Raw genomic sequence first — 56,796 nt, 5'->3', positions numbered from 1 at the left:
CGTGCCGCAGCGCTCAATTCTGCCGTTGTGAACGCAGATGAGCCGGTCGGACAGCTTCTGTGCCAAATCGATTTCGTGCAGCGAGAGAATGACCGCCACCTGCTTTTCGCGCACCAGCTGCTTGAGCACGGTCAGCAGTTCCAGCTTGTAGCGAATATCGAGGAAGGAGGTGGGCTCATCGAGCACAATGACCTCCGGCTCCTGGCAGATGGCACGGGCCAGCAGCACACGCTGCCGCTGTCCATCGCTGATGCAGGAAAAATCGCGGTCGGCAAGTTCATCTGCGCCGACAAGTGCAAGCGCCTCGTCCACCTTGACGCGGTCCTCGTCACTGAGCAGACCCAGCCGTCCGGTGTACGGATAGCGGCCTGCGGCCGCCACATCCCAGCAGGTCATCAACTCCGGCCGCACATGCTCGGTGAGCAGCACGGACATCGTGCGCGCAAGGTCACGCTCGGGCAGGGTCTGCAGCGATTTGCCATCCAGATATACCGTACCGCCGATGAGCGCCAGCTGACGGATGAGGCTTTTGAGGATGGTCGATTTACCCGAGCCGTTCGGGCCGATGAGCGTCAAAATCTCACCGCGGTGAACACGCAGGGCGATGTCGCGGATGAGCGGCACACCGCGGTAGCCGACGGTCATTTCTTTTGTTTCGACGAAAGGATGGGACATCTTGTACCTTCTTCTTTAACATGATTGCTTACGAAGCAAGAGAATCTTGCCTACCCGGCAGGGGCGCCGTGCCCACGGCGAGGGGCATAAGGGTGGACACCAAGGTTTCCACCCTTATGAATCCCGTTTCCTTTTGAGATAACACGGCGGCAATTAGAGAACTGAGACTATAAGGAGAACGGCTGTACTGTTCCTCTTCCGTAGGGGCGGACCAATGTGTCCGCCCATTTCCCTACCTTAGATGCTCAAGCTGTTTTCTGTCTGCTACACATGCGGGTTCATCTACGCTGGGTGCGGCATGACAGTGCCGCACGATTTGTGAGCCGGTTATAACAGACAGCATCTGCGTAGATAGATTCTACTAAGCAGAAAAATTCGTAGGTGCCGGGCGTTACAACGTGCCCAAGGGTTGCGCGGCACTGCCATGCCGCGCCTGCGGAGACCTTCCGACCTGTGTAGCAGTACGTTATCTGTGAACCGCGAAAAAGCGGAGAAAGACACGCAAGAGTAACCCGACTGCCGTTCCCCCTTTTCGAAGCGGTCGCCGGTCTCTGGTATGCGCCAGACTATCTAACAATAGGAAACTGGAGTTCCAAGAGGATAGAAACCTTGGTGTCTATCCTTTTGGTCCCCAAGCCAAGGGTTGGCTCCCACTCCCTCTGCGTGAGGACGCAGACTCACCCTCTGGAGGACTTCCGATGCACCATAATATAAATGACGACCGGTGCACCAAACAGGGCTGTTACGGTGCTGATACTCAGTTCCGTCGGTGCAAACACCGTCCGCGCGATGAGATCGCACAGCAGACAGAATCCCGCACCGCCGAGAAAGCACGCCGGTATCATCAGGATCGGCTTTGCCGTGCCGAACAGGCTTTTCGCAAGATGCGGAACCGCGATGCCGACGAACGAGATCGGTCCGGCAAACGCCGCTACACACGCCGAGAGCACGCTCGACAGCAGGATCAGCACCACGCGGAACGCGGCGATATTGACGCCCATACTGCGGGCATACCCCTCTCCGAGCTGGTACGCGCTGATCGGCTTGGACAGCAGGAACACGCACACGAGCGACACCAGCACCACCGGCGTCATCACGCGGATATTGTCCCAGGAAATGCCCGAAAAGCTGCCCATCGACCAGTTATGCAGGTTGACAATATTGGAATCCTCAGCAAAGGTAATGACGAAATCCGTCACCGCCGAGCAGATATAGCCAATCATCACGCCGCTCACAACCAGCAGCGGCATCTGCCGCACGCGCTGCGCGATGAGCAGCACAAAGCCCATCGAGAGCATGGCTCCCGCAAAGGCGGCTGTTATCATGACGGCAGAGCCGAGCACGCGCCCGCAGGACAGCGCGCCGATCATCGTCAGCGCGACCGTCAGCTTGGCACCCGAGGAAATACCCAGCACGAACGGCCCCGCGATCGGGTTGGCGAAAAAGGTCTGCAGCAGAAAGCCGGAGACAGACAGCGCACCGCCGAGCAGGATGGCCGCGAAGATACGCGGCAGGCGAATCTCCCACACGATGACCGCATTGTCGCTGCTGTGCGTCAGCAGAATCTGCGCGACCTCTCGGACAGACAGGTGCAAGCTGCCCGAGTTGACATTCCACACGAATAGCACGGCCAGCAGTGCCAGAAGCACGGCAAACGCGCCCGCATAACGCATTTTAGGCTGCGGTTTCATGGGAAATCCTCTCCTTTCAGGACAGCTTGTGTAAGTATTTCAGGGTGGACGGGTTGCCGTCTGCAATGACGGTATGGAAGTCACGGATCAGCTCGTCCAGTTCCATTGTGGACTGGTACAGGTTCTTCTCCGTACACCATACATTGCCGGTTTTCACGGCCTTGAAGTCCGCAAGCAGCGGGCTTTTTTCCAGCAGCTGGTCAAGCGTCTGCAGCTCACTGTCGATAGTGGCGTTGTAGATCATCACATCCGCGTCCTTGGCTCCGGCGTAAAAACTCTCCATCTGCATGTTGACGGTGGACTTTGCCGTATCGTCTGTCAGATCGTCAAAAATGTATTTCCCTCCTGCCAGACTGATCATTTCCGCGATATAATCCGTGGATTTGCGAACATTTGCCGCACCGTTCGACGTGATGTAAAAGAACGAAACCGTCTTGCCGGCTGCCGGCTTCTGCAGGATATCCACAATGCCGTCCACCTTATCCGCAAATAGCTTTTCCGCCTTGTCCTCGCAGCCGAGCAGCGTACCGTACACCTTGATCCACTCCATGCGGCCGAGTGCGTGCGGCTCGTAGCTGGAACGCTCGACAAACACCGGAATACCCAGCTTTTCGAGCTGCTCCTTGACCTCGGGCGTATGGTAGATCATGGTATTCTCAATAGCAAGATTGCAGTCAGCGGAGTAGATGGTCTCGTAATCCGGCGCGCTGTACTTGCCCGCATAGGTGATCTTGCCGTCCGCCATCGCCTGCTTGGCCTCGTCGATGTACCAGCCGTCCTGCTTGGTGCCGGACAGTGCAATACTGTCCAGCGCATCCAGTGCAACGAACTGGTCCATGACACTCGAGGAGACCAGATAAATGCTGTCCAGCGGCTGCTGCAGCACCACGATATCTGCGTCCAGACCGTCCGGCACGGACGCGTTTTCCGGAACGACCAGATAACGTGCGTCGTCCTTCACGGTAATGAGCGAATAGCCGCCGTCATAGTGATCGACCGAGAAGCACTCGGCATACTCCAAATCCACGCTGTCGGTCGGCTGCATGTCGCTCCACGAGACCGCCGCCTGCGTCTGTGCGGTCGATTGCCGGGCAGTTCCGCAGCCGGACAGACCGCCGAGCAGCAGTGCCGCACTCAGACACCATGCTGTAATTCTTCTCATTTTGCTGCCGGAGCGATGGACGCAGAGTCAAAACGCAGCGTGTACTCGATCTCGTGCGGCTCACTCATTGCGGTAGTGTCGGCTACGACCGGCATCGCCCAGTCAAAGCCCGCAACCGGAATTTCAAACGTGGAGTGCTCATTTTCGATCACAGCATCGTACTTTTCGTCGTTCACCTTCATGTAATCGTAGTTTTTGCTGCTCCAGATGATCTTAGCCGTCACCTTGCCGCCCGAAACGGTCAGCGCTGCGGGAGATTCCACGCTTGCACGGCCGGAGCCGCCGGAAAGCGTTACGTCAGCGGTGTAGGTGCCGTCTGCGAGAGACAGGCTCTCAGCGGTGGTCATTACGCCGTCTGCCAGTGCATCTGCCGGCAAAGAGTCCGCACGGAACACCAGGGTGCGGTCGTACCACTTCTCCTTCTTCTTGCTGAAGGCTGCACAGTCAATACCCTCATCGAGCGCCTTAACCGGAACGGTAAAGCTGTGTGTACCGTCAGCTTCCTCGGTAAACGGAATGTAGCCGGCCTCAGCGGCAGCGGCAGCCTCCTCGCCGGTGCCCATATAGACGTACAGATAACCGGTACCGCCCATGTGCATCTTAGCGGTCATTTCGCCGTTCTTGACGGTCAGCTCGCATGCGTTAACGTTGAACATGTTGGAGCTGGAATCGACGGTTACATCGTAGGTGCCGTCCTTCACTTTGTCACCGGTGATCGGCGTCATGCCGTCCTCAACAACGTCCTCGACATCGGCCATATCGGACGCAGAAGCGACCTGAGAGGTGGTGCTGCTGTCCTGCGCGGAGGTGTCCTTCTGGGTGCTGCCGCCGCAGGCGGACAGGAGCATGAATGCCGCAAATACGGCGCTTAACAGTGCTTTTTTGTTCTTCATTGTGGTTTCTCCTTTGTTTTGCGATATAAACGGGATTTTGATGAATGGTTGCCATTCGGGGCATTTGCGCTTGAGAAGCGAACGGAATCTTGCCTACCCGGCAGGGGCACAAGAGGGTAGACACCAAGGTTTCCACCCTCTTGTGAATCACCCCTTTCCTATCATAGCACGGCGAAAATCAGAGAGACGAGACCGCTCCGAAAAAAAGGAACGGCAGTCGGGTTACCGCAGCGTGTCTTTCTCTGCCTTTTCGCAGTTCACAGACAGTGTACTGCTACACAGGCCGGAAGGTCTGCGCAAGCGCGACACAAGGTGAATTGCCCGAAGGGCAAGAGAGGGTCCCCTGGGGGATAACCGTGTCGCGCAACTCTTTTACGCGTTATTACGCACAGCACCTGCGAATTACACCTACGCATTCTCTCCCCTCTCAACTCTTCACTCTTTCAGCAATTTTCCATTCTCCATTTTCAATTCTCAATTCTGCACACCGAAATCGACAATCAAAATTTCCACAAAAACAGGGTCCGTCCGCATTCCACGGTCCGGACCCTGCTGTTTACTTGATTTACTTCAGGGAATCAATCGCTGCCTGTGCGTGTGCAACAAACAGATCCTGGATTGCCTGCACAGAGCCAAGGCCCTCAACTACGGTGGTTACCTCGAAGCCTGCCTTCTCAAACTCGGTCTTCCAGGAGCCGTCCTCGTCACCTGCCATATCGTTATTGGCGTGGTCGCCTGCAACGATCATCAGCGGACGCAGAACAACCTTCTTATAGCCGCCTGCCTTAACGGCTGCGATTACGTCATCGAGGGACGGAGTTGCCTCAACAGTGCCGACAAAGTAATTGTCGTGGCCTGCGGCCTTGAGGGTCTCCTGCATCTTGGTGTAAACGCTGTTGGAATCCGCCTCGGTGCCGTGACCCATGAAGCAGATTGCGGTCTCGCCGTCGTCGTACTCCTTGGTTGCGTCTACGATGGCATTCATAACCTTCTGGAAGTCATCATCAGAGGTCAGCAGCGGATCACCGAGCACGATCTTCTCGAAGGAATCCGAATAGCCTGCCAGCTCATCCTTGAGGTCGTTGTACTCCAGACCGTTCATCAGATGGGTCGGCTGAACAACCAGGGTCTTTACCTTGTTGTCTACGGCGCGGTCCAGTGCCTCGGTTACGTTGTCGATCTTCTCGCCGTCACGCTTATTTACATGATCGATGATGATCTGGCTGGTAAAGCCGCGGCGTACCGCGTAATCCGGGAACGCCTTCTGCATCGCCTTCTCGATGGCGCCGATGGTCTCACGGCGGCTATCGTTATAGCTGGTGCCGAAGCTGACTACGAGCAGCTCGGTATCGCCGATTTCATCCTGATTCAGCGGATCGTCCAAGGAAGCGTCACCCGTTTCATAGTTTTCGTCCGGATCGGTCTGATCCTGCGCATCGGTCTGTGCAGTGGTGTTATTGTCCTTCGTGTCATCCGCAGCTGCGGTCTTGCTGCCGCCGCAAGCGGTCAGCATGGACATCAGCATGCCGGAAACGATCAGCATAATGCCGAGCTTTTTCAGTTTGCTTACTTTGCTCATGGTTTTCCTCCTTCATTTTGCCTGCAAAGCGAAAGCGCACACTTTGAAGGAAAAAGGGTACGGAAAACACACAGTCCCCCATCAATATATGATGAAAGGGACTGCCTGAATCAAAAATCATGCGGTATCAGTACAATCAATAACTCGTGACCCGGAAGCAGCTTCCCGTACCAACAGACCGGCAGGTTTCCTGACTTGCGGCGCTTAAGGCAATACCGCATAATTGCACAAGAGCGATTTGCAAGTAAATTCTGCGTACTGACGAGGCGTGGTTTTGCGGTAATATTTGATGTATTACCGTGAAATCACAACGAAGTCAGAACACAAAGTTTCCGCAAAGCGCCGCAGCTTTCATCATGCGATGTTGCCTTAGAACTGCCGCCTTCCCGATACCGTAATATCAGTGACGTAAATGGCAGTCCATTCCCCGCTTACAGTGACGAGATCGTGCAGGATTTGCACCTGCTTCCCTTTTACCCGCTGTCCTGTTCGAAAACATACAGCGGCACCGACTGTTCGCTTATTTACTTATTGCGCGGGAAATTCCCGCATTGCACGAGTATTATACTATATTTAACCGTCAATTACAACCATTTTCCGGAGAAAAACGCGCTCTCATGTCTCCTGCGGTCGGAAAACCTTTTTCCGCACGATCAGGTAGCACACAAAGTGCGCCAGGATGGTCAGTATCCACGAGATCGGGTAGGACGCATACAGGATGAACAGCGTATGCTGCACGCGAAAGACCGTAAAAATCCAGATGATACGGAACACACATGCGCCAATCAGCGAGACGATCATTGGCAGCATGGAATAGCCCAGACCACGTATTGTGCCCGCGAGCACATCCATCATGCCGCACAGGCAGTAGGTGACGCTGATGACCGACAGGCGCTGCATACCGAACGAGATGACCTCCAGATCATCCGAGTAGATGTGCAGCAGATGATTGCCGAGCAGATGTGCGCCGTTGCCGAGCACCAGACCGATCAGTGTGACGATGCACATGCAGCGCACGAGTGTCTGGTCGATGCGGTGATAATTCTTTGCACCGAGATTCTGGCTGGTGAAGCTGATGGAGGTCTGATAGAGCGCGTTCATCGAAATGTACACAAACCCCTCAATGTTGGCGGCTGCCGTGTTGCCCGCAACCGTTACTGCGCCAAAGCTGTTGACCGAGGACTGGATAAGTACGTTCGAGATGTTAAAGATAACGCTCTGCATACCGGCAGGCAGACCGACCTGCATGATTCTCAGGAACTTATCCATGTGGAAATGCAGACGGCGCAAGTCGAGATGGCACATGCCGTCCGATTTTACAAGGCACAGCACGGTCAGCGCCGCAGAGACACACTGGCTGAGCACGGTGGCGATCGCAGTTCCGGCAACGCCCATGCCGAGCAGGCACACAAACAGCAGGTCGCCGAGGACGTTCATCACGCCTGCCGCCATCAGGAAGTACAGCGGACGCCGGGTATCGCCCACGGCACGCAGCACGGCGGCACCGAAGTTGTAGATCATGGTTGCCGGCATACCGATGAAATACACCTGCATGTACAGCACAGCCTGGTCGATAACCTCATCCGGTGTGGCCATCAGCGTCAGCATGGGACGTGCGAGCACAACGCCGAGCACGATCAGTATCGCGCCGCCGATCAAGCCGGTGAGCAGCGCCGTCTGGATGGTCTGCTGCACACCATCGTAATCCCGCTCGCCGTAATGCCGCGCGACAAGCACGTTCGCGCCAACCGAAATACCGATGAATGAGTTGACCAGCAGGTTAAACAGCGAGGTGGTCGAGCCGACCGCCGCCATCGCATTGCTGCCCGCAAATTTGCCGACTACAACAATGTCGGTCGCGTTGAACAGCAGCTGCAGCACACCCGAAAGAATCAGCGGCAGCGAAAACAGCAGGATTTTGCTCAGCAGCGGACCGCTGCACAGGTCCATCTCGTAGCTGCGTTTCATTCGTTGAAGCACTTCCCTTCTTGCGTAAAGTTTCTCTATTGCCTATATTATCTATCGGAATATCGGTGGTGTCAATGGGTGATTGTGTTTCGGGGGTATTCATGGTATAGTAAATCTGCAAGTACATAATTATTCGGAATTGAGAGGTAGGTAAAAATGCGTAAAGAAAAAAGATTTGAAGCAGTATATCAGGAAACCGGCATGATAAGTGAGAAAACCATATATGTGGATAAGGAAACCGGCGTAAATTATCTTTTTATTGCAAGCGGCGTTTCCGGTGGATTAACGCCACTGTTAGATGCAGAAGGAAAACCTGTTATTACAAAATAAATTGTAATATGTGCAACACCCCCCGCCTTTGACGGGGGGTGTTATGATCCGCAGGTATCCTGTGATGTTAAGTGGAAATTGTGTTTCCTCGCCATTCATGTTATAGTTAAAAAAGGAGAGGATGGCTATGAAAAAGTATTTGTTATCCGCTTTGCTGCTGGCAGGACTTTGCGTTCATGCCGCTGCGGCTGATTTCGGCACGCTGACAATCTCCTCTGACCGCGAGGTCATAGATGATTCTGTACTGTATGAGCTTGCCGAAGCAGACGAACCCAGCACGCTCACCTTGCGCACACCGAACGGTGAAACCGGCTCTCTGATGTTCGACGGCACAGAGTATCACCTGCAGCCGTGCGGACAGACCGACGAATTCACCTATTCGGTTTTGTTTTCCGCGGACGGCGAAAACGCCTATGGTCTCCCCTACACCGAATGGTTTATGGCCGATTCCGACATTGGGCAGCACATTTTTGATCCGGTGACCGAGTGGGACGCCCGGCATATCTGTTCTGTGCCGCGCTGGCGCGACTGCGGTACACTGTGCCTGACCGGACAGAACAAACTCAAGCCGCCGTATGCGCTGCTGACGCGCTTTTTTGCAATCCATCGAGATCGGAATGCCGCCCTTTCTCTGGAAATGCAGCCCGCTCTGGGACAGCCCCTGTTACTTGCATACCATAACGGAACTTACACGCTGACTGAGACCGATCCGAACCGGTTTATCCGCACCGAGTGGACACAGCTTGTGCCGCTGCCGACGAATGACCTGCGCACGCTGTCCCTCACGCTGATCAACGCCAGCGGCGAACCGCGCCCGCTGTTTACGTTTCCACATCCGGTAACGTATCTGACATTACCTTCTATTGTGTAACAATCAAATTTTCAGGAGAGTCCCCCGCTATGATTAGAGAATTACGAAAAGCAGATATCAATCAAGTTGCCGATATATGGCTGGATACCAATATAAAGGCACATTATTTTATCCCTGCCCAATATTGGAAAAGCAATTTGGAGATTGTGAAAGAACTGCTGCTGCAGGCAACTGTCTATGTCTATGAGGACAATCAGAAGATACAAGGATTTATCGGGCTGAATGGCGAATATATTGAAGGCATTTTTGTTTCTGAGGCAATGCAGTCGCAGAGCATCGGTAAAAGACTGCTGAATTATGTAAAGAATACAAGAAGCAAACTGATTTTGAATGTATATCAAAAAAACACACCAGCAATATCTTTTTATCAAAGAGAAGGATTTGAAATTCAGTACAGCGGCCTGGATGAAGCTACCGGAGAAAAAGATTATGGAATGGCGTGGCAGCAGAAGTAAAAATACAGTTTTTCAAACAGTTATAGAAACACAAACCCCCGTCAAAGACGGGGGCAGCTTGTCGAAAAAGTCAGATTTCTATTTTGTGCTTCGTGCGACAGCACGCATAAAATAGAATTTGCGCAGCAAATTCATAAAAACCGGGGGCGTGGTCCAGACCACCCTCTCTTGCCGCTATGCGGCAATTCACCTTGTGTACCTCGGTTTTTATACAAGGGAAGAAAAAATGTGTCCGGAGGACGCGGTTTTTCTTCAGCATTCGATCGAAAGCGTGGTTTCGATCGAGAGGCTGCTCGAAAAACGATAGTTTTTCGACAGCCTCTACCCCCCGTCAAAGACGGGGTTTTGTTATACCTGAATCGCAAAAAGAAAGAGTGGAAAGCGCTTCACTCTCCACTCTTAACTCTATTAAAATTACTTGCTCTCCAGCAGACGGGTCGTCTCGGAAGAATCGATCAGATTGGTCATGCTGCGCAGGCTGATGCCCAGCGTAGACAGGTTGTGCATCATCGCAGAGGTTGCGGGAGCCAGCACGCCGGCAACGCCCAGACCGATCAGTGAACCGTTAAAGCCGATTACGAAGCGGTAATTGGAGTTGATGCGGCGCATCAGACCCTGTGCAATACGGCGCAGCGCAACCAGCTCAAACAGATTCTCCGCTGCGATGGTGATGTCCGCGATCTCGCGGGCGATGGCCGCGCCGTCGCTGATGGCAACGCCAACGTTAGCCGCCGACAGCGCCGGAGAATCGTTGATACCGTCGCCGAGCATGATGACCGTATGGCCTGCCGCGCGTTCCTGCTCGACAAAGTTTGCCTTGTCCTCCGGCAGAACCTCAGCGCGGTAGTCGTCCACGCCGACCTCAGCCGCGATAGCCGCTGCCGTGCGCTCACTGTCGCCGGTCAGCATGACTGTGCGCTTGATGCCGAGGGCGCGCAGCGCCTTCATCACATCGCGGGCCTCCGGACGAAGCGGGTCTGCGATGCAGATAACAGCCGCCAGCTCACCGCCGATCGCCAGATACAGGTGCGAGAACTCGGGCGGGAGTGCATCGTACTTCTCCTGCTCACCGGCCGGAACCGTGCACTTCTCATCCTCGAAGATAAAGTGTGCACTGCCGATAACGACCTTCTTGTTTTCAACCATGCTGGAAATGCCGTGCGCTACGATATACTCAACCTGCGAGTGCATTTCCTCGTGCGCCAGATTGCGCTCACGCGCAGCGCGGACAACGGCGTTCGCCATGGAGTGCGGGAAGTGCTCCTCCAGGCAGGCTGCAACGCGCAGCATGTCGTCTTCGGAACGACCGCCGAACGGGATAACCCTGGCAACAACCGGGCAGGCATGCGTCAGTGTGCCGGTCTTGTCAAATACAATGGTATCTGCCTGCGCGACAGCCTCGAGGAACTTGCCGCCCTTGACCGTGATATGATACATGCTTGCCTCACGCATGGCGGACAGAACCGCCAGCGGCATAGCCAGCTTGAGCGCACAGGAGAAGTCAACCATCAGCACGGACAGTGCACGGGTGACATTGCGGGTCAGTGCGTAGCTGAGCGCACTGCCGATCAGCGTATACGGCACCAACTTGTCCGCCAGATTGGCGGCATGGCTCTCAGCTGCACTCTTGAGCTGCTCGGACTGCTCAATCATAGAAACGATCTTGTCATAGCGGCTCTCGCCGGAGGACTGGGTGACCTCGATCACGCAGTCGCCTTCCTCGATGACCGTGCCGGCGTAAACCTGCGTACCCGGACGCTTTGCAACCGGCATGGATTCTCCGGTAAGCGATGCCTGATTAACCATGACTTCGCCTTCAACAACCTCACCGTCCAGCGGGATGACGCTGCCCATGCGAACCAGAACGTGATCACCGACAGCGATGTTTGACAACGGTACAAGTACCTCTGCGTCATCGGTTTTGAGCCATACGCGTTTTACGTTGAGCGACATACAGCGCGCCAGATCGTCAACCGACTTTTTGTGCGTCCACTCCTCGAGCAGCTCACCAATATCGAGCAGGAACATAACCGAGCCTGCCGTGGAGAAGTCCCGGCGTACCATCGAAACACCGATGGACAGCGCGTCGAGCAGCTCAACCTTCAGCTCTCTGTGAATCAGGCGCTTGAGACCGCGGCCGAGGAACGGCAGCGACAGCCAGAGCGTGCGTGCAATCTGCAGCGGCGTTGGCAGGAACAACGTGCAGGCAAACTTCGTAATAACCTTGCCGACCAGCTTTTCCTGATACTCACGGTTGAGCGCACGGCCGCTGTGGGTCGGCGTCAGCGCCGTAACAGACGGTGCAGTATAGTTAAACTGAGCGATCGCGCGGATGATATTCTCGCGGTCACCGATGTAGCGGATGACAGCACAACAGGTGCGCTCGTGCACGGCTGCGTTGAGTACACCCGGCTGATTCTGCAGATACGCCTCCAGCAGATCAGCCTGCTCCAGCGTCATGCGGTACTGCTTCATGCGCACACGAAGCCGTCCGCGGCTTTCGTGTTCAATGAATGCTTTCATAGTAAAATTACCTCCAGCTTACTTCCGGTAGATAGGAAAAGAGGGGCTCTGCCCCTCTTTGATATTCGTCCCATGAAAACCAGAAACATGTGCCTCGGTTTTCATTCCCTAAGAGGGAGAAAGCTTCCGAACGGGAACTTTCGGGCGACTTTGGAACGGCTCACAGGCCGTTCTTCCTGTCCGCCAAACCACGGTTTGGCGACAGGTTCTTATGCCTCAACCGGAGCAGCAGTCGGGTCCTCATCGGTCAGCTCAACCTCAATATCTGCATCCTCAACAGCAGCAGCCTCTGCCTCAGCAGCGCGCTTCTCGTTGATCTCCTCTGCGGAAGCGAGGATGTCGCCGACGTTCTCCTTAACGCAGTCAACGGTATTCATAACGGTATCCTTCATGCGAAGAACCGCTGCGGTAGCATGGGTATATACGTTCTTAGCATCCTTGCTGCTCAGCAGCTTGATACCTGCGGAACCGAACAGAGTGCCACCAACAAATACGGCGATGTCCTTGTAAATCTTCTTCATAATATGTTCCTCCTATCAATCTCACTTGCGCTTACAGCCGGTAATCATCGTCATTACCATGCAGAACAACGCGGCCCATGCCCAAAAACGATGCTGCTTCATACAGTACACCTCCAAACATGGTGTGTTTTTTTGTTTGCGATTATCATATCACAATTTTCCCTGCTTGTCGCACAGCTTTAGACATGAAACACACGGAATCGGACATTTTTGCAGTTTGTTGCCGCTAATCTTTAGTTTTATCATCAAAATAGTTGCATTTTGCTAACTTTTTCGAGCTTGTCGGCGGTACTGCGAGGGCGTCAGCTGATAGCGGCGCTTGAACGCCACACCGAACTGACTGGCGCTGTTATAGCCGACCGCCGCCGCAATATCCACGATGGAGAGCGGACTCCGATGCAGCAGTTCGGCAGCATGCTGCACCCGCTTTTCAAGCAGATACTGGTGAATCGGACGACCATAGGTCTGCCGAAATATATCCTTCAGGGCGGTCGGCGAAATGCGGAACCGTGCAGACAGCTGGTCGATTGTAAGCGGGTCGGACAGGTGCGATACCATATACTCCTGTACCTGCCTCACTGTATCGGTCAGATAGTGATCGCGGGAGACGGATTCCGGCGGTATCGTCAGCAGCGGACTGTCTGTGCTGATAAGGTACAGCAGCTCAATGGCTTTGATTGCACTGTAAGCGGCTCTGTCCCGTTCCGGGACGGATTGCAGTGCCGCAGCCAGATTATCAATCCACACCGCGCTGCGCAGCACTACGCAGCCCAGATGCGGAGTGACTCGTGCTTTGATTCGTGCTGCGTTGACCGTCAGACGGCACGGTGCCGCTGCGCTCTGCTCGATGAGCACCAGCTCACCGCTGAACAATCCGTCCGCGACCGAAAGGCTCTGCACACTTGCGCCGAGCAGCAGCAGTACCTCGTGCTCATGCAGGAACACTTGCCGCCCATTGGTCATGGTCAGCCGCAGACCGCCCTGCCGGCAGAACAGCACCTCGCACGGCACCTCGGATGGCTCCGCAGGCATGGCCGGCGGCACGGTCAGCGCGCAGTCAAAATCGCACACGTGCACGCCATCCATCGGCTGGGTCCAGCGTACGCAGCCGGACAGCGATGCGCCGGTATTCGGTTTGAGCAGAGTTTCCAGCACTGCGATTTCCTCCGTTGGTATATATCGGTTTATTAGGTTAGATTTTGCTAACCTGTGTTGAAAAGCAAAGCCGCTGCAAGGCGGCCTTACTCTGCTCATTTATGCAGAAAGGAAAACAGTCCCTTTTTCTCATATCGCTCCTTGGAAAAGGACGTAACGGTGTAGCCGGTAGCGTTTACCGCATCGCGGACAGCCTGCTCATCGAGATCCTGCTCAGTGAGGATAACCGTCTGCCCCTTGCCGTGAGAGGAAGTGACCTTCTTCACAGGAAATGCCTTGCGAACCGCATCGTTGACATGGCTTTCGCACATGCCGCACATCATGCCGTCAACGCCGAGAGTAATTTTCAACATGGGTGTAATGCTCCTTTTGTACCCGAGCTGGTTAGCTTTTACTAACTAACAATATATCACGAAATAGCGCAGATTGCAAGGGGGAATCCTTAGTTTTGCGTAGGAGTTTGCTCATGCAGGATTCGCCGCACCCGCGGCAGGGGCAAGAGGGTAGACACCTGCGGTTTCTACCCTCTTAACTCCCGTTTCCCTTTATTTCTTAGTCTGGCGCAGATTGCCGACATGTGACCGCTGCGAAATAGGGGAACGGCAGAGGATTTTTTCTTCCGTAGGGGAGCACAGTGTGCTCCCATGCCGAAACCTATACGCAGTGCCGGATACCGTTCTGCTACACATACGGTTTACTCTACGCAGGCGCGACATGACCGTGCCGCGCAATTCGTTAGCGCGTTATGATAGACAGCACCTACGAGGATAAATTGTACCAAATGCTTAATCCGCAGGTGCCGTGCGTTACAACGTGCCAAAGAGTTGCGCGGCACTGCTATGCCGCGCCTGCGTAAATGAAATCACCTGTGTAGCAGTAATGTATCTGACACTGCGAACAGGTTGAGAAAGATACGGTAGAAAAAATCCTCTGTCGTACTCCTTTTCGGAGCGGTCACATATCGGTAATCTGCGCCAGGCTATCCAAGGGAAAGGGGTGATTCTCAAGAGGGTGGAAACCGCAGGTGTCTACCCTTTTGTGCGCCCGCGCGGCGTCAGCGCAGATTCCGCTCGCTTCGCAAGCGTCCCACTCCCGATGAGCACCATCATCAAGATTGACAAATACCCGCAAAAAGGGTATACTAATCTCACCCGCGGGTATGGCGGAATTGGCAGACGCGCCAGATTTAGGTTCTGGTGTCCTCGACGTGCAGGTTCAAGTCCTGTTACCCGCACCAGCAAAAAAACGCTGTGGAATCTCTCCACAGCGTTTTTCTTTTGCCTATTTTTACTTGGACAGCTTGCTCTGTGCCTTCTGCTCAAAGCGCTCCTTCGCTACAATAGCGCGCTGGTGCGTGCCCTCACCGATCAGGCCTGCCTCATCATATGCGGCAACCTTGAAGGTGAGCATCTTGCCGTTCGGCGCGATCTCGGTCAGCTCGGTCTCGATGCGAACCTCCATGCCCTCCGGCGTAGCGGCAACGTGGCTTACGTTTACCAGCGTGCCGACCGTGGTCTTACCCTCTTCCAGCTCACCAGCTACACTGCCTGCTGCAGTGTTCTCGATAGCTGCGATCATCATCGGGGTGGCAAACACGGATACCAGACCGCTGCCTACATTGCATGCCAGCTGATCCTTGGTTACGATGAACTTCTTCTCACCCTTAATACCAACCTGCATTGGAATCTCTCCTTTTTTCTATAGTTTCTATAGTAAGATAAATTACTTTCTGCGGATCTCAGTCATGCCGCCCATATACGGCTGCAGCGGCTTCGGAATTGCAACCGAGCCGTCCTCACGCAGATTGTTCTCGAGGAATGCGATCAGCATACGCGGAGGTGCAACAACGGTGTTGTTCAGCGTGTGTGCGAAGTACAGCTCCTTCGGATTCTCCTTGCCGCGGACACGGATGCCCAGACGGCGAGCCTGTGCGTCGCCGAGGTTGGAGCAGGAGCCGACCTCGAAGTACTTCTTCTGACGCGGAGACCACGCCTCTACGTCGCAGGACTTAACCTTCAGGTCAGCCAGGTCACCGGAGCAGCACTCGAGCGTGCGAACCGGAATGTCCATCGAACGGAAGAAGTCAACCGTGTTCTGCCACAGCTTGTCATACCACATCTTGCTCTCTTCCGGCTTGCAGACAACAACCATTTCCTGCTTCTCGAACTGGTGAATACGGTATACACCGCGCTCCTCGATGCCGTGTGCGCCGACTTCCTTACGGAAGCACGGAGAGTAGCTGGTCAGGGTCTGCGGAAGGGTTTCCTCATCGTTGATGGTGTCGATGAACTTGCCGATCATGGAGTGCTCGGAGGTACCGATCAAGTACAGGTCCTCGCCCTCGATCTTGTACATCATGTTCTCCATTTCCTTAAAGGACATAACGCCCTTAACGACATCACCGTGGATCATGAACGGCGGAATGTAGTAGGTAAAGCCGCGGTCGATCATGAAGTCGCGTGCGTAGGACAGGATGGAGGAATGCAGACGGGCAATATCGCCCTTCAGGTAGTAGAAGCCGTTGCCGGAGGTGCGGCGTGCAGCATCGAGGTCAATACCGTCGAAGGACTCCATAATATCAACGTGATACGGAACCTCGAAATCCGGAACGACCGGATCGCCAAACTTCTCAATCTCAACATTCTCGGAGTCGTCCTTGCCAATCGGAACGGACGGGTCAATGATGTTCGGGATAACCATCATACGGTTCTTGACTTCCTCAGCGAAGGTCTTTTCATCCTCCTCGAGCTTGGTCATCTCATCGGCCATTGCCTTAACCTCGGCCTTGATCTTCTCGGCCTCTTCCTTCTGGCCCTTTGCCATCAGACCGCCAATCTCCTTGGACTTCTTGTTGCGCTGTGCACGCAGCTCGTCACAGCGGGTCTTGGCTGCACGGTACTTCGCGTCAAACTCGATGACCTCGTCAACCATCGGGATCTTCTCGTCCTGGAACTTCTTCTTGATGTTTTCCTTTACCGCATCCGGATTGGTGCGGACAAATTTGATATCCAGCATTGTTTCTATATCTCCTTTTACATTATATACATATTATTCTGCCGTGTCGTTCGGCTCTGCATCCTGCGCTTGCTCAGCCTGCTCCAGTGTCGCTTTGGCCGACTGGAACAGTTTGCTGATGTTCTCATCAAAGCCATCCTCGCTGCTGCCCAGCAAACGCTCTTCGCTGTATTTCGTCAGCATTTCGTCATAGGTCTTGCGGGCATCCGCGGTCTGCTTAGCCGCCAGAGAAACGCCGATCTGCGCAAGGTACTGATACACCTCACGCTCCTCCATACGCCGCTCGGTCGCGCCGACTACATCGGTTGCCGCCTGCTCACTGTCGAGCGTCTTGCGCACCTTATCCAGTGCAGTATTCTGCATGTCGTACTGCTTCTGCAAATCTTCCACTTTCTGGGTTGCGCCCTGTGCCACGGTCTGCTGCTGTGTCAGCTGCGAGCTCAGGTTTTCGACCTGCTTGTCCGCACGCGACTGCGCCACATAGCTGATCAGAATCAGCGCAATTGCTACAGAAAACAGTCCGACGATATAAAAGGTCAGCGTGGTGCGGCTGAGCTTTTTCTCCGGTTTGTTCTGTTCCGGCTGCTTATTCTGCTCGTCCATTGCTTGCCTCCTTTATACACGCAGGTTTCGGAGTGCTTCACTGAGCCGCTCCAAATCCTCTGCGCCGTAGTATTCCAACGTCAGCTGGCCGCTGTGCTTACCCTGCTGAATGCTGATCTTGCGTCCGAGGACGCCCTCCAGCTCCTTCTCCAGCTCGGCAATGTAGTCCACGGAAACCTCAAGCGGCTGCTCAGGCTTTTCGACCGGTTTTTTGTTCATGCGCTTGGCCAGCGCCTCCGACTGACGGACCGACAGGCCGACCATCTGTCTGGCTGCCTCTACGCGCTTATCCTCCTCGTTTACCGCAAGGACTGCCCGCGCGTGACCGCCGGAGATTTCGCCTTCGCTGACCATCGTACGCACCTCGGTCGGCAAAGCCAGCAGACGCAGTGCATTTGCTACCGCCGAACGTGACTTGACCACGCGCTTGGAAACCTGCTCCTGCGTCAGTCCAAACTGCTTCATCAGACGCTCATAACCTTCGGCTTCTTCGATCGGGTTTAGGTCCTGCCGCTGCAGATTTTCGATCAGCGCCAGCTCCATGACCTCGTCTTCCTCGGCCTCAAGCACCATCGCAGGAATGTCTTCTAAGCCTGCCTGACGTGCTGCACGCCAGCGGCGCTCACCTGCAATGATCTGGTAGTAGCCGTCCTTCTCGCCCTTGCGTACCGTGATTGGTGTGATGACGCCGTGCAGGCGAATGCTCTCTGCCAGCTCGTCCAGAGATACCTGATCAAAGGCCTTCCTCGGCTGATCGGGATTCGGCTCGATTTTTGCCAAAGGCAGGTTTTTTATGCCGTTATCCAGACTTTCTTCCATTAAATCGCTGGTATCACTGCCGAAAAGGTTGGACAAGCCGCCGCCCAGACCCATTTTTGCGCCTGCCATCAGCTTCTCCCCTTTCGGTCATTTTTCTTCAGAATCTCGTCCGCAAGAGCCAGATAAGCCTCTGCGCCGCGGCACATTCTGTCGTAAGCTGTTATGGGCTTGCCGTGGCTCGGTGCTTCACTCAGGCGCACGTTGCGCGGCACAACAGCCGAGAATACCTCGCCCGGGAAGTGCTTTTTCACTTCCTCAACCACCTGAATCGACAGATTGGTGCGTCCGTCAAACATAGTCAGCAGCACGCCTTCCATCACCAGCTTGCGGTTGAGCGCCTTCTTTACCATGCGCACGGTCGTCATCAGTTGACTCAGACCTTCAAGCGCGTAATACTCGCACTGCAACGGCACCAGAAAGCTGTCGGCTGCACACAGGCAGTTGAGAGTCAGCAGACCGAGTGACGGCGGACAGTCGATAAATACATAGTCGTAATCGTCCTTCACCTGATCGAGTACGTTTTTCAGACGATACTCTCGGTCGGACATTCCAATCAAATCCAACTCAGCGCCCGCCAGATTAACATTCGCGCCCAGCAGATCAACCCACTTAGTCGATACGATGGCGCTCTTGACATCCGGTTGGTCGGCTACAATCAGGTCGTAAATCGAGGTTTCCAGTGAGCGCGGATCCACGCCAAAACCGGAGGTTGCATTGCCCTGCGGATCGAAATCACACAGCAGAACGCGCTTTTCGCGCTCCGACAACGCTGCCGCGAGGTTGATAGCGGTTGTAGTTTTTCCCACGCCGCCCTTTTGATTGGCAAACGCGATAATCTTCCCCATAGTCATTTCCTCTCGTCCATGGTTTTTTTCTACGGATTTCATTATATCACATTGCACTTTTAATTGCAAAGCAATCGCAGTATTTTTACAGCTGTTTCACGTGAAACATCAAGTATTTTGCCGTTTTACAGGATACAACTGGTAAATTAACCGGCTTTTGTTTCACGTGAAACAAAAGAGAGCCGTTCGGCTCTCTTACCTTATTATATATACTTCTACACGCTTTCCGACTTTCTCCAACTTTACCCAGAAGTGCTGTCCGTAACAGCACGTAAAAAGATCGCGCGACACTGTCATGTCGCGCCTGCGTAGAGTAGCTGACATGTGTAGCAGTACATTATCTGTGAACTGCGAATAGTCTACGAAAGTCATACAAGAGTAATCCAACTGCCGTTCCCCTTTTTCGCAGCAGTTGCCGCTCTCCGATTTTCGCCGTGCTTCCTAAAGGGAAAGGGGTGCTTCACAAGAGGGTGGAAACCGTAGGTGTCTACCCTCTTGTGCCCCTGCCGGGCAGGCAAGTCAGGTTCGCTTCACAAGCGACCATTAAATGTTTCACGTGAAACAAAATCCGCCCTCCTGTGGAACAAAAGTGTTTCACGTGAAACATCAGCTCTTTGCGTGCGGAATATTGATTGTCAGCGTAATTCCATCCTCGTTTTCCTGCCGGTCTACGGTTGCACCGATTCCGGCGTCTACCATTACGCCGACCGCCCGATTGAGCGTATTCAGGAAAAACCGCACATCCTTAATAAGCCGCACAACATTATCCTTATGCGGCGGCTCCGCTAACTCCGGATGCTTTTTCTGCTCCAGCAGGTTCTCGATATACTCCTCCGATCGGCTGACGTTTAATTCGTTCTCGATAATATAGTGTGTGGCGTTCATCCGTTCCTCGTCATCACGCAGACGCAGCAGACAGCGCGCGTGCCGCTCTGTAAGGTTCGCACTGCGAATCAATTCCATATTTTGCGGAGAAAGCCGCAGCAGACGCAGCTTATTTGCCACCGCGGACTGTGTTTTCCCCACTTTGCGCGCGGCTTCCTCCTGCGTCAGTCCGTACTGATCGATCAGACGCTTGAAGCCATAGGCTTCCTCGAAAAAGTCCAGATCACGCCTTTGCAGGTTCTCCACGAGCGCAATCGCCGAGGAATCCTCGTTATCCGCCGCAATCAGCAGACACGGTACATCGTTAAGCCCCGCAACACGCGCAGCGCGCAGCCTTCTCTCCCCTGCCACAAGCTCGTAACCGCCTCCGGGCGCACGCCGTACGGTCAGCGGATTGAGTACGCCGTACTGCCGGATGCTCTCTGCCAGCTGCGCGATTGCCTCCGGATCAAAGTATTTCCTCGGCTGATTGGGATTGCGCGCAATCTCACTCACGCGAATACGCCGCAGCGTGCGATCCTCTTTGCCGGAAACCAGCGTTAATACAGACATCATGGTCAACCACTCTCCAATTCGTCTTATCGTTCATTTTATTCGCGCTTATCTCTGCCGCACCATCAGCAGAAATGTCGCCCTTGGTAATAGATTACCATATAATTACATATTTACAAGTAAAATCGACCGCGCAATCTGCAAAATCCGACGAAAACATGACAAATTCTACCTGATATCTATATTTTCCCCTATTTTCGGACAAAAAATACCCTCTGTAATTTTCCGTACAGAGGGGTACTTTCCGTATATTTCTCGCCTGATTTACAGCGGCGAAGTCTGTATTTTCTTGAAGCGGCGCGGATACTTTTCCGGTGTTTCCTGCGTTTTCTGCAGGCGCACGATGGCGCGGGAAACCTCATCGAACGGCACAGTGTAGTGCAGCACTTCAGCGTCCGGCGCACCGAGAACCGTGCGGGCATTTGCCGCTGTTTCAACTTCCTCTGTGCAGTCCTCGGCCTTCATGGCGAGGAACGCACCGCCGACCTTGACCATCGGCAGTGCCAGTTCACTCAGCACGCGCAGATCGGCTACCGCACGCGACACCGCCAGATCAAACGTGCCGCGGTTGTCTCTGGCGTAATCCTCCGCACGGGCATGCACCGCCGTGACGTTGGTCAGACCCAGATCGGCAATGACTTCATTTAGAAAATCAATGCGCTTGCGCAGTGCATCGAGCAGCACAAACTCGGTCTGCGGGCACAGAATCGCCAGCGGCATGCCCGGAAAACCGGCTCCCGTTCCCACATCGAGCACGCGTCCATTCTGCGGCATATACGGTGCAAGTGCCGCGCAATCGAGGAAATGCCGGGTCACGATTTCGGTCGGATCGGTAATGGCAGTCAGATTCATAACCTTGTTTTTCTCGCGCAGAATCTCGGAATAACGCAGTAAGTTGTCCGCTGCAGACGGACACTCTGCGACTCCCAGCTCGCGCAGACCGGCGGTCAAAAGCTCGCGTTCGGTCATGCCTTTTCCTCCTTTTTATGGGTCTCGATGTAGATCATCAGTGCCGTGATATCCGCCGGTGAAACGCCCGAAATACGGACCGCCTGACCGAAATTCAGCGGCTTGACGGCGTTCAGTTTCTGGCGTGCCTCCAGTCGCAGCGAGTCCACCTCGTTGTAGTCCAGATCGAGCGGCAGCGGGCGGCTCTGCAGCTTACGGTACTGCTCCACATCACGCATCTGGCGCTCGATATAACCCGCGTATTTGACGCGGATTTCCACCTGCTCACGGATAACAGCGGGCAGCTCCGGACGCTCAGGATCGAACATTGCAAGGTCCGCATAGCTGAGTTCCGGGCGGCGCAGCAGGTCGATCAGCTTGCAGCCCGCCTTGAGCGGTGTAGAGTTTTTACCCGCAAGAAAGCCGTTCAATTTATCGCTCGGCGCCACGCCAACCGAGGCTGTGCGGTCGATCTCTGCCTGCACTGCTTCGTACTTTTTACGCACATTTTCGCCGCGTTCCGGCGAATTCAAGCCAACTCGAACACCGATCGGCACCAGACGTTCATCTGCGTTATCCTGCCGCAGAAGCAGGCGGTATTCCGAGCGTGAGGTCATCATGCGGTAGGGTTCGCTCGTGCCGCGCGTCACCAGATCATCAATCAGCGTACCGATGTAGCCGTCCGCACGGTCGAGTATAAGCGGCTCCTCCCCCTTGATTTTGAGCGCGGCGTTGATGCCCGCAACCAATCCCTGCGCCGCCGCCTCCTCATAACCGGACGAGCCGCAGAACTGGCCTGCGCCGTACAGTCCGGGCACCTTTTTCGTCTCGAGCGTCGGCCGCAGCTCCAGCGGGTCGATGCAGTCATATTCGATGGCGTACGCCGGCCGCATAATCTCCGCGTTCTCCAATCCCTTGACCGAGCGCAGCATCTCGCGCTGCACGTCGAACGGCATGGACGACGAGAAGCCCTGCACATAGACCTCCTCGGTGTCCAGACCCATCGGCTCAAGGAACAGCTGGTGGCGCGGCTTATCCGCAAAGCGCACCACCTTGTCCTCGATAGACGGACAATAGCGCGGTCCCACGCCCTCAATCTGGCCGCCGTACAGCGGCGAACGGCTCAGATTTGCGCGGATGATTTCATGTGTTTTCGCGGTTGTGTAGGTCAGATAACACACCGCGCGGTTGTCCGGCGGGTGGTCGGTCTCAAACGAAAACGGGATGATCTCATCCTCACCGGCCTGCTCTGCCAAATCGGTATAGTCGATAGAACGGCGATTGATGCGCGGCGGCGTACCCGTCTTAAACCGCTGCAGCCGCAGTCCCAGACCGCGCAGCGACTCGGTGAGCGGCTTGGCTGCCGCCATGCCGTCCGGACCGGATTCACGGGTGTACTCGCCGATGATCACACGTCCGCCGAGGAATGTGCCGGACGCAATGACAGCCGCCTTGACCGGATGTCGTGCACCGATAGCGGTAACAACCGCGGAAACGGCACCGTTCTCCACCTCAACGGACACGATCTCGTCCTGCATGAGAAACAGATTTTCCTGCCGCTCAAGCGTGTGCTTCATATACTCTCTGTATTTAATGCGGTCGGCCTGTGCACGCAGCGAGTGCACTGCCGGTCCCTTGCCGCGGTTGAGCATGCGGTACTGGATGCAGGCCGCGTCAGCCGCACGCGCCATCTCACCGCCGAGCGCATCTATCTCGCGTACAAGGTGTCCCTTAGCTGTGCCGCCGATCGCCGGATTGCACGGCATATTGCCTACGGCGTCCAAATTGATCGAAAAACACGCTGTTTTTGCACCCAAACGTGCTGCAGCCAGCGCCGCCTCAATACCGGCATGACCGGCGCCGATCACCGCTACATCAAAGCTCTCTGCCGAAAAAACCGTCATTGGCGCTCTCTCCCCTTTCAAAAAATTCCTGTGATTTCGGTTGTGTGAAACCTGTGCGTAACTGTTGATAACTCTGTGGATACTGTTGATAACTTGTGAGTTTTTGACCACATTTTTATACACGCAGTTTTATTTTCATTTTATTATTACAATAAGTAGTCGAATATAGGGCAATTTTTCTGGTTATCCACTATATCTCGTATACCGCCGGATAGAAGTTGTGCACAAGTGGTTTTTATTCTATTTTTCACTCGCAATCATCCGTTAATCATCCTGCAATCATCCGGTAGACATACAGTATATATCATACACGATTTCAGCACAAAATAAAAGAGGACGTTTGCACAGATTGCAAACGTCCTCTCTGAATTTTAAGTGCAATTTCTCTTAATAACAGCTGCAGCAGCATCACTTTCCGACGCAGAAGTCGCTGAAAATGCGGGTGACAACGGCATCGGTCACGGTTTCGCCGGTGATCTCGCCCAGTGCGGTAATCGCGCCCTCGGCGTCCATCACGACCGCGTCCGGCGTCATACCGGACTGCGCCGCATACAGCGCTGCTTCACAGCGTTCGGCAGCACGCGCCAGCGCCGCCGCCTGTCTTGCGTTAGTGATGAGCGCACCGTCAAACGCACCGTCGCCCAGACCCACGGTTCGCGGGATAAGATTGAGCAGCTTATCCAGTCCGTCACCGGTTTTCGCAGAAAGCGGCACGATATGCAGGAAGTGCTTTTTCAGCAGCTTTTCATCCAGCTGCTGCGGCAGATCGACCTTGTTGACAACCGCGATCGCGCGGTGGCCTGCCGAGCGTGCCAGCACGAGCATATCCTCGTCGCTGATGGGCTTGGAGCCGTCGAACACAGCCAGGATGAGCGAGGAAGCCGAAGCCTCCGCCATCGCCCGGTCAATGCCCGCCTGCTCCACCGGATCGTCCGTGTTGCGCAGACCCGCCGTATCGGTCACGCGCAGCAAAATCTGCCCGACCTTGACATTCTCCTCGATGAGATCGCGGGTCGTGCCCGGAATATCAGTCACGATCGCCCGCTCGCGACCGAGCAGCGTGTTCAGCAGCGTGGACTTGCCTGCGTTCGGTCTGCCGAGGATGACGCACGGTACGCCTTCTCTAAGAATACGGCCGCGCTCGTAGCTTTCCGCCATGCTGTACAGACGGCTTGTCGTGCGGTGCAGCAGCGCCGCCGCGTCCTCGAACAGCACCGGATCAATGTCCTCGTCCGGGAAATCCACGACCGCGTGAAAATGCGCCACCATGCCGAGCAGCTCATCGCGCATCTGCTGCACGGGAGAGCCGACCGCGCCCATGACCTGTGCCGCCGCATTCTGCGCCGCCTCTGCGGTGCGCGCGGTGATCAGATCATGCACGGCTTCAGCCTCAGAAAGGCCCATTTTGCCGTTTAAGAAGGCGCGGCGGGTAAACTCACCTGCCTCTGCCTGCCGCACGCCCTGCGCGAACAGAGCGTCTAGGCCGGCACACAGCACGGCTGTCGAGCCGTGGCACTGCAGCTCCGCCATCGTTTCACCCGTATAGGTGTGCGGTGCATGCAGCGCGACAGCGTAGCAGCAGTCGATCACATTGCCGGACTTGTCCGTCAGCGTGCCGTAAACCAGCTTCTGCGAGGGTGCTTCCGTAAGCGGCTTGCCGTTCTTCGCCTGAAAAACGGCATTTATCGCTTCGATTGCGCGTTCACCCGACACGCGGATCAAACCGATCGGTCCGCCGGAGGAGGAAATTGCGGCAATCGTATCGTTCATAACGAATACCCCGATTTAACCGCGGTCACGGTTGCGATAGCTGTTATCCGGCGCAATAACAACGCGGCGACCCGGCTCGGTGCCGGTCGAATAGGTGGTCACACCGTTGAATTCCTGCAGCGCGGCATGGATAATGCGGCGCTCATACGGGTTCATCGGCTCGAGCGTCATGGAGCGATGCGCCTTAACGACCTTCATCGCCATCTTGCGGGCCAGGCGCTCCAAGCTTTCCGCGCGCTTCTCGCGGTAGTTTTCGGTATCGACAGACAGACGAACGTGCTCATCCAGTGCGTTATTCAGCACCAGAGAGCCGAGGTACTGGATGGCATCCAGCGTGTCGCCGCGGCGGCCGATGATCGGGCCCATATCCGGACCGGAAATCTCCAGACGAAGCTGGTCGCACTCTACCTGCGGCAGGGTCTTAACCTGACCCTCAACGCCCATCTTTGCCAGCAGACCGGTTACAAAATCGGTAGCCAGCTTTTCCGCCTGCTGCATGCCTGCTTCGGAAACCGGGATCAGCTCACGCTCCTTGGGAACGGACGGTGTGATCGGACGGTCCTCACGCGGGCGGCGCGGACGGCGGTCACGGCCATTGCGGTCGCTGCGGTCACGGCGCGGACGGTCGCTGCGCTCACGGCGCGGCGGACGCTCAAACTCCAGCTTTTCCGGTACAAAGTCTGCCGGAGCAGCCTTTACCAGACGCGGCGTGTTATCATCCGTGGTGATGGACAGCTTCTGCGGCTTCTCTGCGGGTTTCTCCTGCTTCGGAGCCGGCTTTTCTGCCTTGACAACAGGCTTCTCCTGCTGCTTGGGTTCGGTCTTGGGCGCGGGCTTGCGCTCCTCCTTCTTAACCTCCGGCTTTGCCGCCGGAATGTCCGGTGCTTCGTAGGTTACGCGCACGCGTGCCGGCGTTGCGCCGATACCCAGAAAGCCCTTTTTGCCAATCTCGAGTACCTCTACCGATACATCGTCGCGCTCCAGACCGAGCTGCTTGAGGGCATTCTCGACTGCTACGTCACGGTTTTCACCGGTAGCCTCTAAAAACTTCTGCATGATTTACTTGTCCCCCTTTTTGTTCTTTGCGTTCTGGGACTGCTGCTTCTGTGCAGCCTTGTGTGCTTCACGCTTGGCCTGCTTCTCTGCCTCGATGCGGGCAGCCTCAGCAGCCTGCTTGGCCTCCTGCTTGCCGCGGAGCGTCTTGGTGAGGATGATCTCCTGTACGCAGGTAAATACGTTGTTGAAGATCCAGTAGATGCCGATCGCACCCGGAAGAATGAACGCAAAGTACAGCGACATCAGCGGCATCATAAAGTTGAGCATCTTCATCTGACCTGCTGCCGCAGAGTTCTGCGTGCCCTGCATCTTCTGCATGATGTAAGAGGACAGGAATGCGGTCAGACCAGACAGGATCGGGATGATCCAGATAATGCTCGGATGAGAGATAGACGGTGTATCAGCCAGATTCAGACCAAAGAAGTGGAAATCCAGCGGGAAAATGGTCTCGCCGCTCTGCAGGCAGTTGGTAACAGCATCCGAGAAATGGCCGCTTCCGTCCACGAAAGCGTTCAGCTTCTCGGCGATCAGGATCTGAACGGTGTAGTTTGCGCCCGCAAGCTGATCCAGACCGATCATCTGCGCCAATGCGATAACTGTCTCGCGGCTCAGGCCGACGATGTACTGCAGCGGCTGCTGAACCGCGTAGTACAGACCCATCATGATCGGCAGCGGGATGAGGTTGGGCAGACAGCCGCTCATCGGGCTGACGCCGTGCTTCTCATACAGCTTCTGCATCTCCTCGTTGAGCTTGACACGGTTGTTCGCGTACTTCTTCTGCAGCTGCTGGAGCTCGGCGTTCATCGCGCTCATGGCGAGCATACTCTTCTTGCTCTTGATGGTCAGCGGGATGCAGACCAGCTTTACCAGCAGCGCGAACAGGATAACGGCAAGACCGTAGTTCTGTACAATGCTGTACAGCCACTGCAGGAGCAGGCCGAACGGTCGAACGATCAAAATACCGAACAGCTTCGGATCTTTGATCAGGTTAGAAAGTTGATCCAGGGTCATAAAAACCTCCATGTTAAATTGTAAAACGACACAGTGAAAAGGATTTTGCAAAGCAAAATCCTCACTTTACCGCCGTAAGGCGGTATTTCATCGGAAATTCTCCGAATTTCCATAAATTCCGGGGACATGTGCCTCGGAATTTATACAAGAAAGAAAATCTGTGTGCCGCAGAGCGACGCGCAGATTTTCGCCCGGGACATATCCGCGTTTGACGTGGTATGTCCTCCTCGTCCGAAAGCGTGGTTTCGGACGAATTAAGGAACCGGGTCATAGGGTCCTCTCTTAGAGAAAGGATTGCAGCGGCAGATGCGCTTAAACGCCAGCCAGCCGCCCTTGAGTGCACCGTATTTCTCGATGGCCTCGATCGCATACTGCGAGCAGGTCGGGATATACCGGCAGCAGGGCGGTTTGTTTGGAGAAATATACCGGCGATAAAACCGGATCATCGCCAGCAGCAGCCGCTTCATGTCCGAGCTGCCGCAACCTTGTTGTCCTTCAAGGCGCGCAGCAGCGATTTTTCGATTTCCTGATAACTTGCGCCTACGGCCCGTACCCGTGCGACCAGCACAAGGTCGATGCCGTCGGCAAATTTGTCCTCGTTGAGACGGTACGCCTCACGAAACAAACGCTTGATGCGGTTTCTTTTCACCGCACACGCCAGCTTGGCACTGACGGTGAGTCCCAGCCGGTTGTAGCCGAGCTTGTTCCTGCGGCAGTAGATCACAACGTGTTTTCCTGCCGTGGACACACCACGATGATACAATCGGCGGAATTCGTGGTTTTCCTTTAAGGATACTGTTTTTTTCATCTTCTGATGCTCCCGTTTTTTCCTGATGCCCTCGAAAAAAACGTATTTTTTCTTTGCATCTGATGGTTTGCAAAGCTGATTTTACTGTTTCGTTCGTTTCGGTCAGTAAAATCCGAACCGGAATACCGTATTTTCGCTGCATGGACTGCACCCTAAATAGGATGACCGCTCCACCGACGGCTGGAGTGGTGTTGCCCGTAAACGAAAAAACGAGCCGCACGAATGCGGCTCGTTACGAACTCTTTTGCGCCGCTGGCGCGAATTTTCGGGAAGTCTGAATACTCCCTTTACAGGCTGTCATTAAGCAGACAGCTTAGCGCGACCCTTAGCGCGACGGCGTGCAAGTACCTTGCGGCCGTTGGACGTGGACATACGCTTACGGAAGCCGTGCTCCTTGGAGCGCTGACGCTTCTTCGGCTGGAACGTTCTCTTCATAACTTTGTGCACCTCCCTGTTCTAAAATTTACAGATGGGCACCGGCATAGGTCCGGCGCAAGACGCGGGCATATGCCGCTGCCTGTCTGCATAATAGGATACGATATTTATTATCCTATATAGGTTCGATTTTGTCAAGTATTTTTTCCAACCCTCGGAACGAATTTCAGCAGTTTGCACAGGTTGTCAACATGTTGTGGATAAATAGAAACATATGCTCAATGGCTTGCGGAATCTCGGTTTTCAGCAATCTGTGGATTTTCGGATTTTCGCGGAAAATCCGTCTATTCTCGATGAATTTTTGCAGAAATTCCGCAGTTTTCATAAAAAACTCCGTGCATTTTTCCCAACCAGCTTTAATTTCCGATTATTTTGACGTAAAAAACGCCGATTTTTTTAAATTCCGCGAAGTAAATAAACCGGTTCGGCTGTTCAAAATCATGCTGCCACGCGACACGCCGCCGAACAGTTATCCACATCGACGCATTGAACTTGTGGATAAAATATGCTATTATAAAATAGAATCATTATCGACAGGAGGCGCCCTATGGCAAACAATATATTGGAGATGGCGCTCGAGCAGCTGGACTTCCCTCCTTCCACCATTTCCGCTTGGTTTGACGACGTAACGGTCGTTTCCTTTGGGGATAATCGGCTGGTGCTGCACTCTCCGGTGCCCTTTAAGAAAGAATTTATCGAGTCCAAATTTATCGCTCCTTTACAGGAGGTGCTGCACAACCTAACCGGCGACCCGATCACGGTCGTTGTAGTGACCGGCGAATACACCGCGCCGAGCACGAGCACTTCTCCGTATGACGACTACACATTTGAGCGTTTTATCGTTGGTTCGAGCAACAAATTCGCGCATGCGGCTGCCCTTGCGGTTTCGCAGCGCCCGGCGGCAGAGAACAACCCGCTCTTCATCTACGGCAACTCGGGTCTGGGCAAAACGCATCTGATGTATGCGATCGCAAACGTGCTTCGTCGCACCCATCCGGAATACCGCATTATATATGTAAAGGGTGAGGATTTCACCAACGAGCTGATCACCGCCATCCAGGAAGGCAACGTACAGGCGTTCCGCAACAAGTACCGCATGGTTGACCTGCTGCTGCTGGACGACGTGCAGTTCATCGCCGGCAAGGAGCGCACGCAGGAAGAATTTTTCCATACCTTTAACGCGCTTTACGAGGCAAAAAAGCAGATCGTGCTCACTTCCGACCGTCCGCCGAAGGAAATCAACACACTCGAGGACCGCATGAAGACCCGTTTTGAATGGGGTCTGCTGGCTGATATTCAGCCGCCTGATTTTGAGACCAGAATCGCCATTATCCGCGATAAAGCGGTCAAAATGGGCGTTGAACTGCCCGATGACGTATCCAACTACATTGCAGAGAATATCCAGGCAAATATCCGCCAGCTCGAAGGCGCGGTCAAAAAGATCAAGGCCATGCACGAGCTGATGGGCGAACGCATCACGGTTTCGCTTGCAGAAAACGCGATCGACGCGTTGCGCACCGAGAATCCGGGTCTCAATCCGACACCGGAGCGCATTATGGAAGCGGTAGCGAACTACTTCTATATCCCGGTCGAGCAGATGATCTCGCAGAATCGCTCCAAGGATGTAGCCTACCCGCGGCAGATGGCGATGTACATGATCCGGCAGGAGCTTGAATACTCCTTCCCCGATATTGCAAAGATATTCAAGCGCGACCATACCACCGTCATGCACGCCTGCAACAAGATCGAGGAGGAGCGCAAGAACTCCCGTGAGACCGAGGACGTCATCAAAAAGCTGCATAATAATATCCGCGGCGACGGCTGATCTTTACCGTGCATTCGTGCAAAACAACTTTTCCACAGCCTAAAAATGCACAGTTTAATTATCCCCAACCAACCTGTGGATTCCACATGGATAACTCTGTGGATAAATAACGGGGTTATTTTCACTGTGTATCGTTTATTTTTCATCCACAACCTCCTGTGTACGACATTTCCCGCGCCATACCTGAAGATTTTCGGGTTTTCCCCAATTTCCCCAGGTACTACTACGAATACTATATCCTATCCTTCTATTCTGTGTGATCTTTCTCGCCGCTGGCAATGCCTGCTGAAGGCTGTTCGTGTGTCGAGGACACAGTCATTAAGAGGTGTGTGTAATCGCACAGTATTCGCCGGTGTGTATTTATAAATATGCAGACATTGCATAAATTGATTCTTTGTTTTATTTCCATTTCTGAGAGGAGCAACTATGAAGTTTTCCTGTGAAAAAGAAACCCTGCTGAATCTGCTCAACATCGCCTCCCGCGCAGTAACCGGCAAAAGCTCGATGCCGCTGCTCGAAGGTCTGCTGCTGGCAGCCGATGCAGACACTCTGACCATCACCGGCTACGATCTGTCCATGGGCATCCGCACGACCGCGCAGGTCGATGTGGTAGAGCCCGGCAGAATCGTGCTGAATTCCCGCCTGTTCTGTGACATCGTTCGCAAGCTGCCGCAGGACGTGGTCTACCTTGAGACCGACGACAAGCTGATGACCACCATCAAGTGCGGCCGTTCAGTGTTCAACCTGATGGCCAGCGAGGCTGACGAATATCCGGCTCTGGCTGATGTGGCCAGCGACAAGGGGCTCTCTCTGCCGCAGCCCATCCTCAAGAGCATGATCGCGCAGACCATTTTCTCGGTTTCGGATAACGAATCCAAGCCCATCCACACCGGCTGCTTGTTTGAAATCGAAGGCAGCCGCCTGAACGTCGTGGCCGTTGACGGCTACCGCCTGTCTGTACGCCGTGAGACCGTCGAGGGCGTTCCCGGCGATATGAAGTTTGTTGTGCCGGGCACGTCCCTGCGCGAGATCGAACGAATTCTGGACGATGATGACGATATTGTCGAGATTTTCCCGGATTCCAAGAACATTTTGTTTCGCATCGGCAGCACGACTCTCATTACTCGTCTGATCGACGGCGAGTTTCTCAACTACCGTGCGGCCATTCCGAAGGAGTTCGAGCACGAGGTTTCGGCGGATCGCCAGGAGCTGATCCAGTGCATCGAGCGTGTCTCTCTGATCGTGTCGGAAAAGCTGAAAAACCCGATTCGCTTCCACTTTGACGGCTCGTATGTGCAGATGTCGTGCGTGACCGCGATCGGCAAGAGTTATGACGAATGCCCGTTTGACGGCTCGATCGAGAACCTTGAGATCGGCTTCAACAACCGTTACATTCTGGAGGCGCTGCGCGCAGCCGGCGATGAGCAGGTGAAGCTGCAGCTCAAGGGAGCGCTCAACCCGATGATCATTTCGCCGATGGAAGGCGATAAATACACCTATCTTGTACTGCCTGTGAGACTGAAAGCCAATGACTGAAATTAAAATTGAAACCGAATTCATCAAACTTGATGCACTGCTCAAATTTGCAAACCTGGTAAGCTCCGGCGGCGAAGCGAAGATCCGCATTGCCGAGGGCGAAGTGCTGGTAAACGGCGAAATCTGCACCATGCGCGGCAAAAAGCTGCGTTCCGGTGACACGGTGGAGCTGGACGGCGAGCAGGTATGCATCAAATAAAATAAACACAGTGTACGATAATAAACGCGATTTTGTGCGTTCGTTATCGTACAAAATGTTCAATACGGAGAAGTCCATGTACATCAAGTCGTTAAAACTGCAGAATTTCCGCAACTATGCGGACGAATCGTTTGCGTTCGATCCGGCGGTCAACCTGATCTGCGGCGAAAACGGACAGGGCAAAACCAACCTGCTCGAAGCGGCAGCGGCCTGCTCGACCATGCGGCTGTTTCGCACGGCCCAGAAAAAAGAGGGGCTGCGGTTCGGAGAGAATCATGCCTTTATCTTCGCTGATTTTGTCGCGCAGGAGCGCGATATCTCGCTTGAACTGCGGTTTTCCCGCACCAAAGCGATGGAAATCTACAAAAACGGTGTGCGGCAGAAACGCCAGTCGGACGCACAGGGACTGCTCAAAACCGTGCTGTTCTGCCCGGAGGATCTGATGCTCGTCCGTGCCGGAGCGGCGGCTCGCCGCCGATTTCTCGATACCGCGCTGTGCCAGATGCGGCCCAACTACGCACGCTATCTCGAGGAGTACAACCGTCTGCACGAGCATAAAACGCGCATTCTGCGCGACAGTGAAGAAAAGCCTTCCCTGCTCTCCATGTGGGAGGATTTCTCGCTTCGCATGGCGCATATCGGCGCGCAGATTATCCGCTACCGCGCGTACTACTGCCGTAAGCTGCTCAAGGCTGCGGCCGCCGTCTATGCGGATATTGCGCCGCACGAGGTGCTCTCCGGTGTGTACAAGACCGTGTCGAGCGTCACCGACCCGTTTGCAGACGCTCGAACAATCGAAAAGCAACTTATCGACCATGTGTTCAGCCATAAAACCGCCGAGATTGCGGCTAAAAGCTGCCTTTCCGGTCCGCATAAGGATGACTTGGAGCTGTTATTGGATGGCCGCAGTGCCGCTTCCTTCGGCTCGCAGGGACAGGTGCGGACCTGCACACTGTCGCTTAAAATCGCCGAGCGTGAGCTGTTCTTTGACGAGGACGGCGAGTATCCGGTGCTGCTGCTCGACGATGTGCTCAGCGAGCTTGATCGCCGTCGTCAGGACTTTGTGCTCAACCGCATATCGGCGGGTCAGGTCATGATCACCTGCTGCGAGGACGGTATCTCGGAAAAGCTGCGTGCAGGCGCGGTTTTCCATATCCAAAACGGCAAAAAATCCGCAGAAACACACTAAAATCACATATTTTTACAAACTATTGCACGGCGGGAACAGATACCACCTCGAAATTCCCTGCCGTGCCCTTGTTTTCTTTCAAAAAAACAGAGAAATATTTGTTTTTCCTTAGGTTTAGGGTACACAATTAGTGAAAAAAGTGGTATAATTAAATCCAGTTAGTAATTAGGAATTGGGGTGTCGCGCACCGCGCGATTGTTGAAACGGATAGAAAATCCGCAGGACTTTAATTACGCATTACTAATTTCTAATTATTCCGGAGGAATAGAATGTATTTACATTTAGGTCAGGACTACATTGTGCCCTTGCAGAGCGTAGTTGCGGTGTTCGATATGGACACGGCGACCGCATCCAAGCGCACGCGCCTGCTGCTCGAACGCCTGCAGGACGAGGGACGGATCATCGAGCTGTACGACGATCTGCCGCGCGCGGCTGTGCTGTGCGAAAACGCCCTCGGTGAGACCCTGTACCTGACGCAGCTTTCTCCGCAGGCTATTCAAAGACGTGCGGAAAAGGGCTACGCAGTTTGATAATTGAAAATTGAGAATGGGTAATGGAGAATGAAGGTTCGGCGCGGTGCGCTGTGATTTAATAAAAGCATAACCGCGCAAGGATAGCGGCATTTTCCATTTTCAATTCTCAATTATTTTGTTCCCGCAATTTCTGGAAAGGAAATTTAACGATATGAGTGAAGAAATCGAAATCAAGGACGAAGTGCTCGACCTGAAGGTTACCGAGACCTATGATGAAAATCAGATTCAGGTACTCGAAGGCTTAGAGGCTGTCCGCAAACGCCCGGGTATGTACATCGGTTCTACCTCGGCACGCGGTCTGCACCATCTGGTGTATGAGATCGTCGATAACTCGATCGACGAGGCGCTGGCAGGCTACTGCACGCACATCGAAGTTACGATTGAAAAGGGCGATATCATCCGCGTTGCCGATAACGGCCGTGGTATTCCCTGCGGTATTCACCCGCAGATGGGCATCCCAACGCTCGAGGTTGTACTCACCGTCCTGCACGCAGGCGGCAAGTTCGATGGCTCCGGCTACAAGGTATCCGGCGGCCTGCACGGCGTTGGTTCGTCGGTCGTAAACGCGCTGTCCGACTGGCTGGAGGCCGAGGTCCGCGATGGCCATACCAAGCACTACATGCGCTTTGAGCGCGGTGTAACGACCGTCAAGATGCGCGATACGCCGTGTGAGAGCGAAACCGGCACGACCATCCGCTTCCACGCGGACCCGGAGATCTTCGAGACTACGGTCTACGAATACGATGTGCTCGAAAAGCGTCTGCGCGAGCAGGCGTTCCTGAACGCCGGACTCAAGATCACGCTGCGCGACGAGCGCGACGATGAGCCGGTCGAGGAGGTCATGCACTACGAGGGCGGTATCCGTCAGTTCGTGGAGCACCTCAACCGCACGAAGACGCCGCTGCACGATCAGGTGATCTACATGGAGGGCAGCCGCGATACCTCGATGGCCGAGGTTGCCATGCAGTATACCGACAGCTACAGCGAGCTGATGCTGTCCTTTGCAAACAACATCAACACCACCGAGGGCGGCACGCACGAGACCGGCTTTAAGGCCGCTCTTACCCGTGTACTCAACGATTACGGCAAGAAATACAAGCTGCTCAAGGACGATGAGTCCTTCAAGGGCGAGGACGCGCGTGAGGGTCTGACCGCGATTATCTCGGTCAAGCTGCAGGAAGCGCAGTTCGAGGGCCAGACCAAGACCAAGCTGGGCAACAGCGAAATGCGTGCGCTGGTGGACGCGATGGTTTCCGAGAAGCTGATGACCTTCTTCGAAGAGAACCCGCAGGTGGCCCGCACCATTATTGAAAAGGCGCAGACCGCCGCGCGTGCCCGCGAGGCTGCAAAGAAGGCGCGCGAGATGACCCGCCGCAAGTCTGCACTGGATTCGGCTTCCCTGCCGGGCAAGCTGGCGGACTGCATTGAAAAGGACCCGACCTACACCGAAATCTACATCGTCGAGGGTGATTCCGCAGGCGGCTCCGCCAAGGAAGGCCGCGACCGCCGTCATCAGGCGATCCTGCCGCTGTGGGGCAAGATGCTGAACGTCGAAAAAGCGCGTCTCGACCGTGTTTACGGCAACGACAAGCTGACTCCGATGATTACCGCGTTCGGCGCGGGCTTCGGTGATGATTTTGACCTCGCAAAGCTGCGTTACGGCAAGATCATCCTGATGGCCGATGCCGATGTGGACGGCAGCCATATCCGCACCCTGCTGCTGACATTCTTCTTCCGCTTTATGCGCCCGCTGATCGAGCACGGCCATGTGTTCATCGCACAGCCGCCGCTGTTCAAGAACGAAAAGGGCAAGGATGTCCGCTACACCTACACCGAGGAGCAGCAGCGCGACTGCATCGCTGAAATGGGCGACAATGTGCGCGTACAGCGCTACAAGGGCCTCGGCGAGATGGATCCGCAGCAGCTGTGGGAGACCACCATGGACCCGGAGCACCGCACGCTGCTTCAGGTTACGATGGAGGACGCGGCAGCCGCCGATGAAACCTTTGCACTCCTGATGGGCGAAAAGGTAGAACCCAGACGCGAATTTATCGAGCGAAATGCAAAATATGTAATGAATTTGGACGTATAAGGGAGAAAACTATGCTGTTTTTTGAAAATGATTACGGTTATGGCGCACACCCCAAGGTTTTAGAACATCTGGCACAGACGAATATGGAGCCGGTTTCCGGCTACGGCAACGATAAATTTACCGCTTCGGCGGCAGAAAAGATTAAAGCAGCGGCGGACTGCCCGGACGCTCAGGTGTATTTTCTGACCGGCGGCACACAGACCAACATGGTCGTCATTGATACGCTGCTCCGTCCGTATGAGGGCGTTGTAGCGTCCTCCTGCGGTCATGTGAACACGCATGAAGCCGGCGCCATCGAGTCCACCGGACACAAGGTGCTGACCGTTCCGCATAAGAACGGCAAGCTGGATGCGGACGATCTCCGTGAATATGTTCAGACCTTTTATGCGGACGCAAGCCACGACCACATGGTATTTCCGGGCATGGTTTACATTTCACATCCGTCCGAATACGGCACGCTTTACACGAGAAACGAGCTGGAGCGCATTTCTGCCGTGTGCAGAGAGTTTTCCATGCCGCTGTTTCTGGACGGTGCACGCCTTGGCTACGGCCTTACGGCGGATACCGATGTGACGCTGCAGGACATTGCCAAGCTGACTGATGTGTTCTACATCGGCGGAACCAAGTGCGGCGCGCTCTGCGGCGAGGCGGTTGTGTTCACGCACGGCAATATGCCGAAACAGTTCGTCACGATGGTCAAGCGCCGCGGCGCAATGATCGCCAAGGGCCGTCTGAACGCGCTGCAGTTCGATGCCCTGTTCACCGACGGGCTGTATGAGGAGATCTGTGCACCGGCGGTCAAACTCGCCATCAAGCTGCGGGACGGTCTCAAAGCAAAGGGCTATCGCTTTGCGATCGAGTCCCCCACCAACCAGCAGTTCATCATTGTAGAAAACAGCAGACTGCCTGAACTGAAAACCAAGGTAGTTTACAGCTTTATAGAGAAATATGACGCGGAGCATACGGTCATCCGTCTGGCGACCAGCTGGGCGACGACCGAGGAGCAGGTGGACGAGCTTCTGAATATACTCTAAGCGTAAAACTCAGCTGAGAATAACTAAAACAGCTGAATAAGCCAACAATTCTGGAGGCAAAGAATGAGTCAAGAATACGAACAGCAGAAAATCATGCAGGTCGATCTCGAACGCGAGATGAAGAAAAGCTATATCGACTATGCAATGAGTGTTATTGTCGGCCGCGCGCTGCCGGATGTGCGCGACGGCCTCAAGCCGGTACACCGCCGCATCCTGTACGCCATGTACGAGGACGGCCTGACCTCGGACAAGCCCTACCGCAAGTCGGCAACGACCGTCGGTAATGTGCTCGGCCGCTACCATCCGCACGGTGACGCATCGGTTTACGACGCGATGGTGCGTATGGCGCAGCCGTTCTCGCTGCACTATCCGCTGATCGACGGTCACGGCAACTTCGGTTCCGTGGACGGCGACCCTCCGGCAGCTTACCGTTACACCGAGGCCCGCATGGCCAAGCTGGCAAACTACATGCTAGCGGATATCAAGAAAAACACGGTCGATTTCCAGCCGAACTTCGATGAGGAGCGCCAGGAGCCGGTCGTACTGCCTTCCCGCTTCCCTAACCTGCTGGTGAACGGCTCGTCCGGTATCGCGGTCGGCATGGCGACCAACATCCCGCCGCATAATCTTTCCGAGGTCATCGACGGCACCTGCTATGTCATCGACCATCCCGAGGCGGAGATGGACGAAATCTGCCAGTTCATCAAGGGACCGGACTTCCCGACCGGCGGCGTGATCATGGGCCGCAGCGGCATCCGTGCGGCTTATGCAACCGGCCGCGGCAAGATCAAGGTTCGCGCAAAGACCGAGATTGTAGATCTGCCGAACGGCAAGAGCCAGATCGTTATTACCGAGATCCCGTACATGGTAAACAAGGCGCGTCTGGTCGAGTCCATGGCAAATCTGGTCAAAGACAAGCGCATCGACGGCATCACGAACATTCAGGACCATTCCTCTCGCGAGGGTATGCAGATTGTCGTGGATGTTCGCCGCGATGCCAACGCGCAGGTCATCCTCAACCAGCTGTTCACCTATTCGCAGCTCGAGGATACCATTTCGATGATCCACATCGCACTCGTGCCGGGTGCGGGCGGCAAGCTGCAGCCGCGTGTGCTGACGCTGCGCCAGATCCTCGACCAGTATATCGGCTTCCAGAAGGACGTTGTCGAGCGCCGCACACGCTTTGACCTCAAGAAAGCGCGCGATCGTGCACACATTCTGGAGGGCCTCAAGGTCGCAACCGACAATATCGACCGTATTATTGCCATCATCCGCGCTTCCAGAAACGAAGCTGAAGCCAAGGAAAACCTGATGGCAGAGCCGTTCTGGATTGATCAGATTGCGCTGCTCGGCATCGTGGACGGCTCGGAGCACTTCGAGTTCCACCTTGACGAGCCGCAGGCGCAGGCCATCGTAGATATGCGTCTGGGCCGCCTGTCCGGTCTGGAGCAGGAGAAGATCAACGACGAGTATAAGGACCTCGAGAGCCGCATTGCAGGTTTTGAGGAAATTCTGTCGTGCGATGCGAATATTCTTGCTGTTGTCAAGCAGGAGCTGCAGGAAATCAAGCAGAAGTACGGCGATGAGCGACATACCCGTATCGAAAATGTAGCAGATGAGATTGACATTGAGGATCTCATCGAGCAGCAGGACTGCGCCTATACCCTCACCCACTTCGGCTATATCAAGCGCCAGCCGACCTCGGTTTACCGCGCACAGCGCCGCGGCGGCCGCGGTGTTTCTGCGATGAGCACCCGTGAGGAGGACTTCGCAAAGGATATCTTCACCGCGTCCACGCATGACACCATCCTGTTCTTCTCGGATCGCGGCAAGGTTTACAAGCTGAAGGGCTACCAGATTCCGGAGACTGGACGCTCGGCGAAGGGTATGAACATTGTTAACCTGCTGGAACTGGAAAACGGCGAAAAAATCACCGCAATGTTCCCGATTCAGGAGTTTGCAGACGATAAGTTCCTGTTCTTCGTCACCCGTCAGGGTATTGCAAAGCGCATCGTACTGAGCGACCTGCAGAACATCCGCCGCGCGGGTCTGCGCGCACTAAACCTCAACGAGGATGACGCATTGGTTGACGTTCGCCTGACTGACGGCGAGCAGAACATCCTGATCGCCACCCACGAGGGCAAGGCCATCTGCTTTGATGAGAACGAGGTTCGTGCAATGGGCCGTGTGGCTACCGGCGTGCGCGGCATCAAGCTGGCCGAGGGCGATTACGTTATCGGTGCGGCGCGTGCCCGCAAGGACGCATTTGTGCTCTCCATCACCGAGAACGGCTACGGCAAGCGTACCCCGGTTGAGGAGTTCACCGTGCATCATCGCGGCGGCGGCGGCATGATGCTGCATAACCTGACCGAAAAGACCGGTCTGGTGGCAGGCATCGCGGTTGTAGACAGCGAAAACGATGTTATGATCATCACCGATGATGGCGTTATCATCCGTACCGGCGTTGAGGAGATCCGCGAATGCGGCCGCGGCTCGCAGGGCGTTATCGTAATGCGCACCGGTGAGGACGTGAAGGTTATCTCGATTGCCCGCACGGACAAGGAGGAGGAAGACCCGGCAGAAGCCGAGGAAGAAACCTCTGAATCCGCTGAAAACGCAGAGTCCACCGAAGAATAAACAGCAAAAGACGAGTCTGTTTGGACTCGTCTTTTTGTGTCTGAAAAACAGAAAAACCGCCTGTAAAGGCGGTTTTTTGACTTATACAGTTTTACGCGGTAGCGACTGCAGTATCCTCGATCTGCTCGTAAACGATGCTGATGATAGACAGCACCACGGTAGCGGTAGCGATGCAGATATGCTGCAGATCGTCGTTGATGCCATGCGGCTTAGTCGAAGTGCGGTAAGCCTCGTGCATCGTGGAAATGCGGTTCACGAGTGTGTCCACGGTCGTGGGCGGAATGATGGGACTTGCCCATTTCTCAAACTTATCTTCGGTCATACGGCGACGAATTACCAGTGCAACGCGCTTTTCATAAACATAATGTGCGAGCAGATTGTGCTCGTAGATATCGTCGTTGTGCGGGTAGGTGAAAAAGTCGGTCATGTAGTGGCAGATTTCGCCGAGATCGACCGACAGCTCGCGTCCGTTGGTACGCCCGATGGTATACTTGTGCGTAAAAGTGCGGATTTTTTCCATCACCTCATCCATCATAATGGACGGGTTATGGCGTTTGGTGAGGTAAGTACCGGTCAGATCCGGTTTCAGATTGCCGTAAATAAAACCGCTCTGATCAAAGGTCACGCCGCAGGTCTGCTCAACGTAATCCATCAGCAGATTTGCAACGCGAATGTGGGATACGGAATCCATTTATCAGTCCTCCAAGACGGAACATATGTTAATGCTAACAGTAAATATTAAATTAACAATTTCTTAACACCCGAAAAGCATCCTCTCCGCTTTTCACGATTAAAGATAGTATAGCACACTTTTTGCACATTGTCTCGCTTTTTTGAAAATTGTAACGCAAACAACACAGAATGTTAACAATTTTGCGGATTATCACAATTTAAGTTGCATTAAATTGGTTATCTTGCCCGGTATTGCTCGCTCTTGAATTTGATTTTGCCCTCAAGTGCCTTGCGCAGACGTGCACACATGGCTTCCCTGTCCTGATTGAGCGTGCCCGCCAGATTAACGTAGTTAGACGCGTGATTTGCACGGAAAATACTGCCCTCGGAGTCGATATGCTCGAGCAGGATGAGGGTTTCGTGCGCGATTTCAATCGGGTTCATCAGGTAGAAACGGCCCTCCTGCCAGTCGCGCATGAGCGGTGTCGGCAGCTCAAACAGCAGGGTCAGCAGGCCGATGTACTCCGGCTTCATGCGGGAGAGTGCTTCTGCGGTCTTGATGGCGTGCTCCTCGCTCAGCTCCAGCGAGCCGAGACCCGCAATGCAGGTAACGGACAGCTTCATGCCGGCTTCCTTGACCATCAAGCCTGCACGAACGATCTCATCGGCGGTTTCGCCCTTGTTGATGCGGCGCAGTACCTCATCCGAGCCGGATTCCAGACCCAGATAGATCATCTCCAGACCTAAATCGTGCAGCATGTTCAAATCTTCCTGCTTTTTGCACAGAATGGACGCCGGAGAGCCATAGCTGGTAACGCGTTCACACTCCGGAAATACCTTCTTGATGTAGCGCAGGATTTCGGCCATGTGCTCGGGACGGCACATCAGCGCATCGCCGTCTGCCAGAAAAATACGGCCGACACGGCGGTACATGCGGCGTGCTTCATCAAAATCTGCTTTGACCTCCTCCAGCTTGCGTACGTGGAAACGCTTTTCCTTGTACATATCGCAGAAGGTGCACTTGTTGTGGCTGCAGCCGATGGTGACCTGCACAATCAGGCTGTATGCCTCAGAGGGCGGACGAAAAACTCTGCCTTCGTATTCAATCATGGGTAAAAACTCCTTATTTTAGCTATTTGGATAAACAAAACGGACGGAGTATTCCGTCCGTTTGCTGGTAACATTGGGTTAGTCCTCTTCGGCTTCCGGCTCTTCCTCGGCCTCAGCCTGCGGCTCCTCAGCCACCGGTTCAGCTGCCTTGGGCGCATCGTCAAATGCGTCCTGATATACCGAAGTATCCGCACACTCCTCTGCGCATGCGCAGGAGGCACAGTCGGACTCGGCACGCATCATTTCCTCCAGCTCATCCATGGCCTTCAGTTCAGCCTCGTGGTAAACTTCCTCTTCACGCTTTTTCTGAAGCATGACAAGCGCTGCGGTAGCACCGGCTGCACAGGCAAGGCTGGTCAGCAGCAGACCTGCTTTCACCTTGGTAGAATTTTTCACGGTATCCACTCCCTCTCAAATGATGCGGAACTATTTTCATAATAAAAATCAATTAAACAAAATACAGCGTAAATGCCGATTAAGTGCTTTGCCTATACTTTACCATACGGACGGAGCAAAGTCAATGCTAACGGCACATTTAGCCGAGCTCATAGGCGCGCTTAATGCATTTATCGCAGGCTTCCGACACGATTCCGTACAGATCACGATCCTCAAGCACCTTCATGCCCTCAATAGTGGTGCCGCCGGGCGAGCACACCGCGCGGATCAGCTCTGCCGGCGTCTTATCGCGGCGCAGCAGCATTTTGGCCGAGCCGATCATGGTCTGACAGATGAGCGTCAGCGCGTCGTCCTCGTTGATACCGTGCTGCTTCGCGCTCTGCACAAACGCGTCTGCATAGGCATACAGGTACGCCGGAGCCGAACCGGCATACGGAATGACCTCGTTGAGCATGTTCTCCTGCTCAAACGTGACGGTAACGCCCATGGTGTTGAACAGTTCACAGAGTTCGGACAGCTGCTTGTCGGTTGCGGCCGCATTCTTAACCAGCTGGGTTGCGCCCTCGCCGAGCATAAGCGGCGTGTTCGGCATCACGCGGATCATTGCGGTGTCCGCGCCGAGCGCACCCTCCAGCTTGGCGAAGGTCACGCCTGCGGCAATGGATACGACAAGCGGCTTTTCTCCTTCAAATTTCGCCAGATTCGGCAGGATTTCGTCAAAATTCTGCGGCTTGACGGCCAGCAGCACGATCTCGCTTTCTGCGTAGACCTCGGTATAGTCACCTGTGACGGCGTAGCCCTTGGCTGCATGAGCGGCGCGTTTTTCCTCGCTGCGGTTGAACATCAGAACCTGCTCAGGCGTGAAACGGCCTGCGCGCACTGCGCCTTCCGCGATAGCGGTACCCATGTTGCCGGCACCGAGAACACCGAATTTGTATTTTTTCATGTCAATACACCTCGTTTATGGTTTATTTTCATATATGCTTAAAGATAGAGAGCAGCCCGCTCTGCGGAAGGAATGCTGCCGTTTCTTTCAAATTATGGCAGATAAAACAATCATATCTGATAAAAGATATTATAGCACAATGGACTTTTCCTGCAAACAGCTTGTGAAAAACTTTCGGATATGGTACAATAAAAATACTTTTATTTCATTATGGCTGTCATTTCGAACAGGCTAAAAGATATTGTATGTAAGGGAGTAAAACACAAAACATGGAACAAAAAAAGAGAAGCAGCTTCTCCAGCCGAATTGGTTTCGTGCTGGCGGCGGCAGGCTCGGCGGTAGGTCTGGGCAACCTTTGGCGATTCCCCTATCTGGCGGCACGGTACGGCGGCGGTATTTTCCTGCTGGTGTATCTCATTCTCGCGCTGACGTTCGGCTTTTCGCTGATGATTACCGAGATTGCCATCGGACGAAAGACCCGTCTGTCTTGTATCGGTGCGTACAAGGCGCTTGATAAGCGGTTCGGATTCCTCGGCTGGCTGGCGGCGTTCGTGCCGTTCATCATCACGCCGTATTACTGTGTTATCGGCGGATGGGTTATGAAATACCTGTTCACCTTTATCAGCGGCAACGCACTGGAGGCGGCCGACAACGGCGGATTTTTCAGCAGTTTCATTGGCTACGATGCGGGTTCGCTGTCCTCGACGATTTTCAGCTTAAATGGACCGACCCCGTGGTTCATCCTGTTCGTGCTGGCGACCACCATTGTCGTTATCTTCGGTGTTGAAAAGGGTATCGAGAAGGCGAGCCGTATCATGATGCCGATTCTCGCCATTCTGGCGATCGTTATCGCAATCTACTCGCTGACCATTCCGGGTGCACTGCAGGGTCTGAAATATTATATTCTGCCCGATTTCTCGCAGTTTTCGGTATCTACCGTGCTTGGCGCGATGGGACAGATGTTCTACTCGATGTCGCTGGCAATGGGTATTATGATCACCTACGGCTCCTATATGCAGAAGGAAAATCTGCTTGAGCACTCTGTCACCCAGATTGAGATTTTCGACACGCTGTTCGCGTTTGTGGCCGGTCTGATGATTATTCCGGCGGTTATCGCGTTCAACGGCGGCGATCCGTCTCAGGTAAACAGCGGTCCGGGTTTGATGTTCATCACTCTGCCGATGGTATTCGACTCCATGAAGTTTGGCACCATTATCGGCGCAGTATTCTTCCTGCTCGTGCTGTTTGCGGCGCTGACCTCCTCCATTTCGCTGATGGAAACACTGGTTTCCGTGCTGATGGACAAGGCACACATGAAGCGCAAGACGGCTACCATCGTTATTACGGCAAGCTGCCTGCTCATTGGCATGCTGTCCTGTCTTGGCTATGGTCCGTGGGCAACGATTACCGTTATTGGCATGCAGTTCCTCGACTTCTTTGACTTTATTTCCAACTCCGTGCTCATGCCGATCGTGGCGCTGCTCACCTGCATCCTGATTGGTCATGTAGTCGGCACCAAGGTCATCGCAAACGAGGTAAAGGAAGGCGCCGGTTCGTTCCACCGCGAAAAGCTGCACCGCGTTATGGTGCGCTGGGTGGCTCCGGTGATGCTGGCAGCGATCCTCGCTTCCGAGTTGGCAACCAAGGTATTCCACCTTTTCACTATCTAAAGGCAACACCGCACAATTAAAGCCGCGGCTCCTTGCGCAGGCTCCGGTCGCGCTGCCGCGGCGCTTTGCGGAAATTTTGCGCCCTGATTTTGGCTTCGGTTCCTTGCGCGAGTTCCGTCCGCGCTGCCGAGATTTCTTGCAATACGGCAAGTATTGCTGCAAATTCGCGCCTCATCAGTACGCAAAATTTGATCGCAAATCGCTCTTGTTCAATGATGCGGTATTGCCTAACACTCTCACAGGAGAAAACCAATGAAAACTGTAACCATTTACACGGATGGCGCGTGCTCGGGCAATCCGGGTCCCGGCGGCTGGGGTGCAATCCTGCAGTACGGCAAGGCGGAAAAGGAGCTTTCCGGCTCCGAGCCGTCCACCACGAACAACCGCATGGAGCTGCTCGGTGTAATTACCGCCCTCGAGACCCTCAAGGAGCCGTGCTCGGTCGATCTGTATTCGGACAGCAAATATGTTGTTGACGGCATTACCAAGGGCTGGGCCAAGGGCTGGCGTGCGCGCGGCTGGGTTAAAAGCGATAAGAAACCCGCAAAAAATCCGGAACTCTGGGGTCGTCTGCTCGATTTGCTGGATAAACACGAGGTGCGGTTCCATTGGGTCAAGGGTCACGCGGATAATCCATATAACAACCGCTGTGACGAGCTTGCCGTCGGCGAGTATCAGAAGTATAAGTAAGGCTGTCGCGAAACTACAGTTTCGCCGACAAGCAGGAACGGACCGTGGGCCGTTCCAAAGTCGTCCGAAAGTTCCTATACAGAAACTTTCTCCCTCCAGAAGTGTAAAAACCGAGATACATGCTCCCGGTTTTTACGAATTTGCGAAGCAAATTCTATTTTACGCGCGCTACAGCGCGAATTGGATGGAGCGACAGGAATATCCACTCTTTAGACAAACTGAACACCTTCTTCACATTTGGTGAGGAAGGTGTTATTTTTTGCGTAAAAAGGTCTCTTTTACGCCGATATAGAGTAAAACCACACCGAAAGCACGCCGCAGCAGATCGGTGTCCACTCTTGCGGCAAGCAGCGCCGCAAGCACGGACGTCACCACGCCTGCCGGTACGCAGCATTTGACCGCGTCCCTTTCGATGAGTCCGTTTTTGCGATGCGAAATCAGCGCTGCAGGCGCACACGAGAGAAAATACAGCAGGTTGATGCCGCCCGCCTGATACTGCCCTGTCCCTTCAAAAAGTGTCAGATACAGCAGCAAAAGTGAGCCGCCGCCAATGCCAAAGCCGCTTAAAATACCGGTCAGCAGACCGATTGCGACCGCAAGTACCGCGCTCACAGCAGCAGGACGGCACGGATGCCGCCATAGAGAATCAGCACGCCGAATGCACGGCGCAGCCAGTCCGCCTTTACCCTGCCGAATAGCTTTCCGGCCAGCACGCCGCCTGCCGCGCCGCCGAGCAGATACGGCACCGCCTGCCCAATCGGCAGACCGCCCTTTAGCCAGTAAATCACCGCTGAGACCGCGCACAGCGGGAAAATTACCGCGACTGAGGTCGCAAATGCGCGCTTCTGCTCCATGCCGCACCAGGAAATCAGCAGCGGTACGAGGAATAACCCGCCGCCCGCCCCGAAAAATCCGTTTGCTGCGCCGGAAAGTGCACCGGTGACCGCATATTTTACTGAAATTTTCATAAAAGAAACCCTCCGGTGACAGTTTGCACCGAAGGGCTTGCTTTTATGTGTATTATTTGTCGGCTTCGCGCTCGCGTTCCTCTTCCTTTTTGAGCTTCTGCTCGTTGGCGTAAACACGGTTCTGCAGACGGCACAGCTCCTGTGCAAGCGGGTCCGGCAGGTTGACCTGGTCGAGTGCATACGCCGGAGACGGACCGACACGCTGACCGGCAATCTTGACGACGCGCGCTTTGATGCCGACAACCGTGGAATCCGGCGGAACCTCCTGCAGTACGACAGCATTCGCGCCGATACGGCTGTTGTCACCCACCTTGAACGGTCCGAGAACCTTCGCGCCGGTCGAAATAAGCACGTTGTTGCCGATGGTCGGATGACGCTTGCCGGTGTCGTGACCGGTACCGCCGAGCGTTACACCGTGGTAAATCGTGCAGTCATCACCAATCTCGGCGGTTTCACCGATAACGATGCCCATGCCGTGGTCAATAAACAGGCGTTTGCCGATCTTGGCGCCCGGGTGGATCTCAATACCGGTCATATGCCGTGCAAACTGCGACAGTGCACGCGCAAGAAAGAAATGCTTGTGCTTGTACAGCCAATGCGCCTGACGGTGGTAAAACAGGGCATGAAAGCCCTGATAGAGCAAAACAACTTCCAATGTGGTGCGTGCTGCCGGGTCACGGTCCCGGATCGAGCGTGCATCCTCGAGCAATCCCTTAAAAATCATAGTATCCCTTCCAAACTTTAGGGGTATAAAGCAGTATATGCAATCGGAAGATAAAAGGTTCCGACAGCCGTTTATGATACTTGCATAAACGAACGATAGTATCATTATAGACTCTTTTCGGTGAAAATTCAAACACTACGTTGAATTCCGTGAAAAAAGTGGTATAATGTAAGAAGATTATGCTGAACGAGGTACGAAAATTATGAAAATTACTGTCATGGGACTGGGTTATATCGGCCTGCCGACGGCGATTACGCTGGCTGAGGCCGGTTTTGAGGTCTGCGGCTTTGACGTAAACAAAAATACCATCGAGACCCTGCAGGGCGGTCATATCCATATTGTAGAGCCGGGTCTGCAGGAAGCCTTTGAAAAGGCTGTTGCACACGGTCATCTGCATTTTTCCGAAGAGCTTGGCAAGTCCGATGTATTCTATATTTCGGTTCCGACGCCGTTTTTTAAGGACGAGAACGGCAGCCACAAGGCTGATTTGCGCTTTGTAGAGTCTGCAGGACGTATGGCAGGCAAGGTGCTCGAGCCGTCCAATCTGGTCATTCTGGAGTCCACCGTGCCGCCGCACACCTCCGAGATGCTCGCGCGTGTACTGAGCGAGGAATCCGGCATTCCGATGAATGAGATTCACGTTGCACATTGTCCGGAACGCGTTATCCCGGGCAACATGATGTACGAGCTGAAGAACAATGACCGCATCGTCGGCGCCCGCACGCCGGAGGCTGCCGAAATGGCGGCATCCATCTACGAGAAGGTGCTTGAGAAGGGTGTCGTTCACAAGACCGACGACCTGACCGCCGAAATGTGCAAGCTGACCGAGAATACCTTCCGTGATGTCAATATCGCTTACGCAAACGAGCTGTCCGTCATCTGCGACAAGATGGGCATTGACGTATTTGAGCTGATCAAGCTGGCAAACTGCCATCCGCGTGTTAACATCCTGACTCCGGGTGTCGGCGTCGGCGGCCACTGCATCGCAGTTGACCCGTGGTTTATCTACGAGCAGTTCCCGGCGGAGGCTAAGGTTATCCTTGCGGCACGCGAGCGCAACGAGAACAAGCCGCACTTCGTCGCTGACAAGGTTGTAGCCAGGATGAAGAAGGTAACCGACACGGTCGGCGTGCTTGGCTTGTCCTACAAGCCGGACGTTGACGATCTGCGTGAGTCGCCGTCTATCGAGCTGTGCCACATCCTGCAGGAAAAGGGCGTAAAGGTTATCGCGTGCGAGCCGTTCGCCAAGGACACTGAGGTGCAGAACATCCCGAACGTATCGTTCGAGGAGGTTCTCAAGGCAGATTATCTGGTCATCACACTCGGTCACACACTGTTCAAGGAGAATAAGGACAAAATCGCAGAGAAGCCGTACTTCGACTGCGTTGGTCTGATGGAATAAGTTTGCAAATAAAAAAAGCCGCCCGGTTGGGCGGCTTTCTGTTGTTTGAAGTAGGAATTAGTCGTTAGAAATGAGTGATTATGGGCGTTCTGCCGCTGAAATCCGGTTCATATAATGCGGAACAGGGGAGAGGTGGGATGCCGATGGACAATATCTTACAGGTAAATGAGCGGCTGCGCGGCCTGATATGGGGCGCGCCCATGCTGATTTTGCTGCTCGGCACCGGATTGTACTTCACGGCGGTGACCGGAGTTTTTCAGGTGCGGTACTGCGCGCTCTGGCTGCGGAAAACACTGTTTTCCTGCTTTACCGGTGCTGCAAGACGGACAAGCGGCGGCGTTTCTCCGTTTGCGGCCATGTGCACTGCGCTTGCCGCGACGGTCGGCACGGGCAACATCGCCGGTGTGGCAACCGCGCTGACGCTCGGCGGTCCGGGCGCGGTATTTTGGCTGTGGGTAAGCGCATTTGTCGGCATGATGACCGCGTTCGCAGAGAACACGCTCGGCATGCTCTACCGTGAAAAGGGATGCGACGGCAGCTGGCGCGGAGGAGCCATGCTGTACCTGAAAAACGGTCTGCGCAGTCCGCTATTGGCGGGAGCCTTTGCGCTGTTCTGCGTGCTGGCATCGTTCGGTATCGGCAATATGAGTCAGTGCAACTCAATCGCGCAGGGACTTTACAGTTCGTTCGGCATATCGAGCGGGATCGTCGGCACGGTGACCGCGGTTTTGCTTGGCGCGGTGCTGCTCGGCGGCCTCAAACGGCTGTCCCGCGTGACGGAAACGCTCGTACCGTTCATGGCGCTGTTCTACATGGGCGGTGCGGTCGTTGTGCTGTGGGTGCATCGGGCGGCGCTGCCGCAGGCGTTCGCGCAGATTTGCTCGATGGCATTCGATACGCGGGCGGGCACAGGCGGCGCACTCGGCTACGGCATGACGCAGGCCATCCGCGCGGGCGTGTCGCGCGGCGTATTTTCAAATGAAGCCGGGTTGGGCTCATCCGTCATGGTGCATGCTGCCGCAGACGCAAAAGAGCCGTGTGAACAGGGGATGTGGGCGGTGTTTGAGGTGTTCTTCGACACGATTGTGATGTGCAGCGTCACCGCGTTCGTCATTCTCACGAGCGGGGTATATGACGTAAGCCGCTACGCGCTTGCGTCCGGAACGCCTTTGCTTTCTCAGCTGACAACCGGTGCACAGCTTACCGCAGAGGCGTTCTCCACCGTATTCGGACGGTTCGGCAGGGGATTCGTTGCGGTGTCGCTCGCGCTGTTTGCATTCTCGACCCTGCTCGGCTGGTCATATTACGGACAGCGTGCAGCGGCCTATTTGATGGGGGAGCGGGTAATTCCGGTCTACAAGGCGGCCTTTCTTCTGGCGGCGGTAGCGGGTTGCATGATGCGGCTGGAGCCGGTGTGGGCGCTCAGCGACACGTTCAACGGCTTGATGGCGCTGCCTAATCTGGCGGGCGTGCTGGCGCTTCGGCGGCAGGTGATTGCGGAATGGTGTCGCTATAAACGCAATTTATGACGTTAAACCATTGCAAGTTGCACAAAAATATCCTTTCGGACGGAAAAAACCGGATTAGCACTTGTAAATCCGGTTAAATCCATATAAAATAGAATGGAATTGCGGACACGATATGTCTGCGTATAAGGGGGAAATAAGGAATGGACATTACGGCAACTGTCTGGACATTGCTGCCGCCGATCATTGCAATCGCGCTTGCGCTGATTACGAAGGAGGTTTACTCCTCACTGATGATCGGTATTCTTTCGGGTGCGCTGCTCTATACGGGCTTCCATCCGCTGAAAGCCGTCGAGACGACTTTCACCATCATGGGCAGTAAATTGGGAGATAATATCAATATTTGTATCTTCCTTGTATTGCTTGGTATTCTGGTTTCGCTGATCACAAAATCGGGCGCGTCACGCGCATACGGTGAGTGGGCGGTCAAGACCATCCGCAGCCGGCGCGGCGCGTCGTTTGCGACCTCGTTCCTCGGAATGTTCATTTTCGTGGACGATTATTTCAACTGCCTCACCGTCGGCACGGTCATGCGTCCGGTTACGGACAAGTACAGCATTTCCCGGGCAAAGCTGGCGTACATCATTGATGCTACCGCCGCTCCGGTCTGCATTATCGCTCCGATTTCCTCGTGGGCGGCTGCAGTCGGCTCGTCTCTGCCGGAATCGAGCACGATGGACGGCTTCTCGCTGTTCCTCAAGACCATCCCGATGAACCTGTACGCGCTGCTGACGCTCGCATTCCTCATCTGGCTGATGGCGGCGGACTTCGACTTCGGTGTGATGAAAAAGTACGAGCTTGCACACAAGGATGACGATCTCTCTCTGATTGAGGAGACCCACGTTGTAGCCGGCTCGGGCAAGGTTTACGACCTGATCCTGCCGATCAGCGTACTGATCGTGCTCTGCATTGCAGGCATGCTGTACACCGGCGGCATTCTGGACGGCGCAAACGTTGTTGAGGCGTTCGCAAACTGCGATTCTTCCACCGCACTGGTGCTCGGCTCGTTCTTTACGCTGCTGTTCACCTTTGTGCTGTACATTCCGCGCAAGGTGCTGTCCTTCGGTCAGTTCTGCGAGGCGTTTACCGAGGGCTTCAAGGCAATGGTTCCGGCCATCCTCATCCTGACGCTCGCGTGGACGCTGTCCGGTGTGTGCCGCGACGAGTACCTCAACATCGGCGGCTTCGTATCCTCTGTGGTGAATGCGGAATCCACCATCGGTATGTTCATGCCGGCGGTATTCTTCCTCATCGCGCTTGGTCTGGCCTTTGCGACCGGTACCTCCTGGGGCACGTTTAGCATCCTGATTCCGATTGCTATTGCGGTATTTGGCGATGCACCGTCCACCATGCTGGTCATGACCGTGGCAGCCTGCCTGTCCGGTGCGGTCTGCGGCGACCACATCTCGCCGATTTCGGATACGACCATCCTCGCATCCGCGGGTGCACAGTGCAACCACATTGATCACGTTTCCACGCAGATGCCATACGCGCTGATGATCGCGGCGATGAGCTTTGTAGGCTTCCTTGTCGGCGGTGTGACCGGAAACGGCATTCTGGCGCTTGGCGTAGGTGCGGTACTGTTGGTGCTCACTATTGCGGTTATTACCGCACGTCAGAAGAAAAAGGCGTAACAACGTCAATTAAAGTCGTAAAATTATGCTCTCCCTTCGGGGAGAGCATAAAATTGCAATAAACCCCATTTTATCCGGTCAAAACCGGATAAGCAGACTCCCGAAAGAAGGTATCCCGTTTGACCACTGACCTTACCGTCGGAAAAACGTCACAGAAGCTGTTCTGGTTCTCGATTCCGCTGCTGCTCAGCGTCGCGTTCCAGCAGTTGTACCAGATGGCTGACTCCATCATCGTAGGCCGTTTTGCCGAAACTGTAGAAGCCGGTGAGTTGGCGCTGGCCGCCGTCGGCGCCAGCTATCCGATCACACAGCTGTTCGTTGCGGTCGCAACCGGTATCAACATCGGTACCGGCGTGCTCGTCTCGCAGCTGTTCGGCGCAAAGCGTTATCTGCGCATGAAGACCGCCATCTCGACCGCACTGCTCACCACCACGGCGGTAGCACTGCTGCTGACGCTGATCGGCGCTGTCGGCACGACGGGCATTATGAATGCGCTGTCCACGCCGGAGAATATCTTTGCGGACGGCTCACTGTATCTGCGCGTGTATGTGTTCGGTCTGCTGTTCCTGTTTATCTATAACGTGTGTACGGGTATCTTCAATGCCATGGGCGACAGCCGAACGCCGCTGATCCTGCTTGTGCTGTCCTCGGTCGGCAATGTCATTCTGGATATGGTATTTGTTGCCGGTTTGCACTGGGGCGTTGCAGGCGTTGCATGGGCGACGTTTATCGCGCAGGGCGCGTCCGGTGTTCTGGCGTTTGTGCTGCTGCTGCGCCGTGTACGCTCATTTGATACGGGCAACCATTTCGTTCTGTTCGCGCCCGAAATGCTGCGCCGCCTGACCAACTACGCCGTGCCGTCTATCGCACAGCAGAGCTTCGTATCGGTCGGCAATGTTGTCATCCAGTATTACATCAACCTGTGCGGTGCGACCGTCATCGCGGGATTCTCGGCGGCAAACCGCGTCAACCAGTTTGCGCTGACCTGCTGTATGTCGTTCGCTTCGGGTCTGTCGAGCTACGTTGCGCAGAATATCGGCGCCCGCAAGATGGACCGCATCGGTCCGGGTCTCAAATGGGGTGCGGTGTATTCGCTCGGCCTGTCCGTGGTGTTTATGGCGATCTATCTGCCGTTTGCGAACAAGATCATCAGCCTGTTCGTTCCGGCGGGCAGTGCCTCCGGTGTTATTGATGTCGCACGAGGCTACCTGTTCACGGTTGTGCCGTTTTATCTGGTCGTATGCACCAAGTTCGTATGCGACAGCGTCCTGCGCGGCGCCGGCGCAATGCGTCCGTTCATGGTAACGACGTTCTCCGACCTGATTATCCGCGTGGTGCTGTCCATTGCACTGTTCTATGTGGTCGGCAACGAGCACGGTATCTGGCTCAGCTGGCCGATTGGTTGGTTCCTCGGCTCGGGTCTGTCGGTGTTCTTCTATAAGTCCGGCGCATGGAAAAAGAATCTGCCTACATTCTAACCGGCCGTAAAATTGTAAATGAAAGGGTTTCCTATCGGGAAACCTTTTTTCATGCCTGTTTATTGAGAATCTGCATAACGACACGGCTGACAATTTCTCGCTTTAGGGCAGGGCCTTTCTGCATTTCGTTCCCACAAAACTGCATTTCGTGAAAAAGACGTTCCGGCTGATCGAAAATCTGCTATGGTATAAGCACAGCAGATAACACGGAAGAAGCGGACAGCACCGTCGAGTAACGGTTTCTTCGATACCGGCTGATGAATTGCAAGGTCGCAGCTTCCGCAATATGAAGAACAACTCCTCATAATTGAGATACCCCGCCGGATGGAAAGCGAGTATAATTCCGTTCGGCGGGGTACTGTTTTGCACGGAAAAAACGAGGCGCACATGCCGTTCACAGGGATGGTGGGTTTTGAAATTGCGTGACGATTGCGGCTCTGTATGGTATGATGGAGAAAAACAGCAGGAGGCGTTTGGGTGAGGATACTTTTTGTTTGCCACGGCAGGATTTACCGGGCATGATGAAAAGTCTCAAATCGTCTCATAAGCCCCGTTTTTAAGCGTTTTTTGTGCTTCAGTCTCAAATTTACCAAAGATTTACCAATATTTCTGGAGAGCCAGACTTGCAAAAAAATGAGCCAGAATGAGGAGATTAAAACATGAGCGAATTGAAACCAAGAATAACGGAAAACGGAATTGATTATATCCTTGTTGGAGATTACTACATCCCAGACCTGAAACTGCCGGAAGAACATCGCCCCATTGGAAAGTATGGACGGCTGCACCGGGAATATTTAAGGGAAATCCATCCAGCCCGATCGAACACATTGACCTTGACTGGGGAGTTATGGACATATCTTTCAGACCTGAACGAACAGGCACAGGAACGGTTAGACACCATCATGGAGCAGATGAAAATTGCCGAGGGCGTAACCGAGGAATTAAAGTGTACCCGTCAAATGGAATGGGTGCGGCGGTGCAATAATATCCACAATCGGGCAGAAGAAATTGTTTTGCATGAGATAATTTATTCATAATAGTATGGTGTCAGGATTATGACAAATCAGAGGTTAAAAGGTGCGTTATGTTAAAAAGCATAGGGTTATATTTTAGAAAAATAGATTTTCTGAATTTTGCAGTTGGAGCTATAATGCCAATCATTGTATTGTTTATAGTTTATTCATCAGTCAAATCAAATATAATTCTTCAAGACACTGATTTTTTATCACTGTTGATGAATCATAAAGGGAAATTCATATTTTACTTTTTCGTGTCCTTTATTGAAGAAGTTATTTTTAGAGGAATTATTTTTGGGCTGTTGCTGCAAAAATGTAAAAATAAGTATTTGAGTTGCGTAATAGCTGCACTTATTTTTACACTACCACATATTTTTAATACCGATAATATTTCTGTTCTGGTAATGTTTATTTTTCCTTTTCTATATGGAATATTTGCCAATGAAATGTTTTACACTACAAAGAGTATTTGGATGCCCACAGGGTTTCATTGGTTATGGAATTATACAATAACAAGTTTGTTTCTTGTTACAGGAACACAAAGTTTCATATATGTACATATCATAGTAGCAATGATTATAATGATACCGTTGTTTTACATTGTTATTGGGAAAACACGCCTAAGTGGCGATTGATAGCTTACAGTTTATCGCTTTATACAATATCAACTGAATAACCACAGCACAAACCGCTGCTACATGGAAGCCAACAAACCATGCAACAGCGGTTTTTCTTTACCGTTTTTTCCTCTGGCTGATAGGCGTTCCCATTTTCTTTGACTTCTTGAGAATACGAATGAGCCAGCGAAATTCTTCATCTGACAGATTTTTATAGTTGATACCAAGCTGCTTACAGTAAAGGACAACCAGCTTTTCATCCCGGCTGCCCTTGAAATTTTTAACCGCTTCCAGATTTTCTTTCAGTTCATCGGCAACGGTGGTCTGGGGTGCACTCTCACTGTCCTTTTTATGGGCTTCCCGAATATCCCGGATAATGAGGTTGAGGTCATCCCGTACCATCTGACTGAAATACTCATCATCGCTGATATGGGCAGCTTGCAACACTTTCAAATGGGGGTCATCTTCGCCGGGGCGATACCGTTCAATGATTTCATGCCGGACAGTATCGACAAGGGCGTTGAGGTTTTGAATCTGCATGGTGGCAATCCCATCCACATAAATCTCAATGTCCGTAAGAAACTTGATAAAATCCTTATGTGTAGCAAGTTCGCACAGCAGACGGTTGTTAATCCGACCGCTTTTCAGAAGTGCTACCATCTCATCACTCAAATGCAGCTCCCTTAATGGCGTGTTGATCTCCGCCCGGTTCTCTGTCCGGCAAAAGAGATAATCGAGGGACACCCCATAAAAATCTGCCAGCAGGATAAGGTTGCCATGATTGATTTCCTTATAGTCATCTTTTTCATAACTGCCAAGAGCCGATTTTGAAATACCCGTTTGCTCTGCCAGTTCTTCCAGTTTTAATCCTTTGTTTAATCGTAAATCTTTTAGCCGTTCCTGTATTGTAGTAGCTCCGTTCATTGAAGCAGTTCCCCCTTCTGACAACATTTATAACCGTTGAATTGATTATACCATATCAATTCCGCAATCGTGGAAATTTCTGATTTTTACCTCTGATTCCTACTTTGTGGACATACGGCACAGGGCACAAAAATGTTCTATGATACAGGTAGTTCATCGATGGATTATTCCAATCGAATGACCAGCCTGTGTGGGATATGCTTCCCCGGCGATGTAGTGCCATGACTTTTGGCAGGGATATGGAGGAACCCTGACCAAAACGAGCGTACCAAAGGGAGCGATACGCCGCTGTGAGATTCAGGGGAGGAACGACACCAGGGAGAACTGGCGAACTGACACCGAAATGATACCGAAACACGACAATCTGATAGGGGGGCAGTCTACCCTATCGCTGATACTTCGGGGAATTTTAGGCAGCTCTATGACCATAATTTTGCCGAAAATCGCCCCGAAACCATACACGAAAACGGGAGGAAGCGCAATATGCCGAGAATGAGCAAAAAGAGGAAGCATGAGCTTTCCTTTTACCTCAATGACCGGGGGCGTGTCACTTACAACGAGTTATGCCGGAAATGCCAGCATGGATGCAGGCAGAGCTTCCGGGCGGTTGTGGTTGACTGCCCCCGTTATTTATCCAAACGAGCAAAGAAAAAGGAGGAACATACCGAATGAATTTTGAATTTATGACGATAGACACACCATTGCCGCCCTGTATGCCCTTTCCCAGAGCATTGACAGGATTTCCAGTCAGCAGCACCGCAAAGGTCATGTACTGCCAGATGCTGGATGCTATGATCTTCAACGGGCAGGAGGACGAGAACGGAATCCTGTTTGTCTGCGTTCCTGTTACAGCCATTGCCGCTGTCCTGTCCCGCAGCCCCATGACGGTCAAGCGTTCTCTGAATGAACTGGAAACTGCCGGACTTATCATGCGGGTGCGTCAGGGCGTGGGAGAACCAAACCGGATTTATGTGCTGATACCGAGAAAGGAGGACGCTGTCCTTGCCTGATACCTCAAAGCTGGAAAAGCTCAACCGGGAGTTGGAAAAAAGCGAAAAGAAACTGCGGAAAGCCATCAATGATGAAAAGGCATTGCAGCACCAGTTAAAGCAGCTTACCCGAAAGGAACGGACGCACCGGCTCTGTACTCGTGGCGGTATGCTGGAAAGTTTTCTGCAAGAGCCGGAACGCCTGACAGATGATGATGTCATGTTGTTGTTGAAACTTATTTTTCACAGACAGGACACGCAGGAACTATTAAAAAAACTGCTGGAACGGGAGAAGCCGGAAATCCCTTAGTTTACTAAGGGCGCAATTATACACCACCCAGAGGTTGGTGCATTGCGTTCTCCGAAGGCTCCTCGCCGGAGGGCTGTGATTTGTGCGAGCAATGAGCCGAACGAATATGCTTGCATATTCACTCGGCGAATGCCGCAGCAGCCGACAGAATGTCGGCTTCCGCGGTCATGGTCTGCTCCAAATCATACAGGGGACGCTACGCTTC

General features: G+C 53.9%; 54 protein-coding genes, 1 tRNA gene and 1 riboswitch (1 of these 56 only partly in view). Of the genes, 23 read left to right on the top strand and 32 right to left on the bottom strand.

The window, feature by feature from the left end:
* The 6 genes from DWZ82_RS07030 to DWZ82_RS07005 all read right to left on the bottom strand — a co-directional run.
* Window positions 1–675 carry the 5' portion of an ABC transporter ATP-binding protein gene (locus DWZ82_RS07030; RefSeq protein WP_118479748.1) on the bottom strand. It extends 447 nt beyond the left edge of the window, so 675 of the gene's 1,122 nt are visible here — the first part of the coding sequence; it begins with the start codon at window positions 673–675; its stop codon lies beyond the left edge, outside the window.
* Window positions 676–1,352: 677 nt separating this feature from the next.
* Window positions 1,353–2,366, bottom strand: a complete 1,014-nt coding sequence (locus DWZ82_RS07025) for a FecCD family ABC transporter permease (RefSeq protein WP_118479746.1) — start codon at window positions 2,364–2,366, stop codon at window positions 1,353–1,355.
* A gap of 16 nt (window positions 2,367–2,382) precedes the next feature.
* Window positions 2,383–3,528 carry an ABC transporter substrate-binding protein gene (locus DWZ82_RS07020; protein WP_118479744.1) on the bottom strand — a complete coding sequence of 382 codons (1,146 nt, stop codon included), beginning with the start codon at window positions 3,526–3,528 and terminating at the stop codon, window positions 2,383–2,385.
* Window positions 3,525–4,421 (bottom strand): hypothetical protein, encoded by an 897-nt coding sequence (locus DWZ82_RS07015; protein ID WP_118479742.1) that lies wholly within the window; start codon window positions 4,419–4,421, stop codon window positions 3,525–3,527. Before DWZ82_RS07015 ends, DWZ82_RS07020 begins: the two co-directional genes overlap by 4 nt.
* 565 nt (window positions 4,422–4,986) lie before the next feature.
* On the bottom strand, window positions 4,987–6,000 hold the full coding sequence (locus DWZ82_RS07010) for a sirohydrochlorin cobaltochelatase (RefSeq protein WP_442861220.1): 1,014 nt from the start codon (window positions 5,998–6,000) through the stop codon (window positions 4,987–4,989).
* A 163-nt stretch (window positions 6,001–6,163) separates the two neighbouring features.
* Window positions 6,164–6,528: riboswitch (cobalamin riboswitch) on the bottom strand.
* A gap of 87 nt (window positions 6,529–6,615) precedes the next feature.
* Complete coding sequence (locus DWZ82_RS07005) at window positions 6,616–7,968, bottom strand: MATE family efflux transporter (RefSeq protein ID WP_118479740.1); 1,353 nt, start codon at window positions 7,966–7,968, stop codon at window positions 6,616–6,618.
* Between the two features lie 156 nt (window positions 7,969–8,124).
* On the opposite strand from DWZ82_RS07005, the gene DWZ82_RS07000 reads away from it, so the two are divergent.
* The 3 genes from DWZ82_RS07000 (at window position 8,125) to DWZ82_RS06990 (ending at window position 9,624) form a co-directional block, all read left to right on the top strand.
* Window positions 8,125–8,298: a DUF6440 family protein gene (locus DWZ82_RS07000; protein ID WP_118479738.1), complete on the top strand. Its 174-nt coding sequence runs from the start codon at window positions 8,125–8,127 to the stop codon at window positions 8,296–8,298.
* A gap of 127 nt (window positions 8,299–8,425) precedes the next feature.
* Window positions 8,426–9,169, top strand: coding sequence for a hypothetical protein (locus DWZ82_RS06995; RefSeq protein ID WP_118479736.1), 744 nt, complete (start codon window positions 8,426–8,428; stop codon window positions 9,167–9,169).
* Window positions 9,170–9,198: 29 nt separating this feature from the next.
* Window positions 9,199–9,624: a GNAT family N-acetyltransferase gene (locus DWZ82_RS06990; protein WP_118479734.1), complete on the top strand. Its 426-nt coding sequence runs from the start codon at window positions 9,199–9,201 to the stop codon at window positions 9,622–9,624.
* A gap of 414 nt (window positions 9,625–10,038) precedes the next feature.
* Here DWZ82_RS06990 and DWZ82_RS06985 read toward each other — a convergent pair whose 3' ends face one another.
* From DWZ82_RS06985 to DWZ82_RS06970, 4 genes are all read right to left on the bottom strand, one after another.
* Window positions 10,039–12,147, bottom strand: coding sequence for a heavy metal translocating P-type ATPase (locus DWZ82_RS06985; protein WP_118479732.1), 2,109 nt, complete (start codon window positions 12,145–12,147; stop codon window positions 10,039–10,041).
* A 209-nt stretch (window positions 12,148–12,356) separates the two neighbouring features.
* A complete protein-coding gene (locus DWZ82_RS06980; RefSeq protein ID WP_116705070.1) occupies window positions 12,357–12,668 on the bottom strand; it encodes a DUF6110 family protein in 312 nt (103 codons plus the stop codon).
* A 264-nt stretch (window positions 12,669–12,932) separates the two neighbouring features.
* Window positions 12,933–13,823: a helix-turn-helix domain-containing protein gene (locus DWZ82_RS06975; protein ID WP_158575116.1), complete on the bottom strand. Its 891-nt coding sequence runs from the start codon at window positions 13,821–13,823 to the stop codon at window positions 12,933–12,935.
* 95 nt (window positions 13,824–13,918) lie between these two features.
* Window positions 13,919–14,176 (bottom strand): heavy-metal-associated domain-containing protein, encoded by a 258-nt coding sequence (locus DWZ82_RS06970; protein ID WP_116705072.1) that lies wholly within the window; start codon window positions 14,174–14,176, stop codon window positions 13,919–13,921.
* 800 nt (window positions 14,177–14,976) lie between these two features.
* Between DWZ82_RS06970 and DWZ82_RS06965 the strand changes: the two genes are divergently transcribed.
* Window positions 14,977–15,060, top strand: a tRNA-Leu gene (locus DWZ82_RS06965).
* 50 nt (window positions 15,061–15,110) lie between these two features.
* Here the strand turns inward: DWZ82_RS06965 and DWZ82_RS06960 are convergent.
* The 14 genes from DWZ82_RS06960 to rpmH all read right to left on the bottom strand — a co-directional run bounded on the left by DWZ82_RS06960 (window position 15,111) and on the right by rpmH (window position 28,474).
* Entirely contained in the window at window positions 15,111–15,503 is a 393-nt protein-coding gene (locus DWZ82_RS06960) for a thioesterase family protein (protein ID WP_118360559.1), read from the bottom strand.
* 42 nt (window positions 15,504–15,545) lie between these two features.
* Window positions 15,546–16,838 carry a serine--tRNA ligase gene (gene serS, locus DWZ82_RS06955; protein WP_116705073.1) on the bottom strand — a complete coding sequence of 431 codons (1,293 nt, stop codon included), beginning with the start codon at window positions 16,836–16,838 and terminating at the stop codon, window positions 15,546–15,548.
* A 33-nt stretch (window positions 16,839–16,871) separates the two neighbouring features.
* Window positions 16,872–17,441, bottom strand: coding sequence for a hypothetical protein (locus DWZ82_RS06950; protein ID WP_118479728.1), 570 nt, complete (start codon window positions 17,439–17,441; stop codon window positions 16,872–16,874).
* Window positions 17,442–17,453: 12 nt separating this feature from the next.
* Complete coding sequence (locus DWZ82_RS06945) at window positions 17,454–18,329, bottom strand: ParB/RepB/Spo0J family partition protein (protein WP_118479726.1); 876 nt, start codon at window positions 18,327–18,329, stop codon at window positions 17,454–17,456.
* A complete protein-coding gene (locus tag DWZ82_RS06940) occupies window positions 18,329–19,105 on the bottom strand; it encodes a ParA family protein (protein WP_110435749.1) in 777 nt (258 codons plus the stop codon). The genes DWZ82_RS06945 and DWZ82_RS06940 overlap by 1 nt, the downstream gene beginning before the upstream one ends.
* A 606-nt stretch (window positions 19,106–19,711) precedes the next feature.
* Window positions 19,712–20,545, bottom strand: coding sequence for a ParB/RepB/Spo0J family partition protein (locus DWZ82_RS06935; protein ID WP_243022901.1), 834 nt, complete (start codon window positions 20,543–20,545; stop codon window positions 19,712–19,714).
* A 261-nt stretch (window positions 20,546–20,806) separates the two neighbouring features.
* Entirely contained in the window at window positions 20,807–21,511 is a 705-nt protein-coding gene (gene rsmG, locus DWZ82_RS06930; protein WP_118479724.1) for a 16S rRNA (guanine(527)-N(7))-methyltransferase RsmG, read from the bottom strand.
* Window positions 21,508–23,394, bottom strand: a complete 1,887-nt coding sequence (gene mnmG / locus DWZ82_RS06925) for a tRNA uridine-5-carboxymethylaminomethyl(34) synthesis enzyme MnmG (protein WP_118479722.1) — start codon at window positions 23,392–23,394, stop codon at window positions 21,508–21,510. Before mnmG ends, rsmG begins: the two co-directional genes overlap by 4 nt.
* A gap of 408 nt (window positions 23,395–23,802) precedes the next feature.
* On the bottom strand, window positions 23,803–25,164 hold the full coding sequence (gene mnmE / locus DWZ82_RS06920; protein ID WP_110435752.1) for a tRNA uridine-5-carboxymethylaminomethyl(34) synthesis GTPase MnmE: 1,362 nt from the start codon (window positions 25,162–25,164) through the stop codon (window positions 23,803–23,805).
* Window positions 25,165–25,179: 15 nt separating this feature from the next.
* Complete coding sequence (jag, locus tag DWZ82_RS06915; protein WP_118479720.1) at window positions 25,180–26,220, bottom strand: RNA-binding cell elongation regulator Jag/EloR; 1,041 nt, start codon at window positions 26,218–26,220, stop codon at window positions 25,180–25,182.
* A 3-nt stretch (window positions 26,221–26,223) separates the two neighbouring features.
* A complete protein-coding gene (locus tag DWZ82_RS06910; RefSeq protein WP_158574658.1) occupies window positions 26,224–27,231 on the bottom strand; it encodes a YidC/Oxa1 family membrane protein insertase in 1,008 nt (335 codons plus the stop codon).
* Window positions 27,232–27,485: 254 nt separating this feature from the next.
* The gene (gene yidD / locus DWZ82_RS06905; RefSeq protein ID WP_117491172.1) at window positions 27,486–27,698 is read right to left on the bottom strand and encodes a membrane protein insertion efficiency factor YidD; all 213 of its coding nucleotides are present in this window, start codon (window positions 27,696–27,698) and stop codon (window positions 27,486–27,488) included.
* Window positions 27,695–28,039: a ribonuclease P protein component gene (rnpA, locus tag DWZ82_RS06900; protein WP_110435756.1), complete on the bottom strand. Its 345-nt coding sequence runs from the start codon at window positions 28,037–28,039 to the stop codon at window positions 27,695–27,697. The genes yidD and rnpA overlap by 4 nt, the downstream gene beginning before the upstream one ends.
* Before the next feature lie 300 nt (window positions 28,040–28,339).
* Complete coding sequence (gene rpmH, locus DWZ82_RS06895; protein ID WP_110435757.1) at window positions 28,340–28,474, bottom strand: 50S ribosomal protein L34; 135 nt, start codon at window positions 28,472–28,474, stop codon at window positions 28,340–28,342.
* 547 nt (window positions 28,475–29,021) lie between these two features.
* Between rpmH and dnaA the strand changes: the two genes are divergently transcribed.
* The 8 genes from dnaA (at window position 29,022) to gyrA (ending at window position 39,519) form a co-directional block, all read left to right on the top strand.
* Entirely contained in the window at window positions 29,022–30,299 is a 1,278-nt protein-coding gene (gene dnaA, locus DWZ82_RS06890) for a chromosomal replication initiator protein DnaA (protein ID WP_243022900.1), read from the top strand.
* A gap of 426 nt (window positions 30,300–30,725) precedes the next feature.
* Window positions 30,726–31,835, top strand: coding sequence for a DNA polymerase III subunit beta (dnaN, locus tag DWZ82_RS06885; protein WP_118360551.1), 1,110 nt, complete (start codon window positions 30,726–30,728; stop codon window positions 31,833–31,835).
* Complete coding sequence (yaaA, locus tag DWZ82_RS06880) at window positions 31,828–32,034, top strand: S4 domain-containing protein YaaA (RefSeq protein WP_118360550.1); 207 nt, start codon at window positions 31,828–31,830, stop codon at window positions 32,032–32,034. The genes dnaN and yaaA overlap by 8 nt, the downstream gene beginning before the upstream one ends.
* A gap of 76 nt (window positions 32,035–32,110) precedes the next feature.
* Complete coding sequence (recF, locus tag DWZ82_RS06875; RefSeq protein WP_118479716.1) at window positions 32,111–33,223, top strand: DNA replication/repair protein RecF; 1,113 nt, start codon at window positions 32,111–32,113, stop codon at window positions 33,221–33,223.
* A gap of 269 nt (window positions 33,224–33,492) precedes the next feature.
* The gene (remB, locus tag DWZ82_RS06870) at window positions 33,493–33,753 is read left to right on the top strand and encodes an extracellular matrix regulator RemB (RefSeq protein WP_110435761.1); all 261 of its coding nucleotides are present in this window, start codon (window positions 33,493–33,495) and stop codon (window positions 33,751–33,753) included.
* 154 nt (window positions 33,754–33,907) lie between these two features.
* A complete protein-coding gene (gyrB, locus tag DWZ82_RS06865; protein WP_118360549.1) occupies window positions 33,908–35,848 on the top strand; it encodes a DNA topoisomerase (ATP-hydrolyzing) subunit B in 1,941 nt (646 codons plus the stop codon).
* Between the two features lie 11 nt (window positions 35,849–35,859).
* Window positions 35,860–36,882, top strand: coding sequence for a threonine aldolase family protein (locus DWZ82_RS06860; RefSeq protein WP_118479714.1), 1,023 nt, complete (start codon window positions 35,860–35,862; stop codon window positions 36,880–36,882).
* A gap of 63 nt (window positions 36,883–36,945) precedes the next feature.
* The gene (gene gyrA / locus DWZ82_RS06855; RefSeq protein WP_118479712.1) at window positions 36,946–39,519 is read left to right on the top strand and encodes a DNA gyrase subunit A; all 2,574 of its coding nucleotides are present in this window, start codon (window positions 36,946–36,948) and stop codon (window positions 39,517–39,519) included.
* 91 nt (window positions 39,520–39,610) lie between these two features.
* Here gyrA and DWZ82_RS06850 read toward each other — a convergent pair whose 3' ends face one another.
* The 4 genes from DWZ82_RS06850 to proC form a co-directional block, all read right to left on the bottom strand.
* Window positions 39,611–40,210: a zinc dependent phospholipase C family protein gene (locus tag DWZ82_RS06850; RefSeq protein ID WP_118479710.1), complete on the bottom strand. Its 600-nt coding sequence runs from the start codon at window positions 40,208–40,210 to the stop codon at window positions 39,611–39,613.
* A gap of 218 nt (window positions 40,211–40,428) precedes the next feature.
* A complete protein-coding gene (locus tag DWZ82_RS06845; RefSeq protein ID WP_442861222.1) occupies window positions 40,429–41,298 on the bottom strand; it encodes a radical SAM protein in 870 nt (289 codons plus the stop codon).
* Between the two features lie 81 nt (window positions 41,299–41,379).
* Window positions 41,380–41,697 carry a hypothetical protein gene (locus DWZ82_RS06840; protein WP_117491180.1) on the bottom strand — a complete coding sequence of 106 codons (318 nt, stop codon included), beginning with the start codon at window positions 41,695–41,697 and terminating at the stop codon, window positions 41,380–41,382.
* Between the two features lie 139 nt (window positions 41,698–41,836).
* Window positions 41,837–42,643 carry a pyrroline-5-carboxylate reductase gene (gene proC / locus DWZ82_RS06835; protein ID WP_118479706.1) on the bottom strand — a complete coding sequence of 269 codons (807 nt, stop codon included), beginning with the start codon at window positions 42,641–42,643 and terminating at the stop codon, window positions 41,837–41,839.
* A 269-nt stretch (window positions 42,644–42,912) separates the two neighbouring features.
* On the opposite strand from proC, the gene DWZ82_RS06830 reads away from it, so the two are divergent.
* Together DWZ82_RS06830 and rnhA are read left to right on the top strand one after the other, a co-directional pair.
* Entirely contained in the window at window positions 42,913–44,313 is a 1,401-nt protein-coding gene (locus DWZ82_RS06830; protein ID WP_118479704.1) for a sodium-dependent transporter, read from the top strand.
* A 252-nt stretch (window positions 44,314–44,565) separates the two neighbouring features.
* Window positions 44,566–45,003: a ribonuclease HI gene (gene rnhA, locus DWZ82_RS06825; RefSeq protein ID WP_110435770.1), complete on the top strand. Its 438-nt coding sequence runs from the start codon at window positions 44,566–44,568 to the stop codon at window positions 45,001–45,003.
* 252 nt (window positions 45,004–45,255) lie between these two features.
* On the opposite strand, the gene DWZ82_RS06820 is transcribed toward rnhA, so the two are convergent.
* From DWZ82_RS06820 to epsC, 3 genes are read right to left on the bottom strand one after another with little or no spacing between them, the layout of a single operon-like run.
* The gene (locus DWZ82_RS06820; RefSeq protein ID WP_118479702.1) at window positions 45,256–45,615 is read right to left on the bottom strand and encodes a sulfite exporter TauE/SafE family protein; all 360 of its coding nucleotides are present in this window, start codon (window positions 45,613–45,615) and stop codon (window positions 45,256–45,258) included.
* Window positions 45,612–45,971 (bottom strand): sulfite exporter TauE/SafE family protein, encoded by a 360-nt coding sequence (locus tag DWZ82_RS06815; protein WP_118360541.1) that lies wholly within the window; start codon window positions 45,969–45,971, stop codon window positions 45,612–45,614. The genes DWZ82_RS06820 and DWZ82_RS06815 overlap by 4 nt, the downstream gene beginning before the upstream one ends.
* A gap of 52 nt (window positions 45,972–46,023) precedes the next feature.
* Window positions 46,024–46,800 (bottom strand): serine O-acetyltransferase EpsC, encoded by a 777-nt coding sequence (gene epsC, locus DWZ82_RS06810; RefSeq protein WP_279217437.1) that lies wholly within the window; start codon window positions 46,798–46,800, stop codon window positions 46,024–46,026.
* A 97-nt stretch (window positions 46,801–46,897) separates the two neighbouring features.
* Here epsC and DWZ82_RS06805 point away from each other — a divergent pair, with 97 nt between their 5' ends.
* The 6 genes from DWZ82_RS06805 (at window position 46,898) to DWZ82_RS06780 (ending at window position 54,386) form a co-directional block, all read left to right on the top strand.
* Entirely contained in the window at window positions 46,898–48,097 is a 1,200-nt protein-coding gene (locus tag DWZ82_RS06805) for a nucleotide sugar dehydrogenase (RefSeq protein ID WP_118360539.1), read from the top strand.
* Window positions 48,098–48,240: 143 nt separating this feature from the next.
* Complete coding sequence (locus DWZ82_RS06800) at window positions 48,241–49,626, top strand: alanine/glycine:cation symporter family protein (protein ID WP_118479949.1); 1,386 nt, start codon at window positions 48,241–48,243, stop codon at window positions 49,624–49,626.
* A gap of 140 nt (window positions 49,627–49,766) precedes the next feature.
* Complete coding sequence (locus DWZ82_RS06795) at window positions 49,767–51,257, top strand: Na+/H+ antiporter NhaC family protein (RefSeq protein ID WP_442861219.1); 1,491 nt, start codon at window positions 49,767–49,769, stop codon at window positions 51,255–51,257.
* 119 nt (window positions 51,258–51,376) lie between these two features.
* Complete coding sequence (locus DWZ82_RS06790; protein ID WP_118479700.1) at window positions 51,377–52,735, top strand: MATE family efflux transporter; 1,359 nt, start codon at window positions 51,377–51,379, stop codon at window positions 52,733–52,735.
* A 659-nt stretch (window positions 52,736–53,394) separates the two neighbouring features.
* On the top strand, window positions 53,395–53,772 hold the full coding sequence (locus DWZ82_RS06785; protein WP_118265303.1) for a TnpV protein: 378 nt from the start codon (window positions 53,395–53,397) through the stop codon (window positions 53,770–53,772).
* A gap of 47 nt (window positions 53,773–53,819) precedes the next feature.
* Window positions 53,820–54,386, top strand: a complete 567-nt coding sequence (locus DWZ82_RS06780; RefSeq protein ID WP_118265302.1) for a CPBP family intramembrane glutamic endopeptidase — start codon at window positions 53,820–53,822, stop codon at window positions 54,384–54,386.
* A 99-nt stretch (window positions 54,387–54,485) separates the two neighbouring features.
* Here the strand turns inward: DWZ82_RS06780 and DWZ82_RS06775 are convergent, their stop codons facing one another.
* A complete protein-coding gene (locus DWZ82_RS06775; RefSeq protein ID WP_118479699.1) occupies window positions 54,486–55,292 on the bottom strand; it encodes a helix-turn-helix domain-containing protein in 807 nt (268 codons plus the stop codon).
* Window positions 55,293–55,775: 483 nt separating this feature from the next.
* On the opposite strand from DWZ82_RS06775, the gene DWZ82_RS06765 reads away from it, so the two are divergent.
* Genes DWZ82_RS06765 through DWZ82_RS06755 form a run of 3 tightly spaced genes read left to right on the top strand, consistent with a single transcriptional unit; the run spans window position 55,776 to window position 56,591 of the window.
* On the top strand, window positions 55,776–55,964 hold the full coding sequence (locus tag DWZ82_RS06765; RefSeq protein ID WP_002592123.1) for a hypothetical protein: 189 nt from the start codon (window positions 55,776–55,778) through the stop codon (window positions 55,962–55,964).
* A complete protein-coding gene (locus tag DWZ82_RS06760; RefSeq protein ID WP_118479698.1) occupies window positions 55,961–56,302 on the top strand; it encodes a DeoR family transcriptional regulator in 342 nt (113 codons plus the stop codon). The genes DWZ82_RS06765 and DWZ82_RS06760 overlap by 4 nt, the downstream gene beginning before the upstream one ends.
* Window positions 56,295–56,591: a DUF3847 domain-containing protein gene (locus DWZ82_RS06755; RefSeq protein ID WP_118050417.1), complete on the top strand. Its 297-nt coding sequence runs from the start codon at window positions 56,295–56,297 to the stop codon at window positions 56,589–56,591. The genes DWZ82_RS06760 and DWZ82_RS06755 overlap by 8 nt, the downstream gene beginning before the upstream one ends.
* The last annotated feature ends 205 nt before the right edge of the window (window positions 56,592–56,796 follow it).

Origin of the sequence: Butyricicoccus sp. AF35-5AC, assembly GCF_003477715.1 — a bacterium.
Lineage (GTDB): Bacteria > Bacillota > Clostridia > Oscillospirales > Butyricicoccaceae > Agathobaculum > Agathobaculum butyriciproducens.
The sequence above is the reverse complement of the archived record's forward strand: the minus strand, read 5'-3'. Positions and strand labels throughout refer to the sequence as shown.

What these genes read in the sequence shown, in the direction of transcription:
- DWZ82_RS06935 (WP_243022901.1), bottom strand. Translation starts at nt 20,545, where the DNA reads ATGATGTCTGTATTAACGCTGGTTTCCGGCAAAGAGGATCGCACGCTG.
- DWZ82_RS06945 (WP_118479726.1), bottom strand. Translation starts at nt 18,329, where the DNA reads ATGGCAGGCGCAAAAATGGGTCTGGGCGGCGGCTTGTCCAACCTTTTC.
- gyrB (WP_118360549.1), top strand. Translation starts at nt 33,908, where the DNA reads ATGAGTGAAGAAATCGAAATCAAGGACGAAGTGCTCGACCTGAAGGTT.
- proC (WP_118479706.1), bottom strand. Translation starts at nt 42,643, where the DNA reads ATGAAAAAATACAAATTCGGTGTTCTCGGTGCCGGCAACATGGGTACC.
- rsmG (WP_118479724.1), bottom strand. Translation starts at nt 21,511, where the DNA reads ATGACCGAACGCGAGCTTTTGACCGCCGGTCTGCGCGAGCTGGGAGTC.
- DWZ82_RS06950 (WP_118479728.1), bottom strand. Translation starts at nt 17,441, where the DNA reads ATGGACGAGCAGAATAAGCAGCCGGAACAGAACAAACCGGAGAAAAAG.
- rnhA (WP_110435770.1), top strand. Translation starts at nt 44,566, where the DNA reads ATGAAAACTGTAACCATTTACACGGATGGCGCGTGCTCGGGCAATCCG.
- remB (WP_110435761.1), top strand. Translation starts at nt 33,493, where the DNA reads ATGTATTTACATTTAGGTCAGGACTACATTGTGCCCTTGCAGAGCGTA.
- DWZ82_RS06940 (WP_110435749.1), bottom strand. Translation starts at nt 19,105, where the DNA reads ATGGGGAAGATTATCGCGTTTGCCAATCAAAAGGGCGGCGTGGGAAAA.
- epsC (WP_279217437.1), bottom strand. Translation starts at nt 46,800, where the DNA reads ATGATACTATCGTTCGTTTATGCAAGTATCATAAACGGCTGTCGGAAC.
- DWZ82_RS06980 (WP_116705070.1), bottom strand. Translation starts at nt 12,668, where the DNA reads ATGAAGAAGATTTACAAGGACATCGCCGTATTTGTTGGTGGCACTCTG.
- DWZ82_RS06830 (WP_118479704.1), top strand. Translation starts at nt 42,913, where the DNA reads ATGGAACAAAAAAAGAGAAGCAGCTTCTCCAGCCGAATTGGTTTCGTG.
- DWZ82_RS06760 (WP_118479698.1), top strand. Translation starts at nt 55,961, where the DNA reads ATGAATTTTGAATTTATGACGATAGACACACCATTGCCGCCCTGTATG.
- DWZ82_RS06805 (WP_118360539.1), top strand. Translation starts at nt 46,898, where the DNA reads ATGAAAATTACTGTCATGGGACTGGGTTATATCGGCCTGCCGACGGCG.
- dnaA (WP_243022900.1), top strand. Translation starts at nt 29,022, where the DNA reads ATGGCAAACAATATATTGGAGATGGCGCTCGAGCAGCTGGACTTCCCT.
- DWZ82_RS06780 (WP_118265302.1), top strand. Translation starts at nt 53,820, where the DNA reads ATGTTAAAAAGCATAGGGTTATATTTTAGAAAAATAGATTTTCTGAAT.
- mnmG (WP_118479722.1), bottom strand. Translation starts at nt 23,394, where the DNA reads ATGACGGTTTTTTCGGCAGAGAGCTTTGATGTAGCGGTGATCGGCGCC.
- rpmH (WP_110435757.1), bottom strand. Translation starts at nt 28,474, where the DNA reads ATGAAGAGAACGTTCCAGCCGAAGAAGCGTCAGCGCTCCAAGGAGCAC.
- DWZ82_RS07020 (WP_118479744.1), bottom strand. Translation starts at nt 3,528, where the DNA reads ATGAGAAGAATTACAGCATGGTGTCTGAGTGCGGCACTGCTGCTCGGC.
- mnmE (WP_110435752.1), bottom strand. Translation starts at nt 25,164, where the DNA reads ATGAACGATACGATTGCCGCAATTTCCTCCTCCGGCGGACCGATCGGT.
- DWZ82_RS06910 (WP_158574658.1), bottom strand. Translation starts at nt 27,231, where the DNA reads ATGACCCTGGATCAACTTTCTAACCTGATCAAAGATCCGAAGCTGTTC.
- DWZ82_RS06775 (WP_118479699.1), bottom strand. Translation starts at nt 55,292, where the DNA reads ATGAACGGAGCTACTACAATACAGGAACGGCTAAAAGATTTACGATTA.
- serS (WP_116705073.1), bottom strand. Translation starts at nt 16,838, where the DNA reads ATGCTGGATATCAAATTTGTCCGCACCAATCCGGATGCGGTAAAGGAA.
- DWZ82_RS06815 (WP_118360541.1), bottom strand. Translation starts at nt 45,971, where the DNA reads ATGAAAATTTCAGTAAAATATGCGGTCACCGGTGCACTTTCCGGCGCA.
- rnpA (WP_110435756.1), bottom strand. Translation starts at nt 28,039, where the DNA reads ATGAAAAAAACAGTATCCTTAAAGGAAAACCACGAATTCCGCCGATTG.
- recF (WP_118479716.1), top strand. Translation starts at nt 32,111, where the DNA reads ATGTACATCAAGTCGTTAAAACTGCAGAATTTCCGCAACTATGCGGAC.
- DWZ82_RS06985 (WP_118479732.1), bottom strand. Translation starts at nt 12,147, where the DNA reads ATGAAAGCATTCATTGAACACGAAAGCCGCGGACGGCTTCGTGTGCGC.
- DWZ82_RS07005 (WP_118479740.1), bottom strand. Translation starts at nt 7,968, where the DNA reads ATGAAACGCAGCTACGAGATGGACCTGTGCAGCGGTCCGCTGCTGAGC.
- gyrA (WP_118479712.1), top strand. Translation starts at nt 36,946, where the DNA reads ATGAGTCAAGAATACGAACAGCAGAAAATCATGCAGGTCGATCTCGAA.
- DWZ82_RS06990 (WP_118479734.1), top strand. Translation starts at nt 9,199, where the DNA reads ATGATTAGAGAATTACGAAAAGCAGATATCAATCAAGTTGCCGATATA.
- yaaA (WP_118360550.1), top strand. Translation starts at nt 31,828, where the DNA reads ATGACTGAAATTAAAATTGAAACCGAATTCATCAAACTTGATGCACTG.
- yidD (WP_117491172.1), bottom strand. Translation starts at nt 27,698, where the DNA reads ATGAAGCGGCTGCTGCTGGCGATGATCCGGTTTTATCGCCGGTATATT.
- DWZ82_RS07025 (WP_118479746.1), bottom strand. Translation starts at nt 2,366, where the DNA reads ATGAAACCGCAGCCTAAAATGCGTTATGCGGGCGCGTTTGCCGTGCTT.
- DWZ82_RS06970 (WP_116705072.1), bottom strand. Translation starts at nt 14,176, where the DNA reads ATGTTGAAAATTACTCTCGGCGTTGACGGCATGATGTGCGGCATGTGC.
- DWZ82_RS06995 (WP_118479736.1), top strand. Translation starts at nt 8,426, where the DNA reads ATGAAAAAGTATTTGTTATCCGCTTTGCTGCTGGCAGGACTTTGCGTT.
- DWZ82_RS07000 (WP_118479738.1), top strand. Translation starts at nt 8,125, where the DNA reads ATGCGTAAAGAAAAAAGATTTGAAGCAGTATATCAGGAAACCGGCATG.
- DWZ82_RS06795 (WP_442861219.1), top strand. Translation starts at nt 49,767, where the DNA reads ATGGACATTACGGCAACTGTCTGGACATTGCTGCCGCCGATCATTGCA.
- dnaN (WP_118360551.1), top strand. Translation starts at nt 30,726, where the DNA reads ATGAAGTTTTCCTGTGAAAAAGAAACCCTGCTGAATCTGCTCAACATC.
- jag (WP_118479720.1), bottom strand. Translation starts at nt 26,220, where the DNA reads ATGCAGAAGTTTTTAGAGGCTACCGGTGAAAACCGTGACGTAGCAGTC.
- DWZ82_RS06800 (WP_118479949.1), top strand. Translation starts at nt 48,241, where the DNA reads ATGGACAATATCTTACAGGTAAATGAGCGGCTGCGCGGCCTGATATGG.
- DWZ82_RS06765 (WP_002592123.1), top strand. Translation starts at nt 55,776, where the DNA reads ATGCCGAGAATGAGCAAAAAGAGGAAGCATGAGCTTTCCTTTTACCTC.
- DWZ82_RS06860 (WP_118479714.1), top strand. Translation starts at nt 35,860, where the DNA reads ATGCTGTTTTTTGAAAATGATTACGGTTATGGCGCACACCCCAAGGTT.
- DWZ82_RS06785 (WP_118265303.1), top strand. Translation starts at nt 53,395, where the DNA reads ATGAGCGAATTGAAACCAAGAATAACGGAAAACGGAATTGATTATATC.
- DWZ82_RS06960 (WP_118360559.1), bottom strand. Translation starts at nt 15,503, where the DNA reads ATGCAGGTTGGTATTAAGGGTGAGAAGAAGTTCATCGTAACCAAGGAT.
- DWZ82_RS07010 (WP_442861220.1), bottom strand. Translation starts at nt 6,000, where the DNA reads ATGAGCAAAGTAAGCAAACTGAAAAAGCTCGGCATTATGCTGATCGTT.
- DWZ82_RS06850 (WP_118479710.1), bottom strand. Translation starts at nt 40,210, where the DNA reads ATGGATTCCGTATCCCACATTCGCGTTGCAAATCTGCTGATGGATTAC.
- DWZ82_RS07015 (WP_118479742.1), bottom strand. Translation starts at nt 4,421, where the DNA reads ATGAAGAACAAAAAAGCACTGTTAAGCGCCGTATTTGCGGCATTCATG.